This window comes from Chryseobacterium sp. PTM-20240506, assembly GCF_048296755.1.
GTDB lineage: Bacteria > Bacteroidota > Bacteroidia > Flavobacteriales > Weeksellaceae > Chryseobacterium > Chryseobacterium proteolyticum.
The window spans coordinates 4,841,571-4,898,871 of the sequence record NZ_CP182581.1; the positions used below are offsets into that span (position 1 = coordinate 4,841,571).

Below are 57,301 nucleotides of genomic sequence, written 5' to 3' on the forward strand. Positions count from 1 at the left end.
TTTTCATAAAAGGGGCGCAAATCGGAAATACAGAATCCAATAACCTGCAGGTCCCTCTCAGTAACATTTTCTGCTGAAAGCTTCAGCAATTGGCTGCCATAGCCATGTCCTTTTTGTGCAGAAACAAAGCCCACCATTTCTGTATAAGAATGTAGATTTCCCGATATCTTTAATGTAAAATCGAAATTCAGACGCAATACAGATTTGATATTTCCATCAGTGTCCAGTAATAAATGAAATTCAGAATTTTTAAATAGCTGTCTGAAATCATCAGCTTTCATACCTGTCCATTCCTTGTTTTCCCAAAGCTTTATTATTACTCCTATTTCCTGTACGGTAAGTTGTTCCGGATTTTTAATGTGGTACGTCATGGTTCAGGGTATTTAGATAGGACAGATTATGATCGAATTGCTGTCTTGTTATTTGTTTATTCTGGTACAGGTATTTTATTTTACTTGAAATGCTGATCAGGGTTTCGATATCTAGCTTTGAACGATACATTTTAAAGATCAGTTCCAGGTTATCCAGCAAATAATAAGAATCCAGTTTTTCATAAGATAAGAATATCTTAAAATAGATTTTTCCCAGGTCATAATTAACATTAGCTTTGACCGTATTTTCCATCAGTTTATCCGCAATTATTACCAAATGATATCCATCCCATAAATGAATGGTTTCAAAAAAATACTCAATATCATCTTCATTAAAATCCTTAATGATACTTATAAATATGGATAATAAACCACCCATTTCCCAGAAGTCTGTGGTGCTGTCATTTTCACATATGAAATCATGCAGTTTTTTTACCCTTTCATTCTCAAACCTCAGTGGGAATAAAGTTTTATAGAACTGTTTTTTCAATGATTGTATATTCATAAGGATGAGATTAATGGGTTTGACTTAAATACTTTAATTTTCTCTACATCTTTAATTCCTGGTCCGGTTTCAAATTTTGAATTGATATCCAAGGCAAAAGGTTTCTGATCCAATACTTTGATATCTTTTATATTCTGTTCTGAAATGCCCCCGCTCAGCAGGTATGGAACATTTATTTTGATATCATTTAACAGCGACCAGTCAAACTGTTTTCCAGTTCCTCCAAATGATTGACTATCCGTATCAAATAACAAATAATCAATAACGGATTGTATCCGGTCAATTTCAGAAGAAAGATGTCCCATTGTTTCACCAATCCTTAAGGCTTTGATTATTTTTACTTCCGGATCTGTTTTTTGCTTTAATACCTTAATATATTCATCACTTTCATCACCGTGCAGCTGAATAAAATTAAGCTCAGCCTTTTTAGTAATATCCGCTACATTTTCTATATCCTCGTTCACGAAAACTCCTACCTTTCCTTTGTGAATGATTTTCGAAATATTATCTAAACTTAAACGATTAAGTGCATACCGCGGCGATTTTTTGTAGAATATAAATCCTATAAAATCAATATTCATGGAAATTAATTCCAGAATTTGATCAGGCAGTGTAAGACCACATACTTTTATTTGTAGCTGCTGGTTCATCACGATAGGTTTATATGGTTGATGAATTCTTTAAAGGCTTTGGCAGGATCTTCATTCTTCATAAAATATTCACCCATTAAGAATCCGTCGAAACCCTTTTCTTTCAGGTAACTGAAATCCTCAATACTGTAAATTCCACTTTCAGCAACAGATAAAGTTTGTTCGGGCAGTTGATTTTTTAATCGGACAGAATGTTGAAGATCTACTTTAAAATCTTTTAGGTTTCTGTTATTAATTCCTACCAGATCAATATCAGGATGGAAGTGTTGCAATTCTTCTTCTGTATGCATTTCCAGTAAAACTTCTAATCCCAGTTCGTGTGATAAATGGGTGAACTCCAGAACCTGTGATGGTGAAAGACAGGCGGCAATCAGTAAAATAACATCCGCACCCATATTTTTAGCCTCATAGAACTGATATTCGTCGATCATGAAATCTTTTCTGAGAACGGGTGTTTTAATCTGACTTCTGAGATCCATAATATCTTTAAAACTACCGCCAAAAAAATCGGTGTCGGTAAGTATTGAAATTCCGCTTGCTCCAAAATTCTCATAAGCAGACACTACTTCAAAAGGAGAAACCTTATCATTAATTACTCCCTTTGAAGGAGATTGTCTTTTAAATTCAGCGATTATTCCGCTTTTCTCTTTAAGAGAAGATTTTAAAGAAGCGGTTTTTCTTTCAAAAAAAGCAGAATCCTTTAATTCTTCTACAGAAATATTTGCTTTTGAAAAATTAACTTCTTCTTTTTTTCTCGATATAATTTTATCTAATATGGTCATTTATTGTGTGTTTTTATATTTCCTGAAACTAATTAATTCTATTCAAAACCTCAAAATGCATTATTCTAATAACAGTTCCAGGCTTCTCAATGCTTTTCCGCCATGTAAACTTTCCTGTGCCAAAAGGAGGCAATCATCATAGGAACCGAATTTTTCCGTATGATAAAGTGCTACCGCAGCATTCGCTAAAACAACGGCATTTTGAGAATCTGTTCCCTTTCCTTCCAAAATATTCCTGAAAATTCTTGCTGCTTCCTGAATGGTTTTACCTGCCTGGATACTTTCAGGACTTACCGGATCGAATCCCAGATCTTCGGAAGAATAAATATTTTCACCTTTTTTGGTTATAATTTTACTGTCATGGGTAAGGCTGATCTCATCATATCCATCCAGGCCATGAACCAGGACGAACTCCTGAGGTTCTTTTTGTAAAAGATATTGATAAATCCTTGCGATTTCCAGGTTGTATACTCCGATCACAGAAAATTTTGGTTTTGCCGGATTTACCAATGGACCTAATAAGTTGAAAAAGGTTCTTAGCCCCAGTGATTTCCTCAATGCTCCGACAGACTGAAGGGCAGGATGGAAGTAGGGAGCATGTAAAAAGCAGATATTCGCTTTCTCCAGATCTCTGTTCAGCTTATCAGAATCATTATTCATCTGATAACCCAGCTCTTCCAAAACATTTGAAGAACCGGTAACAGCTGAGGCCCCATAATTTCCATGTTTTGTTACGCTTTGTCCTGCTCCGGCAATAACAAAACCGGCCAGCGTTGAAATATTGATCGTGTTTTTGCCATCACCTCCCGTTCCTACGATATCTAAAGCATCAGTGGCATCAAGGCTTACAGGAACTGCCATTTGCAATAATGCTTCCCTGAAGCCTTCCAGCTCTCTCAATGTAATATTGCGCATAAGGAAAACGCTCATAAAAGCAGTAACTTCCGTTGAATTGAATTTATTCTGGGCAATTTCAATCATGATCGCTTTGGCCTCAGATTTAGATAAGGTATGATGATTGAATAAATATTGCAGGATCTCTTTCATTTGAGGTGTTTTTATTGTTGAGGGAATATCTTGTGTTTTCAATGTAATAAGAAATTTTTAATGATAACTTCTCCGTCCGGAGTTAAAATACTTTCAGGATGAAACTGGACACCATGTACATCATAGGTTTTATGTTGCAGGGCCATGATCATTCCATCTTTATCTACGGCAGTGATCTCCAGTTCTTCGGGGAACTGATCGGGATCCACAGCCCAGCTGTGGTATCTTCCTACTTCCATTCCTGATGACAGGTTTTGGAAAAGTTTGGTTTTTTCTTTCACCAGCTCTGTGGTGGTTGCCACACCATGAAAAATTTCTGAAAGATTAATCAGTCTTCCTCCGAAAGCCTCAGCAATGGCTTGTTGCCCCAGACAAACTCCGAGAATGCTTTTAGTGGGAGCATATTTCCTGATCAGATCAAGTAATATACCGGACTCCTCAGGTATTCCGGGACCTGGAGACAAAATGATCTTATCATACTTTTCCACTTCTTCCAGGCTGATTTCATCATTCCGATAGATATCCACTTTCTGGTTTAGAATTCTTTCAATAATCTGAACCAGATTATAGGTAAAGCTATCGTAATTATCAAATACTAAAACTTTAGCTGTTGATTGGGTTTTTATATTTTCGTTCATCTTATTTAAATTAGTATTTGAGTTTATCTGCCTTTTCTACAGCTTTCTTGAGTGCGTTAAGCTTATTGTTGACTTCCTGAAGTTCACTTTCAGGATTGGATTTGGCTACCAGTCCTGCACCGGCCTGATAAAAAAGAGTATTGTTTTTACTTAAAAAGGTTCTGATCATAATAGCCTGGTTGCAGCTTCCGTTCAGACCTACCATTCCGATACAGCCTCCATAGTAACCCCGTGAATCCTTCTCATATTGATTGATTAATTGAAGGGCTTTATGCTTAGGAGCACCACTTAAAGTCCCCTGAGGAAAGGTGGAAGCAACCACTTCAAAAGGATTGGTATTTTCCGGTAATTCCGATGTTACTTCACTTACCATATGAATAACGTGAGAAAAAAGTTGGATTTCCTTTAACTTTGTTACCGTTACATTTCTTCCCATTTTTCCCAGATCATTTCTTGCCAGGTCTACCAGCATAGTATGTTCAGCATTTTCCTTGGGGTCATTTTTTAATTCTTCTATAGATTGAAGATCTACATCAAAGTTTCCGGTTCTTTTAAAAGTTCCCGCAATAGGATGGATGATGGCCTTATGATCTTTAATAATCAGTTGGCTCTCGGGGCTCGATCCGAATAATTTGTAATCTCCGTAATCGAAAAAGAACAGATAAGGAGAAGGATTGATATTTCTTAAAGCACGGTATACGTTGAATTCGTCACCCAGAAACTTTTGTTCGAATCTTCTGCTCAATACCAATTGAAAAACATCTCCCCGCATGCAGTGTTTTTGAGCCGTTTTAACCAGTTCCAGATATTCTTCATCGGTAATATTTGAGGTTTCTTCACCCGTTTTCTCAAAAGGGTAGACTACTGAGCTTTTATTTTTTATTAAATTTTCTAAAGTATAAAGTTCTGATTTGATCCCTTCGATTTGATTTTCGATAAAATGCATTTCATCATTGTAATGATTGATTGCAATAACGTACTGGTATAATCTGTATCTCACAAGGGGAATTTCAACCTCCGGGCTTTGTGCTTTAAAATTGATGTTCTCGAAAAACTGAACCGCCTCAAAGCTGGTATATCCGAAAAGGTTTTGTGCTGTTTCTTCAATGGGATCCGTTGTTTTTTCACAATCAAAAACAGAAGAAAAGTCATGCAGGATATCTGCGATCTTATGATCAATGATAAACTGCTTTACAGGTTCTGAATTGGGGAACTTAACCTCGAATTCATTAAGGTTCTTAACCTCAATTCCTGCTATGGCATTTATGGCGATAAATGAAAAATTATTATCTATGTTTTTAGAATCCGAGCTTTCCAAAAGAATGGTGTCCCTGAACTTGTCACGGATCTGCAGATAAATATTCATGGGAGTCTGAAGATCTCCCAGTGTTTTCTTTGATACGGTTTTTACCTTTATATTCTTATTAAACATTTGATGTTTTTATTTTTGTTTGAGATTAAATAATAAAAAAAAGACTTCAACGGAATCCGTCAAAGTCTTGATATTTTGTTTATCTTATTTTATTGCAAAGCAGCTTAACAATTAGCAATACGATAATCCTTTCAGACCCGACGAAGAGTTTGAAAGCCACCACCAAAAATTATTGCTCGTATTAAACATGGCACAAATGTAAAAATTTTTTTTAATATCAAAACCAAAAAAGAATAAAATTAAAAAAACTTAAGATAAAATTAACTATCGGCTCTCTTCCAATTCTTTCTTCAGCTTTTCAATTTGAATATTGTAGTTATCATCTTTATAAACTTCTACATAATTTTCTAATGCAGTTAGGTATTCTTTGATGAATTCTTTATTGGTGGGATCTGCCTCATATTTTATTTTTGCTGTATTGATAGGAGCCTGCATTTCATATTGGCGAAGACGTCTGCCTTCTTCGGACTGATCATATAAAATCACGATATTTTTCTCATATCCCGGAATATATTTTACGGGAAATGGACTGTTTACCTGTGGAATACGGATTGCATTTTCAATAGGGTATATAGAAGCCGAAGTGGTAGAGAAAAAAGTTGTAATATATTTACCGTCCTGCTTTTTTACAATTGCTTCATAATCATGGATATACATATCGTTTAATGTAGAACTTGTCTCCACATCGGAGGTAATGATTGCAGTACTTTCAGTTCCGTATTTGTTTAAAAACCAGGCATTCAAAAACTGTCCCGCAAAGGCATTGGCTATTCCTAAAGGGATAATCGGCAGTAATAACCACCATTTTTTAGTAAGGAATGATACTAAGCTGAAGAAAACAATCAGGAGGACCACGGTGTAAAAACCATGATGACTGGTGAAAAACAGAATTTTAGAAATGAATATCATACTTTAAAATTAAAATTTTTATTTAGATAAAAGAACATTAGTAATCTTATTCCAGATAAATTATTGTTGAAACGGATATTTATCATCACTTTAAAAATTTATTTTTTATACTTTTGCTTAAATTTTATAGAAAAAATAATGAAAAAAGTATTAGCACTTGCATTTATCGGAGGTTTATTAGTTGTAAACTGCAAAAAGAAACCAGATCATTCACTACAAGATAGCAACACAATGCTTGAAGAGCCTGAAGCAACTACAGTTGTAGACACTACCGCAACAGCCCGCAACAAACCAGAAGCAGATGTAAATGCAGCAGTATCCGTACCTGCAAAGGACGCAAAAGCAGATACATTGACTAAATAATGAAAAAACTGTTTTTGACAGGATGCATAGGATTTTTTATTCTTTCCTGTTCCAAAAAAGAAAATACACCTGTTGATACTCCTTCATCAGAAACAACTGCTGCTTCTGAACCGGCAAAAACCAATCTTTCCGGGAGCCAGATCATAGAAACGTTGAATTGTACAGGATGTCACACGGTTAATGAGAGAATGATAGGACCTTCTTATCAGGAAATAGCTGACAAATATTCTGAAAAAGATATTGAAATGCTGGCCTCCAAGATTATAGAAGGCGGAAGCGGAGTTTGGGGAAGTGTTCCTATGCAGCCCCATCCTCAGGTATCTAAAGACGATGCAAAAAAAATGGTAGAATATATTTTAAGTCAGAAGAAGTAAAATATGTCTGCTGAAAAATCCAGTCTGCACACAAGAAATCTTCATCGTGATCCCTATGATTTTGATCAGCTCATTTCTTGTGTGCCAGAACTGAAGCACTATGTTTTTGTTAATGCACACCAAACATTAACGATCAACTTCAGCCTTCCAAAGGCGGTAAAACTACTCAACAAAGCCCTTTTACAACATTTTTACCATATCCGGAACTGGGATATTCCTGAAAATAATTTATGCCCTCCGATTCCCGGAAGAGCAGATTATATTCATTACATTGCTGATTTACTGGCTCTTGAATCCGGATCCGGTGAAATCCCTGAAAGCTCTTCAATAGATGGTATCGATATAGGTGTAGGAGCTAATCTCGTGTATCCTTTAATTGCTCACAGGTCTTACGGATGGACAATGACGGGAACAGATATTAATAAAGACTCGTTGCAAAATGCACAACGTATTCTCGACAATAACCCGGATCTGTCATCTTTTATTCATTTGAAGCATCAGCCGGCTTCTGACTGTATATTCAGGAATATGCTTCTAGAAGGAGACAGATTTATGTTTTCAATGTGTAATCCTCCTTTTCATGACTCTGAAGAATCTGCCATAAAAGGAAATCTCAGAAAGACTAAAAATCTCCGTCAATCCAGAGTTAAGAAGCCTTTACTCAATTTTGGAGGACAACAATCGGAATTATGGTGCGAAGGTGGGGAGCTTGCTTTTATTACCAGGATGATACATGAAAGCAGTTTATTCGCTTCGCAGGTCCTGTGGTTTACCTGTCTGGTTTCCAAAAAAGATAATCTGTATCCACTTACCACACTCCTGAAAAAGAGTAAGACAGTAGAGTTCAAAACCATCGATATGGCTCAGGGCCAAAAAATAAGCAGAATTCTGGCCTGGACATTTATCCCTCAACAAGACAGAAAAGGCTGGTTCCCGTAAGCAAACCTCTCTTTAACCGCATTTTTACAGAAATAAATATATTTCTGGGAAAAGTCATTGACAGTCAACTCAAAAATACCTAAATTTGTAGGCTTTTAGAAAAATAAGAAATGCAATTATCAGAACAAGAAATCATTAGAAGAGAAAAGCTTAATAAGCTTGTTGAAATGGGGATCAACGCGTTCCCGGCAGATGAATACAAAATTACAGATACAACAGAATCTATAAAACAGGATTTTTCTGAGAGTAAACAGGTGAAGATTGCTGGTAGATTGATGTCCCGAAGAATTCAAGGGAAGGCTTCTTTTGCTGAATTGCAGGATTCTACAGGTAAAATTCAGGTATATTTCAACAGAGATGAGATCTGTACAGGAGAAGATAAAACTTTGTATAATGAAGTGTACAAACACCTTTTAGATATCGGGGATATTATCGGTATAGAAGGGGAGCTTTTTACCACACAAGTAGGGGAGAAAACTGTACTGGTAAAGAATTTTACTCTCCTTACGAAATCTTTACGTCCGCTACCACAATCCAAAACGGATGAGAATGGAGTAATACATGATGGATTTAATGATCCTGAACTAAGATACAGACAACGTTATGTTGATTTAACCGTCAACCCGCATATTAAAGAAATTTTTGTGAAGAGAACAAAATTGTTCAATGCCATGAGAACCTTCTTTAATGATGCAGGATATTTTGAAGTTGAAACTCCGATTCTTCAATCCATTCCGGGAGGAGCTGCGGCAAAACCGTTCATTACACACCATAACGCCTTGGATATTCCATTATATTTAAGAATTGCAAACGAGCTTTATCTTAAAAGATTGATCGTTGGAGGATTTGATGGGGTATATGAGTTTTCCAAAAACTTCAGAAATGAGGGAATGGACAGAACACATAATCCGGAATTTACAGCGATGGAAATTTATGTGGCTTACAAGGATTACAACTGGATGATGGATTTCACAGAAAAGCTATTGGAATTCTGTGCTACTCAGGTTAATGGAAATGCCGAATCTACTTTCGGAGAGCATAAGATAAATTGGAAAGCACCTTATCCTAGAGTTTCAATGACTGAAGCGATCCAGAAATATACAGGATTCGATATCACAGGAAAAACTGAAAAGGAATTGTTTGATTTTGCTAAATCTATTGGGATTGAGGTTAATGAAACAATGGGTAAAGGGAAATTAATTGATGAGATCTTCGGAGAAAAATGTGAAGGAAATTTCATTCAGCCAACTTTCATTACCGATTATCCGATCGAAATGTCTCCTTTAACTAAAAAACACAGAAGCAAAGAAGGCTTAACAGAGCGTTTTGAGTTGATGGTTTGCGGAAAGGAAATAGCTAATGCTTATTCTGAGTTAAATGACCCTATTGATCAGAGAGAACGTTTCGAAGCGCAGATGGCTCTTTCTGAAAGAGGTGATGATGAAGCGATGTTTATCGACCAGGATTTCCTTAGAGCTTTGGAATACGGAATGCCTCCAACTTCCGGATTAGGAATTGGTATGGACAGATTGATCATGTTCTTAACGGATAATGCATCCATCCAGGAAGTATTATTCTTCCCTCAGATGAGACCTGAAAAAACAGTTCCTCAGATTGAATTGGGAGAAGATGAGAAAGTAATTCTTGAAATTTTAAACTCTCAGGAAGAAGCATTCTCTTTAGCAGAAGTTAAAGAAAGAAGTCAGTTATCCGGTAAAAAATGGGATAAAGCATCTAAGACTCTAACTAAGAATAATTTAGTCAAAGTAGAAAAAGTTGATGAGCAGGTTTTAATGAAACTAGTATAAATAAGAAATTCATTCATTTTTAAGTTTAACTGGCTTAAGCTTAGAAGGCTTTGACTTACTTATAAAATTTGTGCTTGGCGTTTTATATGATTTTATAAAAGATTTCTTTCCTACAATTAAAAATGAGTATCAAACAACAAAAACAAAGCTTATGGAAATAATAAAAAACGGTGCGATAAAAACCTTAATTGCGTGAGTCATATTTTTTATTCTAAGTTAAAGTCAATGAATAGTTAAGGTTAGGGATCGGATCCCGCTTACGCACAAAAATCCTGAAGATACTTCAGGATTTTTTTTGCTACAAACTATAAATTGTTATTTTCCGTTCCATATAAAACTCAATTTCGATGAAAATTTTTGTTTTATTTTTTCTGTTACAATGTCTTGTCATTAAGTCGCAAATGATTGAATCTGTTTACTTTGTGCATGATGACTATAAACTTGATAAGCAATCCCAAAAGAAATTAGATAGTTTGGCTCAGTTAAAAGGCAATTTAAGATTCAGGATTTTTGGAAATTGTGATTCTACGGGAAGCATACATTACAATAAAATATTGTCTGAAAACCGTGCAAATGCAGTTAAAAAATACCTGCAGGAGAAAATTAAAACTCATATTACAATTGAAAATGTTGTAGGTCTCGGTGAGGGAAAACAGATCAATGATAATAGTTCAGAAGAATTACGGAAGAAAAACAGAAGAGTAGATATTTTTATAGACAGAGAATGGGCTAAGGGAGAAAAAATTCTACGAAAAGTTCCTCCAAGTTTTGTAGATCTGAGTGTTGCTGAGCTGAAAGTTCAAAATACATATTCTCTTCCTAATGTTAATTTTATTGGCGGCCGTCATGTCTGGCTCCCGGTTGGGAATGAAACAATTCTTAAGCTGCTTAAAATACTAAGAGATAATCCGGCTATGCAGGTAGAATTACAGGGGCATATTTGCTGTGATTATAATAATTTTGATGGTGAAGATCTTGATTTGGGTACTTTTAATCTTTCACATACAAGGGCTAATTCTATAAAGGAATTCCTCCAGATGCAAGGTATAGATTCCAGCCGTATAAAAGCAAGCGGACAAGGACATCTTAATCCGGTTGCTTATCCCGAACAAACGGAAGCGGACCGGATTATGAATAGGAGGGTTGAAATTGTTTTACTTAAAAAATAATCCTTACTTCCTTAGTTTACTGAATGAAGCCATCAGGTAAAATAAAAACGGCAGAATAAATAAAGATCCTAACATTAATGCCCACGCTAAAGCAGAAATCGTTTTCGGAGCTGCTACATGTTCTAATAATGAAAGATGCTGCCCATTCCCTAATAATATGATATCAGGGTTATGCTGATACGTTGCGGCCACCAGGATCATAATAACCTGGAATCCTGCTAAGGCACGAACGGGAAGGAGCTTCCGTTGTTTCATAGCCCGGAAAATCAATAACAGTGCTATCGTTGCAAAGGCAATTGCCATAATTCCCAAAGGTTTGGAGAAAACCCAGGTAACTAGAGGAATGCCCGAAAGATACGCTGAAAGAAAAACCAGAGCTCCGGTGATCACTACAAAGATCATCGTTTGTTTGGATTTTCTGATCATCAGATTAAGTTGCACACGATCCTTGGTTTCCCTAAGAGAAAATATTGAAGCAAGATAGGCACAGAGGGCCACTGTAAATAAACCAACGGTCACTCCGAACCAATTCAGCCAGCTGAAAATATAGAGATCCAGAAATGTGGTGGCGTCCGGATTAATGGATTGGGAAACTGTAGCTGCCGCAATCAGCCCTAAGAAAAAAGGAGTGAGAAGGCTTGCATAATAAAAAATGTGAGTATATAAAAACTGCCAGTCATCTTTCACCGCATCATAATGCCTGAATGTAAAAGCGGTACCTCTTGCAATAATTCCTACAAGCATAAGAACTAACGGAATATGCAGGTAAGTGGACATCGTTGTGTAAATTTCAGGAAATCCTACAAACAGGATCACAATAGCAATAATCACCCACATATGATTCGCTTCCCAAACCGGAGCGATTGATTCATACATAATCTCCTCTGTTTTATGACGGGATTTTTTATTGGTGAATAACTCCACGATCCCTGCGCCAAAATCAGCTCCTCCCAAGATTACATACAGGCAAATTGACAGCCAAAGAAAGCCTATAACAACGTAGATCATGATTTTGTATTTTTAGCGTTAAACTGAATATCTGTAGGGTCATATAATTTCGGAACCATTTGGATTTGTCTTTTGAGAAGAAATATTAAAATCAATGACAGGGAAACAAAAATTGCGGTGAAGAAATAGAAGGAATACTGGATGCCCGGCATAGGCGTTACAGCATCTACAGTCCGCATAATACCATAAATTATCCAGGGCTGGCGGCCTACTTCTGTTACAGTCCAGCCTGCTTCCAATGCTATATATCCAAAAGGAGTGGCGATCAGAAATGTTTTCAGCAGCCAGTTCTTGCTCAGCCATTCTTTTTTAAAGAATAGCGAATAGACATATAGAGAACCTATGCAGATCATTATGACACCAAAGAAGATCATGATCTGGAAAGAGTAGTGGACAACGGCAACAGGAGGCCATTCATCTCTGCTGAAATCATTCAATCCCTTTACTTCAGCATTAAAATCATTACTGACGAGAAAACTTAATAATTTAGGGATTTTTAATGCATATTTGATTTCGCCTTTCTTTTCATCCGGAATTCCTCCGATCACAAAAGAAGCTCCCTTTTCTGTTTTAAAATGAGCTTCCATTGCAGCCAATTTTATAGGCTGTCTTTCTGCAACTGATTTAGCAGCGATATCACCACTTAAGGGAGCTCCGAAAGCTCCTATGAGGGCAAAACCTGCAGCAATTCTAAATGCTTTGGTGTGAAATTCCACATTTCTTTTTCGCATAATTAAAAAAGCATGAACTCCTGCAACGGCAAAACCGGTTGCACAAAATGCAGCTACCGTCATATGCAATGCCTGTGGAAACCAGGCTTCATTAAACATCGCTTTGATAGGATCTATATTTACATATTGTCCGTTGATATAATCAAAGCCTGCGGGAGAGTTCATCCACGCATTGGCTGCAACGACAAGGATGCCGGAAGCCAATCCACTGAGTCCGACTAAAAATCCACAGAACCAGTGAAACCATTTGTTGAACTTATCCCATCCGTAAAGAAAAAAACCGATAGCAATTGCTTCGATAAAAAATGCTGTTCCTTCAAGAGAAAAAGGCATTCCGAAGATGGGGCCGGCGTGTTTCATGAACTGTGGCCAAAGAAGTCCCAATTCAAAAGAAAGCATAGTTCCGGAAACAGCTCCTGTTGCAAAAAGAATGGCGACTCCTTTGCTCCATGCTTTTGTAAGTCCCTTATATACTTCGTTTTTTGTTTTAAGGTATTTCCAGTGGGCAAAGGCCATTAAAAATGGCATAACCATACCTACACACGAAAATATAATGTGGAAGCCGAGGGACATGGCCATCTGGGCACGGGCTGCAATGAAATCGTCCATAATATCAATTTTGAGTAAATAAATTTAAGCATTAATTATAGAAGAATACATGATTTAAAACAGTTGATATTATTGAAATGCAATATAACTTTGTATTTTTTTAAGATAAAAATGCCTTTGATTCGTGTTGAAAACTCCATCTTTTTTGACATATTTTAACTTTCATATCTCGAAAAAAATCACGATATTTGTAGGTCTTTGCAATTGGCAAAGTTTAATAATTTGATATGAGTCAGAAACAATATACAGCTAGTAGTATTCAGGCATTGGAAGGAATGGAGCACGTTCGTATGCGTCCTTCAATGTACATTGGTGATGTAGGAGTAAGAGGTCTCCATCATTTGGTTTATGAAGTAGTAGATAACTCTATTGACGAAGCGTTAGCAGGATACTGCGATACCATTTTCGTTAGCATTAAAGAAGGAAACGGAATCGAAGTAATGGATAACGGTAGAGGTATTCCGGTTGACTTCCACGAAAAAGAACAAAAATCTGCTCTTGAAGTTGTAATGACGAAGATCGGAGCAGGAGGTAAGTTCGATAAAGATTCCTATAAGGTTTCCGGAGGTCTTCATGGTGTTGGGGTATCTTGTGTGAATGCACTTTCCAATGAAATGATTACAACCGTATACAGAGACGGAAACGTTTACCAGCAGGTATATTCCAAAGGAAAAGCACAAACGGGAGTTGAAGAAATAGGGAATAGTGACAAAAGAGGAACTAAGCAGTTCTTCCAGCCTGATGATACCATTTTCACTGAATTAGTATATAACTATGATACGTTAGCAAGCCGTTTACGAGAGCTTTCTTATCTTAATAAAGGTATTACCATTACCCTTACCGATGAAAGAGAGACTCTGGAAGATGGTTCTTTCAAATCAGAAGTCTTTCATTCCGAAGGCGGTTTAAAGGAATTTGTTGCCTACATTGACGGAAGCCGTGAGGCCATTATGGAGAATGTAATCTTCATGGAGGGCGAAAGAGATGATATTCCGGTTGAAGTGGCAATGCGTTACAATACTTCATTTAATGAGAATCTTCACTCTTACGTTAATAATATCAATACCCATGAAGGGGGAACACACCTTGCGGGTTTCAGACGTGCATTAACGAGGACCTTAAAGAAATATGCCGATGATCTGGGGATCCCTCAGAAAGAAAAGGTAGAAATTACGGGAGATGACTTCCGTGAAGGTCTTACAGCCGTGGTTTCCGTAAAAGTAATGGAACCGCAGTTTGAAGGGCAAACTAAAACAAAATTGGGTAATTCCGAAGTTTCCGGAGCAGTTGATAAAATTGTGGGGGAAATGCTTACGAACTTCTTAGAAGAAAATCCTAACGAAGCTAAAATTATCGTTCAGAAGGTTGTTTTAGCAGCAAAAGCAAGACAGGCTGCGAAAAAAGCCCGTGAAATGGTTCAGAGAAAATCTCCGATGGGAGGTTCCGGACTTCCTGGGAAATTGTCCGACTGTTCTTCTAAAAGTCCTGAAGAATCTGAAATATTCCTTGTTGAGGGAGATTCCGCAGGAGGTACTGCAAAACAAGGACGTGACAGACATTTCCAGGCTATCCTTCCATTAAGAGGTAAAATTTTGAACGTTGAAAAGTCTATGCTTCATAAAGTTTATGATAATGAGGAAATTAAAAATATTTACACAGCTCTTGGGGTTTCTGTAGGAACGGAAGAAGACAGTAAGGCGTTGAATATGGCGAAACTGAGATATCATAAGATTGTCATCATGACCGATGCCGATATTGACGGTTCCCACATTTCTACATTGATTCTGACATTCTTCTTCAGATATATGAAAGAATTGATTGAAAATGGTTATATCTATATCGCTCAACCGCCTTTATATTTATTGAAGAAAGGTAACAAAAAAGTATATGCCTATAATGAAAAAGAGCGTGAGGAATTTACTCTGGATATGTCTCCGGATGGAAAAGGAGTAGAGGTACAACGTTACAAAGGTCTTGGGGAAATGAATCCTGAGCAGCTTTGGGAAACGACCTTAAATCCTGAGCATAGAATATTGAAACAGGTAACTATTGACAATGCTGTAGAAGCAGATAGTGTTTTCTCTATGTTGATGGGAGATGAAGTTCCGCCAAGAAGAGAGTTTATTGAGAAAAATGCAAAATATGCTAAAATTGATGCATAATTTATTTTTCTAAAAAATATAATGAAAAAGGCTCCGTTTTGGAGCCTTTTTTTGTCTTCGAAAATTAAATTTTAACATTTATTAAGATTTCATTACTTTTGTTAAATTTTTTAAAACAATGATGAAAATCTTAACAGTTGGTGCCGTTTGTATTGCTTCTCTTTACTACGCCCAAAGCTATCCGGTGTCAGCAATCCCGGAGAATTTAAAGAAGGATGCCAATGCGGTGATCCGAAAAGATTTTACCACGATCCAGATCAACAAGATAGATGAGGTAAAATATCAGATAAATACCGTAACTACGGTTTTAAATAAAGACGGGGATTCCCAGGCTCATGCTTATATTCCATATGACAAAGGAGATCATATTTCTGACGTAAAAGTTACAGTGTATGACGAATCCGGTAAAAAAATAAAGTCTTATTCCAAATCGGATTTCGGAGACTTTGCTAACAATTCCCAGGGAGTCTTTTATTCGGATAGCAGATATTTATCATTGGCTTATACTCCGACCCAATATCCTTATACACTCGAGTTTTCGTACCAGATCACTAATGAAAACACTATTTTCATACCGGATTTTGTACCTTTTTCAGGCACCAATGTAGCATTGGAGGAAAGCCAGTTTAAGATTCTTAATAATTCAGGTATTGAGCTCCGTACAAAAACTTATCCTTCGAAGTACAATTATACTACGGTTGCAGAAAGCAGTAATGGGGCAGAAAAAGTATATTCATATAAAAATGTTCCTGCAATAGAAGATGTTTCTTTACTTCCTTCACCACTTAAGATCTTACCTAAAGTGAGTTTTTCACTGGCAAAATTCAATCTGGAAGGAAAGCAGGGAAGTATTACGAGCTGGAAAGATTTCGGATCCTGGTATTATAATAGCATTTTGCAACCTGTATCTGTTTCCACGCCCTCTATAAAAGCTGATGTTGCAGCACTTAATTTACAGGGGTCCACAGAAGAAAAGGTGAGAAAACTGTATCAGTATATGCAGGGTAAAACCCGATATATATTTGTTGCGCTGGGAATTGGGGGATGGCAGCCTATGATGCCGGATGAAGTACAGAAAAAAGGATATGGCGACTGTAAAGGGTTATCCAATTATATGAAGACCTTACTTGATGAAGCGGGAATTCCATCGTACTATTGCACCATCAACTCCGGCTCTTCACCGGTGTCTTTCGATAAAGATTTTCCAAAAATGGGAGGGAACCATGTTATCTTAATGGTGCCTACTGAAAAGGGAAACATATGGCTGGAAAATACATCCCAGCAGATTGCTTTTAACCATTTGAGCTACAGTACAACGGACCGAAATGTTCTTTTGGTTAAAAAGGATGGAATTGAAGTGATGGATACTCCTTCATATTCTGCAGAACAAAATAAAGAAAAGCAAATCCTTAAAATTAAGCTTAATGAAGATAATAGTATTGCAGGAAAAGGAGAGTTTGCTTTTACAGGCAGTCAATATGATTATAACTTAAGATTTGCCACATTATCTCCTAAGGAAAAAAATGAATCAGTAAAAAGCCTTTTAAATATTTTACATTTTGAAAATATTGAAATGAAAGATTTTATTAATGACAGGGATAATGCAGTTATAAAATATAATCTTGATTTTAAGGCTAATAACTATTCCAAGAATGCCGGAAGCAGTATGGTATTCCGAGCGGTACCTATCTTTTCTGATAATAATTATAAAGCAGATGATAAAAGGGAATTGCCGTTTGAGATCATGCAGTCTTTTGAAGATGAATATAAGATTACATTTGAAATTCCTAAAAATTATAAGATCGATGAAGTTCCTGAGGATGTAAAACTTCCGTCTGAATTTGGAACCTATCAGCTTAACTTTATCAAGAATGGACAAGAGCTTACCGTTACCAGGACTATTCATGTAAATAAAGGAACGTATCCTAAAGAAAAATACAATGATTATATCAAATTCCGAAAGAAAACTGTAAATATGGACAATTCTAAAATTCTAATAACTAAAATCTAAGCATGAAAAAAATTATATTCGTCGTTTTGAGTTCAATCAGTATTGTTTGCCTCAAAGCCCAAAAACAGGAATTTCTCAACCCACCTAAATTTAATGATACCGATTTATCAAAGCAAAAATCATTGCTGGACGAAAATGCTCCGGCGGAAATTTTGTATAAATCAGTGTCTTTTAATATAGATTCCAATAATGGTACTTTGCAGAAAAGAGCCTTCTACAGGGTGAAGATTTATGATAAAGAAAAAGCCGAAGACTGGCTTAATCTTGAAGTGCCCCTTTATCAGGATGGCAGCAGCCAGGAAAGCTTATCTAAAATGAAGGCTTACACCTATAACCTTGAAAACGGAAATGTGGTCACGACTAAAGTAGATAAAAGTTCAAAGTACAAGAGTAAAGAAAATAAGTATATATCGGTTACCAAATTTGCTTTTCCTAATGTAAAAAACGGTTCTGTTATTGAATACCAGTATGAGATCACTTCTCCGTTCTTGTATTCCATTCCGGAAATATTGATAGAATCTGATACACCATCATTATATACTGAATATATTTTGGATGCTCCTTCCAATATATCGTATAATATAAATTATACAGGCTCTTTAAGTCCTAAATACAAGCAGGTTGAGGAAAAGCTTCTGTATGGCTCCAATTACAGAACCTATCGTTTCGGGTATGAAAACCTTAAAGGTTTTAAAACGGAGAAATTCATAAAAAATGATAGGAATTACAGAACGAAGATCAGTGCGGAATTGCATTCCACCAATTTTAAAGAACTGAAGTTGTATTCATCATCCTGGGAGAAGATCAAAGAAAGATTATATGAGAATGAAGATTTTGGTGGAGAACTGAAAAGAACAAAATTGGCGAAAGAAAATATGCCTTCAGGAATTTCAGGGCTTACAGATATGGATAAGGCGGATGCTATTTTTAAATATGTCCAAAAGGCCTTTACCTGGAATAAATATTCGGGAGTAAGGACAGAAGATGGAATAAAAAAACTTCTCGAAACAAAAACCGGAAACGCTGCGGAGATCAATCTTTTTTTAATCATGATGCTTAGAGAAGCAGGGTTAAAGGCAGATCCGTTATTGATCTCTACTGTTAGTAACGGAATGATCAATATTGCATCTCCGAATGTCTCGAATTTAAACTTTGTCCTGGCAGCCGTTAAAATTAAAGACCAATATCATTTATATGATGCTACATCCAAGCAATCTTCAAGGGATATGCTGCCTCCAAGAGATTGGAATCAATTTGGGATCCTGGCTCCAAAGGAAAAAGTACAGGAATTATCTATGACCAATGCACAACCAAGTTTTACTTACCTTACGGCTGAGGCTAAGATCAATGAAGATGGAAGTATTTCCGGAACTTATTCCGACAAAGATACAGGTAGCTATGCGATGTTTGCCAAAGAAAGTTATGACGAGAATATGGATAAATACAAAAAGCAGTACAAGGAAAACTTTGCTATTGATTTTACGGATATTAACTCAAAAGTTCTAGAAAATGGTGATTTTGAAAGTACGATGAAATTTACATCAGAAAACCTGATCGATAGAATAGGGAAAAAAATGATCATTAATCCTATGCTGTTTCTTAATAAAAACTCCAATGAATTTGATCAGACAGATGAAAGAAAATATCCCATAGATTTTATATCAGCCTACACAAGAACAAAAAAAATCATTTTCGAAATTCCCGAAGGTTATGTTATTGAAGAAATGCCAAAAAATAAAAAGATAATAACGGATGATAAGGAGATCGAATACAGCTATGTTGCAGAGCAAAAAGGAAATAAACTGGAGGTCACCTCAAAGACCAAAGTAAGCAGTCCGGATTATCCTAAAGATTATTATCCCGCATTTAAACAGATTTGGGGAGTAGCTTCAAAAAGTGAAAATCAGGTGATAAGTTTAATTAAAAAATAAATTAAAAGCTTCTATTTATAGAAGCTTTTTCGTTATATTTGAGCAAACCAATAAAAATTAATAATATGTTAACTCTTTTACAAACAGATCCTTACGATGGGATGGATTCTGCGGCAGCGGCCGGAATTGGAATCGGAATGTTATTCTTTTATCTGATTATATATCTGTTCTATGGATATTGTATGTATAAAATATTTCAGAAAGCAGGGCGCCAAGATGCATGGGCGGCTTTCATTCCTATTTATAACATCATCGTTTTGCTTGATATTGTAAAGAAACCGGCTTGGTGGATTATTTTATTTTTTATTCCGTTTGTTAACCTGTTTGCATCATGGATGGTTAATGATAGTCTTGCCAAAGGATTTAGCAAAGAAACGCCTTTATACACGATTCTTTTATTCTTCTTAGGATTTATATTCATTCCTGTTTTAGCTTTTGGGAATGATCAATTTGAAAGCCAGAAAATACCGGCGAACTAAAAAAATTCATTATAATTTACAAAACCATTCATTTTGTGAATGGTTTTTGTATTGACATCACAAATATAGAATATGAAAAATACAATTGCAGCTATTTTGCTTTCCTCGTTCTTTGCTCTTGCAGCGTGTAAAAAGAATGAAAAAAAGGATTCATCGACAGAAAAAACAGAAGTGAATCAGTCCGAAAAATTTGTAGTCGATTCAGTAAAAGTTAGCGACTCTACGAAGGTCAATGATTCTTTAACTGTAAAATATACTTCGAAACTTTTAGTATTTCCTTCTTTGAAAGACCAAAAGCTCCTGGACAGCATCTATTTTATCAATAAAGGGGCAACAGATTTTTCTAAAAACGGGATTCAGTCCTACCTGGAAAGAGAAAAGGCAGAATATTTCAATTCTATCAAGAAGGAGGCGAAGGATCTTGGAGTATCATTTCCTCAGGAATGGTATACCAGTAACTATATGAATCTGAAATCCACAACCAATGATTATATGCACATTGAATATGTTTACAGTGCGTATGAAGGGGGAGCCCACGATAATTACGGGTTTTCCGAGCGGGTGTTTGACCTGAAAAACAATAAGAAAGTACAGTTGGCTGATATTACCACCATGCCTAAAAAACAAATTGAGGGAATTCTGATGAAGAATATCAATAAGATGAATAGTGGAACGACCGATGAGAAAGGAGAGGTGAAAAATTCTGATATGCTCCTGGTAGAAGTAATTCCTGCAAGTAGCAATTTCTACTTTGATGATAAGAACCTGTATTTCCATTATAGTCCATACGAAATTGCAGCTTTCGCAGCTGGAGACATCACAATCCCCGTATCATGGGAGGATCTTAAAGGGACGCTTAAGCCCGAGTTTAAAGAAAGAATGAAAATTAAATAAGAATAATGCTTCCAAATCAGGAAGCATTTTTTATTTTTGCTGTAATGGAAAAAGTAGCTTTTATCATCAACCCGTTTTCTGCCAAAAGGAATTATCAGCCATTTCTCAATGAGTTGAAAAAAAAGGTGGAAAATCCCCTTTACTATATTTCAGAATCCATTCAGGGAACAGATGATTTTATTGAAGAGCACTTCAATGAAATAGAAATTTTTGTTGCAATAGGAGGGGATGGCACTATTTCTACAGTAGCAAGGAAGTTGATTAATACACCTAAAATTTTAGCTATTTTTCCGGCAGGTTCAGGAAACGGATTCTCGAACGAAACCCAATTCAGCAAAAATCTAGATGAGCTACTGGATAAGCTAAAGGCGAAAAAATCCAGAAAAATTGACACTTTTACCGTAAATGAAAGACTTTCCATCAATGTTTCAGGAACAGGATTTGATGGCAAGGTGGTAAAAGAATTTGAAAAGACGGACAGGGGTTTCAAAAATTACATCAAGGTTTCCCTTAAAACCTTTTTTAATTATAAACCCATTAAGGTTAAATTTGTTGATGAAGCTTACCAGCAATATAACGGCAGATATCTGATGCTGAATATTGCTAATACCCGTCAGTTTGGAAATAATGCATATATTGCTCCGCACGCGAGTAAAAGTGACGGATTGGTAGATATGGTTTTGGTTAAGAAATTTCCATTAACCTATTCTGCATTATTTGCATACAGGATGTTTACCAAAAAACTGAAAGATGATGATTATGTGACCTATCTTCCGGTTTCAGAAATCGAGTTCAGTGTCAATACCAAAAACTGGCACCTGGACGGTGAATTTAATAAAATAAAATCCCCGATCCATATTAAGGTGCTTCCTGCCAGTCTGACGATTCTAATTTAAGCCTCTAACTTCTTTTCTACTTCTTGTGGATGGTTCAGGGAGTAATGGAGCTGTTCTTTATCCAGTTGTTTTTCCCAATTTGCAACCACTACAGTGGCTACGGAATTTCCTATAACGTTGGTCAATGCCCGGCACTCGCTCATGAATTTATCGATTCCCAGGATCAGTGTCATTCCTGCGATCGGAATCTCCGGAACTACAGCCAATGTAGCTGCTAAAGTTACAAATCCGGCTCCTGTTACGCCCGCTGCACCTTTAGAACTTAGCATAGCGACAAGGAGTAGCATTAATTGTTTTTCCAGTGGCAGATGAATATTCAGGGCTTGTGCTATGAACAATGAAGCCAGTGTCATGTAAATATTAGTGCCATCGAGGTTGAAAGAATAGCCGGTGGGAACCACCAATCCTACGATAGCTTTGGAGCATCCTGCTTTTTCAAGCTTTTCCATAATTCCCGGTAATGCGGATTCTGAAGAGCTGGTTCCCAGAACTAAAAGAAGCTCCTCTTTAAGATAAAACATCAGCTTAAAAATGCTGAAACCATTATACCAGGCAACAGCACCCAGTACCAAAACAACAAATAGTAATGAGGTGATATAAAATGTCCCTACCAGGAACAGAAGATTGAGAACTGAATGAAGACCATATTTTCCGATGGTAAAAGCCATTGCCCCGAAAGCTCCGATGGGAGCAAGTTTCATAAGCATATGCACGATTTTAAAAACAGGTGTTGAAAGATCCTGCAGAAAGTTGGTTATCCTTTGGCTTTTTTCTTTTGTCAATACAAGTGCAACTCCCATTAAAATAGCGACCAATAAGACCTGAAGAATATTTTCACCGACCAGGGGACTGAAAAGGGTTTCAGGAATAATATTCATCATAAAACCCGTAAGTGTGGATTCGTGGGCTTTTTGCTGATACTGGGAAATATCTCCAGAAAGCGAGGCCGGATCAATATTCAAGCCTGTGCCGGGTTGAAGGATGTTACCGACGATTAGTCCGATGATTAAAGCTAATGTTGAAAAAGTAAAGAAATAGATCATTGCCTTTACTGCAATTCTCCCTACCTTTTTCAGGTCGGTCATATGGGCAATTCCTAATGTAAGCGTAATAAAAATTACCGGAGCAATAATCATTTTTACAAGTTTGATAAAGCCATCGCCTAAAGGCTTCATTTTCTCTCCCAGTTCGGGATAGAACCTTCCCAGAAGTATACCTGCAATGATGGCGATGATTACCTGAAAATAGAGCTGCTGATAGATTTTTTTTGCTTTCAATGGGGGTGTTTTTTAATTTAAAGGACGAAAAGTAAGAAAAAATATCAGGAATCATGATAGATGTCATGAAAAAATGATCTTTTCCTTTTTTCGTCCTTTAAATATTTAGTTGAAAATTACAAATAGGTAACCAGAAGTTATTCTGTTGCGACAGAGTCGTCACCACGTCCGTCCGCTACTGCATGTATGTTTCCATTCTCATCAATAACGATCATTTCTGTTTTTCCGATCTGTTTTACTTTTTCGATAACATAATTTTTAGCCTTTAATTCAGAAATTGTTGATTCCGGAAAATTGTTTTCCACAGATACGGTTTCTGGAAGCCATTGGTGATGGAATTTAGGTGCGTTTACGGAAATATTGGCGTTCAATTTAAAATCAACAACATCTACGATGGATTGATATACTGATGTCGGAATTGTTGTTCCGCCCGGTGTTCCTACTACCATAAAAGGTTTTCCGTTTTTTAAGAGTATGGTAGGAGTCATGGATGAGAGCATCCTCTTATTCGGTTGAATAGAATTGGCTTCCCCGCCTACAGCCCCAAACATATTCGGAACTCCCGGTTTGATAGAAAAGTCATCCATCTCATTATTTAAAAAGAATCCTGCTCCGGACACAACCACTTTACTTCCGTAATACCCGTTAAGGGTAGTGGTTACAGATGCAGCATTTCCATCCTTATCAATTACTGAAATGTGGGTCGTTTGTGTTGATTCTTTAGGTTGCTTTATGATCTTTCCAACCTCAGAGCTAGGCGTGGCCTTAGAAAAACTAAAGCTTTTCCATCTCTTTTTCAAATAATCATCAGAGATAAGATAAGAGGTCTTATCTCCTATAAAATCCGGATCCCCCATATATTCTGCACGGTCAGCATAGGCTCTTCTTTCGGCTTCTACCATGATCTGTACGGCAGGAGTAGAATTCAGCTGATATTTTTCTAAATTTTCAAAACTTGCCATTCTCAGCATCTGGGCTAAAAGAACTCCACCACTGGACGGTAAGGGCATGGAAACAACATTATTTCCTTTGTAATCAAATTCAAGAGCTTTTCTCTGGGCAACCTTATAGTTTTTTAAATCTTCAGAAGTGATAATTCCGTTTCCTCTTTTCATTTCAGAAACAATAAGGGCTGCGGTTTTACCTTCATAAAATCCTTTTGCTCCTTGTTTCTGAATAAGTTTTAAAGTCTCAGCCAATTCTTTCTGAACCAAAATATCACCCGCTTTCCACGGGGTGTCTTTTACAAAAGGAATTGGTGATTGATTGTGTTTTTGGAAATTTACCTTGTGGGTGTTAAGCATATCAGCTTCTTTTTCTGTAATAGCAAACCCTTTCTCAGCGAGATCTATGGCTGGCTGAATAATTTTTTCCATGGGAAGGTTGCAATATTTTAGGGTAGCAAAAAAGCCTGCAATACTACCAGGGATTCCTACAGCTAATCTGCCGTTCTGCGAAAGGTCTGTACTGGCTTTTCCTGTTTTGTCGACGTACATATCTCTCGATGCATTCCTTGGAGCTGTTTCTCTATAATCGATCGTAAATTTTTCACCATTATTTTTTACACCCACTAAAAATCCGCCACCGCCTATATTTCCTGCCTGAGGATAAACCACGGCTAATGCATATTGAGTGGCTATGACAGCATCATAAGCATTTCCTCCTTGCTTCATGATTTTTGCTCCTGCTTCACTTGCTAGCGGATGGGCAGAAACAACAACTCCTTTGTTTTTTACCTTAACTTCTTTTACGATATTAAAATCTGTATACTGACTCCAGTACAGGTTTGTGCTTAAAAACACGGCGGCGAATAATAGGTTCTTCATACCATTTTGCTTTTTATTGATAGCAAAATTATATATTTTTAAATGAAATATTTCTTTTTCAGGTCTATATGTATAATTGATCAGCTGAAGGATTAATTATACATTGTGTTATTTTTATTAAAACGACATATGATGTTTGTTTTGTTTAATTTTTATTCGTTTTAAATAATTATAATTTAATAAAACTGGTTTTTGTTTGCGTTTAAATTGTTTTTAAAAGATAATTCATTACTTTTGGAAAAAAAACAACCGTATGATCAAAAATTACCAGAAGGCAGCTTCTCTCGCTGCATTATTTTTTGTTTCCGTTTATGCCCATGCACAAACCGATTCTACAAAAACGAAGAATATAGAAGAAATCAAAATTACCTTAGGGTCCAGAAACAAAGCAAGAGTAGCAACGGATACGCCTGTACCTGTAGATGTTATCAATATCAGCTCACAGTCTGTTATCACTCCGCAGATGGATCTCAACCAGATTCTGAATTATGCAGCTCCTTCGTTTACCTCAAATTCAACCACAGTTGCAGACGGTACGGATCATATTGATCCGGCTCAGTTGAGAGGGTTGGGTCCCGACCAGGTATTGGTTTTGCTTAATGGTAAAAGAAGACATACCTCTTCGCTGGTTAATGTAAATGGTTCTCCCGGAAGAGGTTCTGTGGGAACCGATCTGAATGCATTGCCTGCATTTGCTATAGAACGTCTGGAAGTCTTGAGAGATGGAGCTTCTGCACAATATGGTTCCGATGCTATTGCGGGGGTGATTAATGTTATCATGAAGAAGAATACCAATGCATTTACTTCGGCAATTACAGCAGGGGGATTTAATTCCAAAGGATCCAATGACCACAGCGGAGGCTGGGATGGAGGTAAATATCAATTAGACCTTAATTATGGTACAGCTATAGGAAAGAATGGATTCATCAATTTTACGGCAAGTTTAATGAAGCGGGAAGAGACACGAAGAGCCAATGCTGCTACCGGGCAGATTTTTAATGCCTATAATGCTATCGAACAAAGGGCGCTGGAGAACGGTGTCAATATTTCCTCCCTTTTCGGAAATATCGGGAACACTCCCAATTCCCAACAGATTATTGATTATATTCATCAATATGCTCAAAATGTAAATTATTTTAGTCCCGCTTTTCAAACTGAGATTCAGAATGCCAATAGTATTTCTCAGCTTCAAACACTTTTAAAAACTGATGTTTCAGAAAATGAAATGGCATACAGAGGGCTTGCGAGAAACGATTTTAATATGAGAGTAGGACAGTCCAGGTTGACATCGGGGCAATTTTTCATGAATTCTGAATTTGATCTTGCTTCTTCCGTAAAAGGATATGCTTTTGGGGGGATTTCCTATAGAAGTGGCAATGCGGGAGGTTTTTTCCGCAGGCCTTATGAGAGTAGGGCTTCTACTTCTATTTATCCCAATGGTTTCCTGCCTGAAATCGCTTCTGATGTTATAGATCTTTCCCTGGCAACAGGTCTTAAAGGTAAAATAGGAAATATTAATTATGATATAAGCAACACATACGGTCGGAATACTTTCGATTATACCATTAAAAATACGGCGAATGCTTCTATGCTTTATCCGAGTAAAACAGAATTTAAAGCTGGAGGACTCAATTTTTCACAGAATACCGTTAATGCGGATTTTGATACAAAAGTTGACTGGCTTCAGGGGTTTAATATTGCATTTGGGGGAGAGGCCAGATTTGAGAGGTATAAAATTCAAAGTGGAGAACAGGATTCCTGGGCACTCTATGATATTAATGGCAATGTTCAGGATGTTTCAACACCTGCTAATCTTAAACCGACTGATTTTTTTGGTGCGGTGAGACCAGGTGGAGCTCAGGTATTTCCGGGATTCAGACCAGCGAATAGCTTAAATAAGGGAAGAAGTTCCGTCGCGGGCTATATAGATACTGAGCTTGATGTTACGGATAAATGGCTGATAAGCGGTGCTGTGAGATATGAGAATTATTCTGACTTTGGATCTACATTTAACTACAAAATTGCTACGAGATATAAGCTAACGAATCAGATTAACCTTAGGGCTGCGCATTCTACAGGATTTCGTGCACCTTCTTTGCAGCAGATTTACTATAACGCAACATCTACACAATTTGTGGGTGGTATAGCATATGAAGTTGGTACATTCTCTAATGATTCTGAAATAGCAAAAAATTTAGGAATTCCACAATTGAAACAGGAGGAATCTGTAAGCTATTCCGCCGGCTTTACTGCTAAAATACCTAATGCGAACCTTACATTTACGGTGGATGGATATTATATTAAAATTAAAAACAGAGTTGTTTTAACGGACCAGTTTTTGAGGCCAAGCGGGACGTATCCAGGCGGAAGTCCTTTGTTTAACCTTCAAAGGGAGTTTGATAAGGCTAATGCCAATGCGGCAACTTTTTTCGCCAATGCTATTGATACTCAGACAAAAGGATTGGAGGGTGTTATTTCCCACCGTGCTAAATTCTCATCAAACATTTCACTAAATTCCGATCTGGCTGTCACTATTTCCAAAACAAATAGGGTAGGGAATATCCACGGCTCTGATGTTTTAATTAATGCAGGGCAGATCAATCGTTATTATTCCGAGACCAGTCGCATCTATGTAGAAGAAGCCGTTCCGAGGTTTAAAGCATCTCTTAATAACGGCCTGGAGATTGGTAGATTTAATGTTTTACTAAGAAATGTATATTTTGGAAAGGTGACCGATCCTAATACAATGGATGTTAATGGAGATGGTAAAATTGGCTATGAAATAATCAATGGCAGTGTTGTTGAAAATGAACATCCGGTTTGGGGTGCTAAGGTAATAACCGATCTTTCCGTTGGTTTTAAATTCAATAAGAGCTTTATCCTGACGATTGGTGCCAATAACCTGTTCGATATCTATCCTGATAAAAATTATGGGCCAACGCCGGTGCAGAGGCCTACTGTGGATGCTGCAGGAAATATTGTTTATACACCCGCTACAATTGATCTCTCTAATCAAAATCAGTTTGTATATTCCAGAAATGTCTCGCAGTTTGGGATGAATGGAAGATTTCTTTTTACAAGGCTGAATTTTAGTTTTTAGAGAACTTCTGACAATGTTCTGAAGGTGTGTTTTTACGCACCTTTTTTTATTATGATAAGCATGATTTTTTTACTTTTGTAAAATTCAAAACCTAAAAGAAATAAAAATGGAATCCTATACGGAAAAAATACTGATTACCGGTGCTTTAGGGCAAATCGGAACTGAACTTACCAACAGACTTGTTGAGATCCACGGAGCGGAAAATGTTGTAGCCTCAGGCCTCGACAGATGGCAGAAGGGAATTACATCAGCCGGCTATTATGAGAGAATGGATGTTACCAACACCCAGCTTGTGAGACAAATCATTAAAGATTATGATATCACGACTGTCTATCACTTAGCTTCTTTATTGTCCGGAACCTCAGAAAAGCAGCCTATTTTTGCATGGAAGCTAAACCTGGAGCCTCTCCTTCATTTTTGTGAAATGGCAAGAGAAGGATTGCTTAAAAAGATCTTTTGGCCAAGTTCAATTGCAGTATTCGGAAAAGGAATTCCAAAAGAAAATGTTGAGCAGGATGTAGTCCTGAATCCTACTACCGTTTATGGTATTTCTAAAATGGCAGGTGAAAAATGGTGTGAGTATTACTTTGACAAACACGGAGTGGATGTGAGAAGTATCCGTTATCCGGGGTTGATTTCATGGAAGACTCCGGCAGGAGGAGGAACTACGGATTATGCGGTAGAGATTTTTTACGAAGCGATAGAGGAGGGGAAGTATACGAGTTTTATTTCTGAAAATACAGGGATGCCTATGTTGTATATGGATGATGCTATCAATGCGACATTGAAATTAATGGAGGCTCCAAAAGAAAGTTTAACGGTTCGTTCTTCTTATAATTTAGGTGGAATGTCATTTACTCCAAAAGAATTGGCAGAAGAAATCAAGAAAGAAATTCCGGATTTTGAGATCGATTATAAACCTGATTTCAGACAGGAAATTGCAGATTCATGGCCGGCTTCAATTGATGATTCAATCGCCAAAAAAGATTGGGGACTGACGTATGATTTTGGAATTTCTGAAATGACAAAAGACATGATCAAGAATCTTAAAGTAAAATTAGGTAAAAATTAGCTAATTAAAGTATAGCTTTAATTAAAAATGTTTTTAACGTCTCATTTTTAATGTATTATAAAATTTATATAAAATTAAGTTTAAATGATATTATTAACTTTTAACATCCTTGATATTGAAGCAAAGACTAAAACTAATGCTCAGATTACAGGCGATGACCGTTTAAAAATAACAGTTGATAATACAAAAGCTATTCTCAGAATTTTGGATATTCACGATACGAAAGCCACATTTTTTATTGAGGTCTCCATCGTTGAAAAACTTCATCATCTTATAAAAGCAATTTCAACCCGTGGGCATGAAATTGCTTTTTATAATAAAAATTCTTCCCTTCAGGAAATCGAAGCAGTTAAGAAAAATATAGAAGAATGTTTTGGAAAACAGATACGGGGAATTCGCCAGAAAGATGTAAAACTTCCGCAGGAGAATTTGAAATTACTTGAGTTTAATTATGTTTCCAATATCGATAATGCCAATATTCTTTTTCCGTTCAAAAGGCTGAAAAGGGATACTGAGATTACAGAAGAAGATGGGTTAAGTATTGTTCCGGAAAGTATTTCGCCGTACAGTCAATTACCCTACAATGATTTTGTATTTCAGATATTGCCTATGAAATATTACCAGAATATGGTTTTTGAAACATTAAAGAATGATGAATTTGTTTTGATCTATCTTAATTCCTGGCAGTTTACGGATTTTAAGACGTATCCCTTTGATATTCCTTTTTACAGAAGCTTTTCATCAGGAAAAAAAATGGAGGACAAATTAAATGCCCTCCTTACCTGGATCAACGAGAAAGAAATGGCTACTTCCCGTATGAAAGATTATATTTTTTAATAAGAAAGTTTACAGTAACACACGAATTGAAAAATGTCTTAAGTAGTTTATTGAAATGATACCTAAGATCTAATTTTGTCTTCTAACTTCTAACTTCTAACTTCTAACTTCTAACTCAACTCAAAAAGTGTGATTTCAGGTAAAACTCCAACCCTCCCTGGATATCCAAGCACTCCGAACCCTCTGTTTACATACAGGAATTTACCTTCGCTCTCATAGATATCCGCCCATTTTGGATAACGGTATTGGACTGGTGACCATTTGATGTTTTTAAGATCAAGACCGAACTGCATTCCGTGGGTATGGCCTGATAACGTCAACTGGACATTTCCGGGGTGTTGTTTTACAATGGAATCAAAGTGAGTAGGGTCGTGGCTCATTAATATTTTTGCGGCTGATTCCGGCACTCCTGCAATCGCCTTATCAAGATCTCCGAATTGAGGGAACGGTTTAAGTCCCCAGTTTTCTACACCCAGAATATAAAGCTTTTCACCATCTTTTTCGATAATTCTGTGTTCATTTCTCAGCATGTCAAATCCGGCCTGTTTTTCATAGTCAATAAGCGTTTCCAGGTTCTTTTTCTTGGCATCCAGAGAGGTCCAGGTAACATAATCACCGTAATCATGGTTTCCCAGTACTGCAAATTTGCCATCCTTGGCTGTTATTTTTGAAAATAAGGGTATAAATGGTTTGAACTCTTCAGAAACATTATTGACCATGTCTCCAGTAAATAAGACCAGATCAGGTTTTTGCTCATTAATCAGCTCAATGGCGTGCTCTAATTTACTTGGATCGGCGAAACTTCCGCTGTGGACATCGGAGATCTGTATGACCTTATAACCTTTGAAGTTTTTAGGAAGATTAGCAATTTTTACTTTAACCTTTCTCACTTTATGCCTGTACTTACCAAATGTAATTCCATCAATAAAAAGTGCCGAAAGTACACCTCCCAGACCGAGTCCCATTAAGCTTAAAAACTTTCTTCTCTCCGGGAAAAAGTTTTCTGCAGGGTTTCGGAATCCAAGGATATAGGTACCGGTCCTGAAAATATCATCGATCAATAAAAACAGAACAATGAAAATTTTGGGAAGGATGAAAATGAGAAAGAGGGATATCATCCATTGAATTCTTACAGAACTTCGGTCTGCTTTCTGAAAATGGGCAAGCTCATAGGCGAAAAGCCCGTAAATAGCTAATGATAAAACACAGTAACCGATTTTCACCCAGGAATTATCCGCCAATGTCCTTATCGCCTGATAAATGTATATTTCCAAAAACAGAAATATGGCGGCAATAATTAAAAAATTTTTTTGCATAATCAGATTAAAAAAGCACAAAAGAAAATTTCCCTTTGTGCTTTTAATATTTTTAAATTATTTATTCTTAAGGAAATTTATAAACGATAGCATTGATGTTCATTCCGGCACCTACCGAAGTCATAACAACGTTACCTTTTTCTTTAAACGAATGACCAGCCATTTTTCCTTTAATTATTAAATCATACATGGTAGGAATGGTTGCTACAGACGAATTTCCAAACTCCTGAATGGTCATTGGAGAGATAGTATGATCATAATCTTTTACATCATAAAGCTTGTGAAGTCTTTCGATCATAGCGTAATCCATTTTTGCATTAGCCTGGTGGATTAATATTTTGTCGATATCCTCAATAGAAAGCCCAGCGTCATCAATAGTTTCTTTGATGGCTGCCGGAACATTTTTTAATGCGTATTCATAGATCTTTCTACCCTGCATTCTTACAAATAAGCGGGTTTGATCAGAGTCTTTATTGATCGAAGGTCCGTTGGCAAGGTAGTTCAATTCAATTCCATTATCGCAAATTGTATTGTGTGCAATAATTCCTACATTTTCCTCATCTGTAGCTCTTACTACTACAGCTCCGGCTCCGTCTGCAAAAATCATTCTGTTTCGGTCGTGTGGATCTGTAACACGGCTTAAAGTTTCCGCACCGATTACTAAAATGGTTTTTGCTGCTTTGGCTTTGATCAGATTATCTGCTAAGATCATTGCTTCCACCCATCCCGGACATCCGAAAAGCATGTCATAGGTTACACATTTTCTGTTCGTAATACCCAGTTTATTCTTTACTCTGGCAGCCATTGTAGGCATGAAATCAGCGTATCCGTTTACAGTAACTTCTCCAAAATTACTGGCATAAATAATATAATCCAGTTCTTCACCGTCAATTTTAGCATCTGCAATGGCTAGCTTTGCAGCTTCGTAACCTATTTGTGAGTTTGAAAGATCTTCGTCAATGAATCTTCTGTTTTCTATTTCTGTAATTTCTACAAACTTGGCAATCGTTTCTTCAGTAGGCTTGTCAATCTTTACCCCGTCTTCTGTATAGAATTCTGAACCTAGAAAAAAGTCTCTCCCGATAATCCTTTTAGGAAGGTAAGATCCAGAACCAATAATGATCGTATTCGGCATTCGTTTAAATGATTTTTTAAAAACGCAAAGTTAATAATTAATCTTAATAAGAAAGAATTAAAAATATTATTAAATTTGCAAAAATTGTACTTTACAGTCTATGAAAAATAATCCATCCTTAAAAGGCTTACTTATTGCTGTTGTGGCGTTTATCATTGCCTTTGGGATTTATTTCCTTTTTTTAGCTAAGAAAAATTATTACTTAGTAGACAACCCCACTCCCAATACCTATTACTATAGAATTAATAACGGTTCTGAAGGAATTATTTCAGCAGGACAGTCGGTGAAGGTTGATTTGAATAAAGGAAAAAATTCTATTAAAGTTTTCGATCAGAATAAAAAAATACTTTACGATTCTGCCTTTGAGGTAAATAAAATTCGCGGGTTATTGAACATCGCTCACCAGGATTATTATATTAACCGCCAATATTATGGATACAATCTTAAAAAAGATTCATTACTTTTGGAGCTTAATAAAACCGTAATAGACGGAAAAGAATATCTGGGCGGAGCGAAGCATTTCAATAAACTGTTTACTGATGATTTTTATTATAATGTAGATGAGGATTATGATAAGATCATTAAAAATATTGACAAAGTAGAATCCCGTTCAAAGATTTTCAGAAAGCAAGATTACCTTAATTACTATAAAGAATATTACAAGTTTTGACAAAAGATATCAACCAAGTAACTCCCTACAATTCTGATGCTACAAAAAAAAGCCAGGTAGAGGATATGTTCGACAATATTGCACCCAAGTATGATCTTTTAAACCGTGTTTTATCAATGAAGATTGATATCATATGGAGAAATAAATTGGTCAAATGGATGAAAAATGACAACCCTCAGGAAGTGCTGGATGTGGCTACAGGAACGGGGGATCTGGCCATTACAATTGAAAAAGGAACCAATGCAAAAGTAGTTGGTTTGGATTTATCGCAACAAATGTTAAATGTTGGCGTTATTAAAATAAAAAAACTTAAATTAGACGGCAAAATTTCCATGCAGAAGGGGGATGCAGAAAATTTACCCTTCGAGGACAATAGATTCGACTCTGTTTCCGTTGCATTTGGAGTGAGGAATTTTGAAAACCTTACAAAAGGTTTAGCAGAGTTAAGAAGAGTAGTAAAAGATAACAAAAGTGTTTTTATACTTGAGTTTTCAAAGGTTGAGGGGTTCTTGGGGCCATTTTATATGTTTTATTTTAAAAACATATTACCTGCGATAGGGAAATTGGTTTCTAAAGATAATAGGGCATACACATACCTTCCGGATTCTGTAAATGCTTTTCCTTACGGGGAGAAGATGAGACAAATTCTTTTAGATACAGGATTTAAGAAAGTAGAATATAAAAAACTAAGTTTAGGTATAGCCACAATTTATAAAGCAACAAAGTAACCTATGAATAAATTTTTATTAAAAGCACTGGTGTTAGCCTCAGTAAATATTGCAATCTTTGCAGATGCGCAATTTAGAACCCGAAACAGAATGGATAAGTTGGAGGAATTTGATCAACAAGTCTTCAGTTGGGGTTTTTATCTGAATGGCAATATACTGGACTACCGTATCGTATTAAACCCAAGATATGGTATGAATGGGAATCAAAATCTTGTTACATCTAAGAGCAGTACAAGCTTCGGAGCCGGATTAATCGGTAAATGGAGATTGAATGACTATTTAGATTTAAGAGCAGAACCAGGCTTGCAATTTGCTCAAAGGGAACTTACTTTCAACACGCAGTCTAATGACCAGTATGCGGCTGGTACTTTAACAAATGCTCCTTTTACTCCATTTCCTTTAACGGAAAAAGATAAAGTAAGACAGGTAAAATCAACATTGGTAGATATTCCGGTCATGCTTGAGCTTCACGGACAGAGATGGTACAATTCCAGACCATATGTCGCTGCAGGGGTAAATTATATCGTGAATCTTCAATCCAACTCTACTTCCACTGATGATAACCTTCAGCAGGTTTTCAGATCCACTACACATAACTTTGCGTGGTCTGCGGAGATGGGAATCCAGTTTTACTTCAATAAGTTTAAACTGACTCCGGCCATCAGAGGTACGTTCATTATGAACAACGAAGTTGTTGCGGATAACGCAAACACTCCTCCTTACTGGGCAGCTGCAATGTCTACTTTACAGACAAGAGCCATCATGTTTGTATTGAAATTTGAATAAGAAAAGACTTAAAATATAAAAAGGAGATGCGAAAGCATCTCCTTTTTTGTTCATCATATCAAAATATAGAGACTTTTATTTTTGTTAATGTCAATATTTTTATATTTTTGCTAACAGTTAGAATATATAAAACCTGGAATGCTTCAAGATTTAGAGAATAATTTTTCAGAGCTGGAAAAAAAGATTTTGAATTTACATAAAAACTATCAGAATCTTACTGAGAAATTTACGGAATTGAATACAGAGCATGAAGAATTGAAGAAGAAATATGATGAGGAAAGAAAAAAAAGTCAGGTATTAGCAGAAGAACAAAAAAAGATAAAACTTTATTCAGCAATATCAGGAAATCCCGAACATAATAGATTAATGAAAAACCATATCAATCGATTAGTAAAGGAAATTGATTTCTGTATTGCTCAGCTTCAAAACAGTGGATTATAATGGAGGTAAGGAGAATAACCATCAACATTGCAGGAAGAGTGTATCCGCTGAACGTACCGGCCGCAGAGGAAGAGACTTTGCGTAAAGTAGGGAAGCAGATTGAAAGTATGATTAAAGATTTTGAACAAAACTTCGATGTAAGAGATAAACAGGATGCTTTGGCCATGTGTGCCCTTAAATTAGGAACCAATGCTGAAGTAGTATCACTTAACTACGAAAAAAACATAAATTCAACCAACGAAAGATTAGTAAAGATTAATCAGACGTTGAATGAAATTGGGAAATAGATTTTTTTTCCTGAAACAACTGCCTACAATAGTTCTAACACATTAAAGGTAAACTCAACGCTAAACAATTACCGAACAAATGTCCATCGAATGGCGTGCCGGTTCTCCGGATTACAGACAGTGGAAATCAGTTCAAATCGTGTTGATTAGGAGTTTACTCTATATCACTGGATTATTGTAGGCTTTTTTTATTTAAATGATTAAAGACAATTAAAACTCAATATATATGACAACAGCCATTATAGTCGGCGTTATTTGCTTGGTAGTTGGTGCGGTTATAGGGATTCTTTTCTCTAAGAGCTCACTCAATGCCAAGGCAAAATTTATTATAGATGATGCAAAGAAAAATGCTGAAAACCTTATAGAAAAAGCTAACGTACAAGCCGAATCCATAAAAAAAGAAAAGAACCTTCAAGCTAAAGAGAAATTCCTTGAATTAAAATCTCAGCACGATGCCGATATCCAGGCCCGTGAAAAGAAAATACAGGAGATTGAGAAAAGAACAAAAGATAAGGAACATAAGCTGAATGATGAGCTTAGTAAGACCGGAAAGCTTGAAAAGGATCTGGATAAGCAGATTGCAGATTATGCAAAGAAGAACGAAATTTTAGAAAGAAAACAACAGGAATTGGATTCTGTGACTTCTAAAAAAGTTGAAATTCTTGAAAAGATATCTAACTATACGGCAGAAGAAGCAAAAGCTGAATTGGTAGAATCCATGAAAGCAGAAGCTAAAACCAGAGCTCAGGCGCATGTTCAGAGCATCATGGAAGAAGCCCAGCTTAATGCCAAGAGTGAAGCCAGAAAAATCGTAATTCAAACGATTCAAAGAATCGGGACAGAGCAGGCTATCGAAAACTCAGTATCGGTTTTCAATATCGAATCTGATGAAGTAAAAGGTAGAATTATTGGTAGAGAGGGTAGAAATATCCGTGCACTGGAAGCGGTAACAGGAGTAGAGATTATCGTAGATGATACCCCGGAAGCTATTCTTCTTTCATGTTTTGACCCTGTAAGAAGAGAGATTGCAAGATTATCACTTCACAGATTGGTTACAGATGGAAGAATCCACCCTGCAAGAATTGAAGAAGTTGTTGAAAAAACGAGAAAACAAATCGAAGAAGAAATCATTGAGGTTGGTAAAAGAACCATCATAGATTTAGGAATTCACGGATTACACCCTGAATTGATTAAGATCGTAGGTAGAATGAAATACCGTTCTTCTTACGGACAAAACTTATTACAGCACTCCAGAGAAGTAGCCAATATTGCTGCAACCATGGCTGCTGAACTTGGATTAAATGTGAAACTGGCAAAAAGAGCAGGTCTTTTACATGATATCGGTAAGGTTCCTGAACAGGAATCTGAACTTCCTCACGCATTGTTAGGTATGCAATGGGCTGAGAAATATGGAGAAAATCCTGAGGTAATCAATGCTATTGGAGCTCACCACGACGAAGTTGAAATGACTTCCCTGTTGTCTCCAATTATCCAGGTTGCCGATGCTATTTCCGGAGCAAGACCGGGGGCAAGACGTCAGGTATTGGAGTCTTATATTCAGAGACTGAAAGATCTTGAATCGGCAGCATTAAGCTTTGATGGAGTATCAAGTGCTTACGCGATTCAGGCAGGTAGAGAGTTGAGAGTAATGGTAGAAAGCGGAAAAGTGAATGACGAAATTGCTTCTCAGTTGTCTTACGATATCTCTGAAAAGATCCAGAACGAATTAACATATCCCGGACAGGTAAAAGTAACAGTAATCAGAGAGACGAGAGCTGTGAATATTGCGAGATAATAATTTAACAAAGATATTCTGTAAAAACCTTTCAAGAAATTGAAAGGTTTTTTATTTTTATCAAAATTTAAAAATGCAAGAACTATCCATGTCTTCAAAGCTGAAGTACATTTTCTCCATTCCGGTAATTATTTCTGCTCTCGGTTATTTCGTAGATATTTATGACCTTCTTTTATTCGGTATTGTAAGGATTCCGAGTTTAAAAGCTTTAGGCCTCAATCCTGATGTGGATGGTACCTTCATTTTGAATTGCCAGATGACCGGCTTATTGATTGGTGGGGTTTTCTGGGGTATTTTTGGAGATAAAAAAGGCCGGCTATCCGTATTATTCGGTTCTATTCTTGTATATTCCCTCGCAAACATAGCCTGTGGATTCCTTCCTTACTTTCCTAAAGAGCATTTGGTGTACCAATATGCGGGTTTAAGGTTTATAGCAGGTATTGGGTTAGCCGGAGAGCTTGGAGCCGGAATAACCCTTGTTTCTGAAAGCCTCCCAAAAAGTTTACGGGCAATAGGGACATCTGTAGTGGCAGGTTTTGGATTAATGGGTGCGGTAGTGGCTCAGCTAACTGTTGAACTCGCCGGAAGCTGGAATATTTCTTACATTATCGGAGGTGTTCTGGGGATTATGCTGCTATTTTTAAGGATAAGCGTTTCAGAATCGGGAATTTATAAGAATATTGAGCATCAGACGAATGTTTCAAAAGGCAATTTTCTTTCCCTTTTTACCAATAAAGATCGTTTCATCAGGTATATGAAATGTATAGCTGTCGGACTTCCAACCTGGTATTGTATAGGTATTCTTGCTGTGTTAGCCAATCAGTTTGCTCCGGAAATGGGCATTAAGGAGATCAATCCCGGAAAAGCTATTATGTGGGGATACGTTGGAATATCTATCGGGGATTTGATGAGTGGATTTATTTCGCATCTTTTAAAATCCAGGAAAATGGCTATTTTTTATATGCTGGCATTTACGCTGGTAGGTGTTGCAGTTATGCTTTTCGGTAATACCAATACCGAAACCAAATATTACATTTTCTGTGTATGGCTAGGGCTGGGAACAGGATATTGGGCCATGTTCGTTACCCTGGCTGCCGAACAGTTCGGGACCAATATCAGGAATACGGCAACGACTACTGTTCCTAATATGGTAAGGGGATTGGTGCCTGTAATGATTCTGGCTTTTGACTTACTTAAGCATAATTTTACTGTTATCATAAGTGCCGCTATTGTTGGAGTAATCGTTTTCGGACTGGCATTTTATTCATCAATTACGATCTCCGAAACTCATAACAAAGACCTTGAATTTACAGAATAACAGCAGGTGTTTAATAAATTGTAAAAGTATTTTTTGCTTTAAAAAATTAATAACTGTTTTTATATTAATAAATTATGAATTTTTTTCGTAAACTATGCTTTGAATATTAATTATTTGTTTAAATTTGAAATCATTAAACTATATTGTTCAATCTCAAAATCAAATCACATGGTAAACAACATTTTTAAAAACGCTAAGAAATTAAACAAAGGAGAACTTAAAAACATCGTAGGGGGTGTAAACGTGAATCCTGATTTATCTCTATGCGGATGCAGCTGTTCAGGTTCTGTAACTGGTCCTAAATACTGCATTCAGTACATTGCTTGCCCACAGGTATATACTTGTGATCAGTCGGCAATTTAATTATGAATTATTTCAGTTAGAAATAAACATTTCCACATTTAATACGCAAAAGCCTTTTGGGGATCCAAAGGGCTTTTGTCTTTTTAATGGATAATATACAACAATGTTCCCGTACTTATAGAAATCCATAGGATGACAGCTACAGTCAGTGGCTTAAAACCAATTGTTTTTAAGGTTTGCAGAGAAAGGGTGGATCCAATAAGAAATAAAGTTAAGTTTAATCCTGATTTTGAAACTGTGGTAATGATCTCGCTGAAATGAGCAAACAAGGGTATATAGGTATTTAATAAGATTGCAAAAACAAAATATCCGATAAACCACGGAATTTTAATCTTCGATTCTTTATTTTTAAAGATCAACATGGTAATAAGAGAAACCGGAATAATCCATAAAGCACGGGCAAGCTTCACAGTAGTGGCTGTTTTTAATGCTTCATCCCCAAACTTGCCTGCAGCTCCAACAACGGAACTGGTATCATGAATACCGATCGCACACCATAACCCGAATTGTTCCTGGGAAAGGTGTAATGCATGACCAATAACAGGGTAAACAAATAATGCAATGGAGTTTAAAGTAAAAATGATTGCAAGAGCAAGAGAAATCTGTTTGGTGCTGGGTTTAATGATGGGAGAGGTAGCCGCTATGGCACTGCCTCCACAGATAGCGGTACCAACAGAAACCAGATATGACAATTTTTTTTCCAGCTTACATATTTTACCTAAAAAATACCCCAGGATCATTACTGTTGCAATGCTCACAACGGTTAATATAAAACCCGTTTTACCAGCCTGTAAAGCTTCGTTAAGTTTTAATCCGAAACCCAACCCTACAATGGATATCTGAAGCAGTAAGTGAATATACCGATGGAGATATTTCTCAAAAGGATTTCCTAAAAGGACAGCGAGTAGAAATCCTAAAGCAAGAGCGATGGGAGATGAAATCCACGGTGTAAGCGTAATGACTGCTAATGTAAGGAAAATGATTTTCTTTGTTTTTTCGTTGTGGATAAAACGATTCATATTATAGATTCTTGAATTCATTCTTCAAAATTCTACAATTAATTATTACAATGTAAATTGTATTTTGTTATACTTTATAACTTTTAGTTATAATTTATAAATTTTAAGAAAAGTTGAATAAGGGCAGATTGCTCTCCTTTCGGAAGGATATAATGGAAGTTTCGTTCAATACTGAAATTTTTAATATCAATAATCGTCAGAGTATTATTTTTCAGCTCATTTAAGACAGTGCTTACGGAAAGAAATGCTAGACATTCGGAATGAAGGAGGTAGTTTTTTATACTTTCGCTGCTTCCCAATTGCATAACAATATTGAGATTTTCTAGATCAATGCCTTTTTCTTTTAACCGACTCTGGATAAATTCCTGTGTTCCCGAACCTTGCTCCCGGAAGATCAGGTCTGTATTGTATAAGTCTTTCAATTGCAGTGTCTTGTTCATAAGAGGGTGGTCCGATTTTGCAACAAGTACAATTTCATCGGGTTTAAAAATTTTATAATCAAAATAAGAAGATTGGGATTCGCCTTCAATGATTCCCAAGTCAATTTTACCCTCTTTTAATAATGTTGATATAGCTTCTGTATTGTAAGTAAGCAGTTCAATCTTAATATCCCGGTAATACGAATGAAATTTTGCGAGGATCTCAGGAAGAATATATTGTGCAACGGTAGTACTTGCTCCAATAATCAGTTTTCCCCTGTGTTCAGAATTCAGCTGATAAATTTCAAACTCCAGATCCCTGTACATATTGCGGATTTTTTCTGCATATTTGTAAAGTATGACTCCACTACCAGTAAGCTGGATAGATGTACCTTTCCTGTTAAACAGCCTGGTGTTAAGCTGGCTTTCTATTTCCTTGATATGTTTGGTGACCGCCGGTTGCGAGATATTCAACTCCTCAGAAGCTTTTGTAAAGCTCAGTCTTGAAGCAACCGTATGAAAAACTTTAAGTCTGTAGTCAAACATGCTGTAAAAACAATTAAGACACAAACTTAGTTAAATTGTATGTAAGAATACCTTTAAAATTCAGAGATCTGAAAAACTTTTATCCTGGTCGCTCTCGTATCTGCGATGTTTAGCTTGTCCGATTCTTTGCCGTGTGTAAATGCTGTTTCTGCCCGATAACAAATAAGAAACAACACAAGCTATGGCAACATAAATTCCGGATTCAGCTCCAAAAAGCTCAATCCCCATAAGCATACACGCAAGGGGAGTATTGGTTGCTCCCGCAAAAACTGCCACAAAACCCATTCCTGCCAAAAGCCCGAAAGGAAGAGGGATAAACAGGGATAAAGCACTTCCCAATGTTGCTCCGATAAAAAATAACGGAGTTACTTCACCGCCTTTGAATCCTGCGGATAATGTTATGATCGTAAAAATCATTTTTAAGGCAAAATCATAAAAAGGCAGCTGATTTTCGAATGATTCCACAATTGTGGGGATCCCCAGACCGATATACCGTGTCGTTCCCATTGTAAATACAGCAATAGCAACAATACCACCACCCACAATAGGCCGGAATGGGGGAAACGTGATTTTAGATTTGAATATTCTTCCTGCCCAATGTATCATTTTACTGAATGCTGCTGCACACAGACCAAAAGCAATACCGGCCAGAATACTGTAAAGAATAGGTAAAAACTCAGGTTTTGGGACGAAATCAATATGATAATGGGTATGTTTTACATTCCACAGATCGGTTGCCCAGTTTGCAATAATAGCAGACGCAAATGCAGGAAAAATGGCATTATAACGGATCCTTCCAATGAGAAAAACTTCAAGACCGAATACCGCTCCGGCTAGCGGTGTTCCAAAAACAGAACCGAAACCAGCAGCTATGGCAGCAATAATTAAAATTTTCCTTTCGGTTTTATCCAGTCTGAATGGTTTACTGATCTGGTCTGAAATTGCTCCTGCCATTTGTATTGCTGTTCCTTCCCGGCCTGCAGAACCTCCAAAAAAATGAGTAACTATAGTACCCAGATATACAAAAGGAGCCATTTTAAAAGGAATGGTTTCCTGAGGATCATGAATGGTATCGATCAGTAAATTATTACCGGCTTCGACGTCCTTTCCATAGTAATGATATAGCAGGCCTATTAAAAAACCGGCCACCGGAAGAAGCGAAATCAACCAGATATGGTTCTCTCTGAAACGGGTAGCCCATTCAAGGGACTGCAAAAACCCGGCTGAGGCACTTCCGACCAGAATCCCGATGATCGAGCTGATGCAAAGCCATTTTACAATATATGGGAGAGCAGGGAATTTTCTAAAGAAAAATCTTGAATGAAATACTATTTTTTTACTTACTGTTCGGGGATTTTTAGACATAATAATCCTGATTAATTTTGGTTGATAATCTATTAATCAGGCGTCATCAGCTTACGTAAAGCGGTTGGGTAAGGAAGAACACCATTTCCTTTTGAACTACAAAGATAAATATTATTTATTAATCTTATAATGCATTGCTTTATCAATCTCAATAGGATTATTATACTTTCTTATTACCTCCTGCATGCTTTTGGTTTGTGTATTCAGCTCATCTACATTGCGGATTTCTTTTCCGTTGATATTGATATTAAGATCAGTTGCCGTTTTGCTGATGGTATTTCTTTCAAAAGCAAAAGGGTCATTATAAAATTCCAGCAATAATTTTTGCTTTTGCTTTTCATTGATAGGGACCGCTTTGTTGCCAAAATTAGACTCCAGAAAATCTTCAGTGGATGGTGTTCCGGTTAATGTTTCGCTTTTTAGAAGATGATAGATGAAATTTTTATTTGAATCGGATAATTCAAAAATTAAACCCGGCAGACCACGAAATTTAAAAGGTCCTTCATTAAATGGAATATCCTTACAAAACCATGCAGTCCAGCTTCTTCCTCCAAAATCGGCAGTTGCTTTTTGCAAAGTGTAATGTTCTACTTTTTTCACTTCATCAGAGATCATCCAGTTGATTTTGTCCGTAGTCCTGAATGAATAATATCCTGCTTTTATGTTAATGAAATTTTCGTGATCAAAGGAGTTGACTTTTCTTTTTACAACCTGTCCGGACATATCCGTATAGCTGGAGTTCATTCCGAACTTTTTATTTAAAGAATCCGTAGCCATTAGGTTTTGTCCGTAGAACTTAACTTCTTTTGGGGTGATATCCAGGATCATATTCAGCTTTTCATAACCGGATTCCGTGGAGTCCATTTTATATTTGAGCTCATAAATGAACCTATGGGTCTGGGACTGAACAAAAGTAATAATTAACAGGGCAGATAATGTAAAAATAATTTTCATGATATCTATAAATTTCTATTCCTTAACTATAAATTGTTGCTCATCTCTTTATGATTAATGAATTGCTGCCTTTCTTATAAAAAAGGCTTCATTTCATCCTCAATCTGGGTCCTTAATTCCATAAGTCTTTTTGCATACTGCTCCTGCTGCTTTTCTTCTTCAGTCTCAGGAACCCATTTAGGAACAGGCAGCTTTTTGCCATTTTCATCCACGGCCACAAAAACAATGATGCAATGTGTCTTCTTGTCAAAATTAGGTTGCTTGAGGTTTCTCGAAAATACATTGATCGAAATGTGCATGCTGGAGGTTCCGGTATAAATAACCTGAGCTTCAACCTTCACAATTTCCCCGATTTTAATGGGTTCATAAAAACGAATTCCCCCTACGTAAACCGTTACAGAATAATTTCCGCTCCAGGTAGTCGCACAGGCATAGCCGGCCTGGTCTATCCATTTCATCACGCTTCCCCCGTGAACATTTCCTCCATAATTAACATCCGATGGTTCCGAGATAAACTGAAACGTAATTGGCTTGTTCTGCATTGTATAAAATTTGAATAAAGATATTTAATAATTTTCAAAATCCTGAATTAAATCATAATTTTGAAGGGTTAAAGCTTATCATAAGCTTTTTTAGGATCATAAAAATCATAATAGAGATGAAAAAAGTATTCCACCTGAATACCTGCGATACCTGCAGAAAGATATTGGCACAGTTTGATCTTACAGACTGGGAACTCCGAGAAATTAAGAAAGAGCCGGTTACAGAAGAAGAGCTTGCTGAGATGTACAAAAGGACTCAATCGTATGAAGCATTGTTTAGCAAAAAGTCTACACAGATCAAATTACGGGGACTGGATGTAAAATCATTAAAAGAAAAGGATTTTAAAAATTTATTACTGGATCATTATACCTTTTTGAAGCGACCTGTTTTCGTAACGGATAAGGAAATTTTTGTGGGAAATGACAAAAACAATATTGAGAATTTAAAAAAGTTCTTTGGTGCCGATTAATTTCTGAAAATAAGATCATACAAATTTAAAACTTCGATTTGTAAAGGATTATTTTTCTGATTCGAAATATTTCACTCAATTAAATACATGTACGATTTTGAATATCCGGTATTGTTTACCGGATATTTGCTTTTCAGTAGAATTTGATAAAAAAATGATTTTTAGATTTTTTTGTATGTTAGCTGGTGATGAAAAAACTCCCTGATTCTCTTAATTCCCAAATTCCCTAAACAGGATCTGTGAAATTTTTCATCTATAATTTATAAACACAAAAAATAAAACAAATTATGATGGAAAAAGATTTTAATCCTGTAATAAAAGCTGTCCAGAACCTAAGAAAATTAAGCACTGATATTACCCTTACCCACAAGGAGATTGTGGAGGGCAATGATGGCATCATAAAAAAGATTGATGAAGCTGGAGAACTTATTGTTTTGTTTAATGATTGCATCATTATCAATTTATGGCTGAACGAAAAAGCTAAGCTACTTGAAAATATCATTGTATTGCTTGGAATACTTAGGAGTATCGAAGACAAATTCATAAATAAGGACCGCTCCAACCTGCTTGAAATAAGACAAGCTTACAACCATTATAAAGATGTTGTAATTAACATTCTGATAGAAATGCAAAATGTAGGAAACAGTATTTTTACAGCAGAAAACCTTCAAAAATGGGACAGCATCTGGGAGATTATTTCAAAGAATCTGAACCGGATTCTTTCCACATCTGAATCTTATAAATTAAAACTAACCCTCATGGAAAACCTTGAACCGGATGAAATTGATGCTTTAACATTAGATATCCTGAAATATATTCCATGGAGTTACCCGGATTCGGAAGATCAAAATTATGAAAGACAATATGCGGAGGCTTACGATGAATTAAATCAATCCCTGTCTGAGAAAAAGAATGTATGGAATAAAGTTCTTAGTGTTTTGGCTGGTGGTATGGACGAGACATCAGCACATCGCTTGTCAATTAAAAGATAAATGTTGAGTGATTGGTTTAATATAGCCAAAATTAAGGCGTGGTTTTGTTCTATGTGATTTTACTTCAGGTATTTATGTGATTTATTTTTCTTCAGATATCGTTTCTATATGTCGGAAAAATTCTATATTTGATGATACCAAAAATATTATTATGTTAAAAAATGTTCACAAAATCAAAAGCCTAAACAGGGGAGACCTTAGAGAAATCAATGGAGGAATCGGACCTGTTGTAAATTGCAATTTTTTATGCGGTGGTGCCGGTGGAGTAGTTTCCAATAATCCGGGAATGGGTGATGTATGTACCCCGGATCGGAAATTATGCTGTATCTGCTATTAAACTAAAAGAGACTGTATCCTACACAGTCTTTTTTATTGTGGAAAAGCAAATTATTTTAACAATATTTGCATTCTGTTTTACCTTTGTATCATGAAATATATTTTCGTTCTGTTAAGTTGCGTCTTTTGTCATCTTCATGCTCAGCATAAGATTGATTTAGATAAAAAGAATACCAAAGAACTGGATACTTTACATTATCTTAAAACAAATTTTGAACTTAAGAAATTCGAATATAGAGGAAAACCCTTTTCTTATTTATTGAGCAAAATGACCAGAATATATCCACGAACTGTTTGGAACACCCCAGATATAAGAGATAGTACCATTGTTGAGCGGTCTTTGTTTCGGTTTTATGATATCAATTATCCGATTTTAAATGAAACCAAAATGCTCATTATCTGGCAAACAGGATTTTCTTACAGAACTGCTGACGCTTATAGCAGAAGAAATAAATATTACTTTACCAATGCGGAAAAGAAATTGTATGGAAGTATGATCATCAAGGATATTTTGGTTTACCGATAACAAAAACCCCAATAAAAAAAATAAAACCGTAGGAACTCCTACGGTTTTTATTTTAATAAAATATTCCTTTCTATACAAAAGGTGCCTTCACAACTTTTGCAGGGATATTTTTATTTCTTACCTGGATGAAGATATCCGATCCTAATTTAAAATGAGGTTTAGCAACATAAGCCAATCCTAAACCAATCTTTTTCATAGGAGACTGCGTTCCTGAAGTTACTTTTCCGATTACATTTCCTTCCGCATCCACTACAGGATAATCATGTCTAGGAACCCCTTTGTCCTGAAGTTCAAAAGCAACCAGTTTTCTTATTACTCCTTCTTCTTTTTGTTTTGCAAAGGTTTCTTTAGAAAGGAAATCTTTATCGAATTTTGTGATCCATCCTAAACCGGCTTCAATAGGAGAAGTTGTATCATCGATATCATTTCCGTAAAGACAGAATCCTTTTTCAAGTCGCAAAGTATCTCTGGCAGCAAGTCCACAAGGAATAATACCCTCTGTTTCTCCTGCTTTGATGATCTCATCCCAAAGTTTTACGGCATCTTCATTTTTAAAATAAATTTCAAATCCTCCGCTGCCAGTATATCCCGTATTTGAAATAATGACATCGTTTACTCCTGCTACAGCCCCTACTGTGAAGTGATAGTAAGGAATTTCAGACAAGTTAACGTCAGTAAGCTTTTGAAGGATTGCTGTTGCATTCGGTCCCTGAATTGCCAAAAGTGACATTTCATCGGAAGCGTTGGTCATTTTAGCTCCGAAAGTGTTGTATTTTGAAATATGATTCCAGTCCTTTTCAATATTTGAAGCATTAACTACTACAAAATATTTTTCATCATCCATCTGATACACGATAAGGTCATCTACGATACCGCCATTCTCATTAGGAAGACAAGAATATTGGGCTTTTCCTTTTTCCAGTGCATTTACATTATTTGTCGTAACGAATTGCAAAAGCTCTTTAGAACCAGGACCCTCAATGAAAAATTGTCCCATGTGAGAAACATCGAATATTCCCGCGTTTTCTCTCACTGCAAAATGTTCTTCCGTAACTCCGGAATATTGTACAGGCATTTCGAAGCCTGCGAAAGGTACTATTTTCGCTCCTAAAGAAACGTGTTTGTCGTACAAGGCTGTTTTCTTCATATTTATTTTTATTACTTTATTTTAAAGCTGTTAAAAGTATCATTGAAAAGATTCATATAATTGCCATTCCAATATTTCTGGCCACAATTGATGGAAATAATGAACAGGTTTTTCTCTTTTTGAAAAACTTTGGTAATCCAGAAAAGCTTATCGTGATCATCAAAATATTCATACGTATATTCTGTGTATCCTTTCTTTCCTTTCTTTCCTTTACCGGATTTTACCTTGCTTTCTTCATCATTGGATTTGTAAAGGGCAAGGATGAATTTTTTTGTTTCCTCTTTAGGAATATTCAGGTCATGGTATTCTGAAATTGTAATGGCACCAATTTCATTCGAAGGAAATATATTTACAATATCATCGTCATTTGTCGATTTCCACCCTTCAGGAACGTTAATCGTGTAATTGGTACTTTCATAAACTGCCGTTTTCTGTGCAAAGGTAAAACAGCCTAACATCAATATTAATCCTGCGATCAAATTTTTTCTCATCTAAAAATGGTGTTTGTATTCTTCCAGAATGATTTTAAACCATTCTGTAAAATTTTCTGGGTTCTCAGAGATCTCTTTATCCAGATCAGCAATGGAGATGTATCTTACCTCTTCAACCTCTTTTTTATTTAAACTGAAATCAGCATCATAATTTCCGACGAACACATGGTCAAGCTCATGCTCCCAAAGTCCACCGCCAACATCAGCTTTATAAATAAAACTGAATTTTTCCGCAAGTTCTACTTCTATTCCCAGTTCTTCTTTCACCCTACGCTTTGCACCTGCCAGATAGCTTTCACCATTTCTGGGATGCGAGCATACTGCATTGGTCCATTGGTTAGGAGAATGATATTTTTCCGAAGCTCTTTTTTGCAAGAGCATTTCTCCCTTTTCATTAAATAGAAATACGGAAAAAGCCCGGTGTAGCAAGCCATTAATGTGTGCCTGCTGTTTTTCCATCAAACCTATAACATTGTCCTGCGGATTTACTAAGACTACCAATTCTTCCATTCCTACAAATGTAAGTCTAATAAATGTATTTTGGAAATTTTTGGGGAAACATCATATCAATGCCTGATCGCGAATGGAATCCCTGAAATTTTCGGAACTTTTTAATGATCTGCAGTTCGTTTTTCTTTTCTCAATATGGATGAAGATATACCGAAATGCTTTTTTAAGGCCTTATTAAGGTGGCTTCCGTCGGTAAAACCCAGGCTCCATGCAATTTCCTGTAATGGAGCTGTTGTATATGTAATCCTGTTGATCGCTATCTGCAGTTTGGTTTTTTGAGTATATTCCTTTAATGTTTCGCCGGCATTTCTTTTGAAATATTCGCTGAAATACTTTCCGGAAAGATTAAATTTTTTGGATAAATAATCGATAGACAATTGATCCTCATTAATGATGTTTTGATTGATATGCCGGATGATTTCAGAAAATTTAGTATCACCTTTCTCTTTCGTATCGGCCAGTCTTGAACTGATAATTGTAAGTATTGAAGACAGGGAATTGGCGATTAACGTTTCAGAATACGCCGCGTTCTGATCCTTTTCATAAACTATAATATCCAATAATCTTCTAACCTGTTCCTTGTCTTTATTATCATGAAAAACAAGTCCTGTGCTGAAATCATAGAATCCTATGATATAATTGAGTTTGCTGTACCATTGTGAGTAATTGATATCCGTATTTTTAAGGTTTTTAAAATAATGCTCTGTAAACCGGATGAATAAAAATTGAGTAGGCTGGATGATGTCATAGGCATGACACTTTGAATAGGGAAGCAAAAAGAAATCCTGAGGTTGATAATTCCGGGTTTTGTATTCTATACTTTGTACTCCTTTCCCCGAAAGAATGAAGACGAGTTCAAAAAAACTGTTTTTACGGAAACGGTCCTTCCATTCAGATAACTCAGTTATTTCGATTTCAATAAGCTCATGTATATGGTCCATCGCAGCATCAATGATTAGTACAAAATTAATCTTTTATTTATACTTAATCTTCTGTTTTTTTTACTCTTTTAAGAATGTATGCCTGCTGTAGCTTTGTAAAAAAAAGATGGATTATAAAAGTATAGCCAGGCAAACTGTTGGATATTTATATCAGGCTCATTCAAGTATCAGAAATTCAGGAATTGATAATAAACTTATTGCTCTGGCCGAGCTGAGGATATCCCAGTTAAACGGCTGTGCCTATTGTTGCAGTTTCCATGCCGGAGAACTCAGAGATATGGGTATCGATCAGTCAATAATAAATAAGATCCCGGGATATAAGCACTCGGCATCATTCAGTAAAAAACAGCTCTTAGTTTTACAGTGGGCAGACGCTGTAACCTTCATCAATGGAGATATCAGTAATTTACTTGTAGAACTTCAAACTGAATTCTCTGAAAGGGAGATTGTAGAACTTACATCAAGTATTTCCCTTATGAATGCCTTGAACCGGTTGCGCATTAGCCTTGGAGAAAAATTTTAAAATTTTCTGTTCAGTGATGATATCTCAGATTATCAATAATGTAAATCTTGTGGTTATTTGTTGAAATCTGATATTATTTTTAATGAACTTCTGGTGATTAAACTCAAGTGAAACTGAAAATTTTAAATCATAAATGTAAAATTGGTTGATTTAATATTGAATTTATTAATCTAATTTACGTTATAGTAGTAAATTTTTAACATAAACAAAGTTTAACACCTCTTTTCATTGTAAAAATCGTAACTTTGTAATTCAAATTTTTATGATGGAGCTAGATTATATCGAACACGTGAGTCCAGTACTAAAGGACGGAGTAAAAAATTACTTAATAGATATTGACGGAACAATTACGGATGATGTTCCGAACGAAGAACCGGAGAGAATGGTTACCTGTGAGCCTTATCCCGATGCTTTAGAAACCATAAATAAATGGTATGATGAAGGACATCAGATATGCTTTTTTACTTCCCGCACTGAAAATTTAAAACAAATTACAATTGACTGGCTGGATAAACACGGATTCAAATACCATAGTGTTTTGTGTGGAAAACCAAGAGGAGGGAACTATCACTGGATTGATAACCACCTGGTGAGAGCGACAAGATACAAAGGGAAATTTACTGATCTGGTCGAAAAACAAGTGACAATCGAAGTTTTCAAAGAAGATTAAAAATAATTCAAAGATTTAAAGATTAATGATAAAGCAGCACGCCGAATTTTAATTTTTAAATCTTTTTAAATTTAAATAGACATTGTATTTATGAAAGTTTTAGCAAATGACGGTCTGGATCAATCTGGAATTGATGCATTAACTGAAAAAGGGTTTGAAGTAATCACAACAAAAGTACCACAGGAATTTTTAGTAGATTACATTAATGAGCACAAGATCCGTACTTTACTGGTACGTAGTGCGACACAGGTAAGAAAGGATATTATTGATAATTGTCCATCCATTGAGATTATCGGAAGAGGAGGAGTTGGTATGGATAATATTGATGTAGATTATGCAAGGGAAAAAGGAATTCATGTAATCAATACACCATCTGCCTCTTCGGAGTCGGTTGCGGAATTGGTATTTGCCCACTTATTTTCAGGAGCACGATTTTTACAGGATTCGAACAGAAAGATGCCTGTAGTAGGAGATACTGAATTTGCAGGACTTAAAAAAGCATATGCTAAAGGAATAGAATTGCGAGGGAAAACCATCGGTATCGTTGGAATGGGAAGAATAGGACAGGAGGTTGCTAGGATTGCTTTAGGTCTTGGAATGAGAGTAGTTGCGGCTGATAATAATGTAGGCAGGGCAAGTATAAAAGTCAAGTTCTATAACAACCAGTTTATTAATGTGGATATTGAAACGGAACCGTTACAGGATGTTCTGAAGCATTCGGATTTTATTACCCTTCATGTACCGGCACAGAAAGACGGATATATGATCGGAAAAAATGAGTTTGAAATTATGAAGGACGGAGTTGCAATAGTGAACTGCTCACGCGGAGGTGTTATTGATGAGGTGGCTTTAATTGAAGCCCTGGATTCCGGAAAAGTGAAGTTTGCAGGACTGGATGTTTTCATTAATGAGCCTACTCCTTCAAAAGACATTCTCACTCATTCTAAAATTTCCCTCACACCTCATACAGGAGCTTCAACATTGGAAGCACAGGATAGAATTGGTCTTTCTTTAGCGGAGCAGATTTCAAGTATACTACAGATTCACTAATCGAATGAAGTTCGTATTGAAATAAAAAACACCTCAAATGAGGTGTTTTTATGTTATATGTTGTTCTTGTTTTTTAGTAAATCTCTGATTTCCATCAATAATTTCTGATCATCTGTAGGACCAGCCGGAGCAACCTCTTTTGCCTTTGATACTTTGTTAATTCCTTTAATCATTATAAAAAGAACCATTGCTATACAAAGGAAGTTAATAACTGCCGCCAGGAAATTACCATAGGTAACGCCGTTCCATACCAGGGTTTTGATATTTTCTGCCCCTGCAGCTTTTAGAGCCGGATTAAGTAAAAGAGGAGTAATAACATCTTCTACAAATGATGAAACAATTTTACCAAAAGCTGCACCAATGATAACCCCTACTGCAAGATCAATGACATTGCCTTTGACTGCAAATTCTTTAAATTCCTTTAAAAATCCCATAATTTAATTTTTTTTATGTTGTGTATGAGACAAATATAGCTAAAATTGTTATTTTTTTCGCGTTTATGGGATATTTATTTGTATTCTTTTTAAATAATGTGAATGTGGAGTAATCGCCTTTGCGTTAATAAAAAATATTATAAATTAGTCGGATACTAATATGAAATGAAAATATTTACGAAGGAGCAAATAAGGGCGTGTGATCAGTTTACGATATCGAACGATCAAATTTCTTCAATTAAACTAATGGAGCGCGCAGCACAATCATGTGTAAACTGGATATCTGAACATTGTAAAAATCATAAGAAGTTTTTTGTTTTCTGTGGCGTTGGAAATAACGGAGGAGATGGATTTGCTATTGCACGGCTGCTCCATACCGAAGGTTTTGATGTAGAGGTATTTGTAGAGGATCCCAAATCGAAACTTTCCGATGATGCAGAGGTCAATTTTGAAAGAGTACAAGGGGTTTCGGAAATTCCGGTTAAAAGATTCAGTGAGCTGGATAAGGACCCGCTGGATGATGATACTGTTATTATTGATGCCCTTTTCGGAACCGGATTATCAAGAGAACTTGAAGGAGCATACAAAGAAATAGTTGATTATTTAAACACTCTGAAGGTTGTTAAAATTTCTATTGATATTCCTTCCGGACTTTTTGCAGATACCACTTCTGTTGCAGGCTCTACTATTTTCAAGGCTGATTATACTCTGAGTTTTCAATTCTGGAAGAAGAGCTTTTTACATCCTGAAAGTGGTATATTTACAGGTAAGGTAGAGATTTTGGATATAAATCTTAGCAGAGAGTATATTTCAAATACTGAAACAGCTGATTTTTCAGTTGATGAAGAATGGATCAAAAGAATTTTTAGACCGAGACCGGACTTTTCTCATAAAGGATTGTATGGTAAAGTATATATTGTTGCAGGAAGCTTCGGTAAAATGGGAGCTGCTGTGCTATCCACAAAAGCTGCCTTAAAAACCGGAGCCGGTTTGACGTTCACGGTTGCTCCCGAATGCGGATATAATATTTTACAAATATCTTGTCCGGAAGCCATGTTTATAAAAAGTGGTGATCAAGTTACAAGTAAGATAGAGATTGAAGATAATTCTGTATTTGGTATAGGGCCGGGTATAGGAGCAGATAAGGAAACGCAAAAAGTGCTTCTGCAATTTTTAAAAGAATATGAGAAACCACTGATCCTGGATGCGGATGCTTTGAATATAATTTCGGAAAATGAAAAAAATCTGAAACTGATCCCGAAGAATTCAATCATTACTCCTCATCCCAAGGAGTTTGAAAGGCTATTTGGTAAATCTGCAGACTCTTTTGAAAGGCTGGAACTGGCTCGTCAGAAAGCGGATGAGCATCAGATATATATTGTCCTGAAGGATCATCATACACAAATTATTACTCCTGATGGAAAAGTGTATTATAATACAACAGGAAATTCGGGACTGGCCAAGGGAGGAAGTGGAGATGTTCTTACAGGAATTCTTACCTCATTACTGGCACAAGGATATTCCGAAGAAGATGCCGCTGTTTTCGGGGTGTGGCTTCATGGAAAAGCAGCAGATTATGCAGCAGAAAGATATTCTAAAGAATCTATGCTTTCTACTGATCTCATTAATGAACTGGGAACAGTATTTGAGAAAATCAATAAAAAAACGGCAGTTAAGCTATAAAGTACTTCTAAAGGAGGTCGTAAAAATATAAAAGCCACAATTCAATTGTGGCTTTTATATTTATTTTAAGGAATATAATTATTCAGGTTTTGCGTTTTGTTCCTGAGTAATTTTGAATTTTTTAGACATAATCATGATCACTACTCCTGCAAGCATGAAAGGAATAGAAAGTACCTGTCCGGTATTCAAGCCTCCGATCTGGATAAATTCATCTCCCTGAGGCTCTTTTAAAAATTCTACAAAGAATCTGATAGCCCAAAGAATAATGAAAAATAATCCAAATAACCAGCCTTGCTGATATTTCTTATCTGTCTTTTTGTATAAGATCCAAAGTAGGATAAACAGGCAAATATATCCGAAGGCTTCAAAAAGCTGGGTAGGATAACGTGGTACAGTTAGACCATATTCACTGCTTTGCTGAGGGAAAAGTAAAGCAAACGGGGAATTCGGGTCTACAGGTTTTCCCACAATTTCAGAATTGAAAAAGTTTCCCATTCTTACAAATGCACCTCCCAAAGAAACCACTATTCCTAATCTATCGTATACCCAGAAAGGATTTTTTCTGATGATCTTAAACGAGTAATAAAGAGTTGTAAGAATTAAAGCAATAGTAGCTCCATGGCTTGCTAATCCTGAAAAGCCTGTGAATTTCAGGCCGTTTTTTGTGCTTATTGGTAAAAAGACACTCCAGAAATCTTCCTTGAATAATTCAGGCTGATAAAAGATAACGTGGCCTAGCCTTGCACCCAAAATAGTTCCGATCAGCGTCCATGTAAATAATGGTTCCAGATATTTTAAATTGACATTATCAGTTTTGAAGATTCTTGCCATCAGGAGATAACCAAATCCAAAGGCAAAAATGAACATCAGGCTATAAAAATGAAGTGTAACAGGCCCCAGTTTGATCCCATTGGAAGGATCCCATATTTTAAAAGGAGTTTCCAGTTCAACATGGTCTGCAGCTGTAATGGGTTTGTCTGCTTTTACAGCATATTTGAAAGTTTCAATATTTTCCTGAGTAGCCGGAGTTTCTATCAGCTTAAAGTGTTTATCAAAAAACTGGTATTTTGCTTCTTTGTATTTACTTAATGTTGCAGCGCTGAAATTGAAGTAAGCAGGCTCAAAATTAGACTTATTCAGAATTACCAGAACATTACTATTGATAGGTCTTTCCACAAAAGAGTCCAGATCTCTGATTTCAGTTGTTGAATAGATTTTAACGGGGATTTCCGTAGCATTTACTTGTAAGCTTCCGTCCGATAGACCGCCAGGGTATGCCTGTGCAAAAATACACTGGGTAACGAAGGCAAATACTACGAGGTACATTCTGAAAAAAATATTACTCATTTCTATTTTTTTGATAGTTTATTACTGAATTTTTATTTCTTTGGAGGAACGGGGTCATATCCGCTACCTCCCCATGGATGACATTTTGAAATTCTCCTTATACCCAGCCACAATCCTTTAAAAATACCATGCACCTGCAGTGATTCTACCATATAATGGGAGCATGTAGGTTCATAACGACAGTTTTTAGGGAGTAAGGGCGAGATAAACCATTGGTAAAATTTAACTAAAATTACCAAAGGAAAAGTAATGATCTTGTTGACTGTTAATTTCAAAACAATGCAAAAATAGGGTAAAAAAATGAAAATTAGTTTAAATTTGTTATAAGTTTCAGACACATAAATCTGAAATATTCACTCAAAAATCCTAAAATATCTTGAATCAAAATATTCCATTAGCTGAAAAATTAAGACCCAAAACCCTGGATGATGTTCTGGGGCAGGAGCATCTTACGGGTGAGAAGGGAACAATACGGAAGATGATTGAGAACGATACGCTCAATTCTCTTATTTTATGGGGGCCTCCGGGAACGGGGAAGACAACATTGGCAGAAATTATTTCTGAAAAATCCGGAAGAAAGTTCTATAAACTTTCTGCGGTTTCTTCGGGTGTAAAAGATGTTCGCGATGTCATTGATGAAGCAAAAAAACAGAATCTATTTTCAGGAAAATCGCCAATCCTATTTATTGATGAAATTCACCGCTTTAATAAGTCGCAGCAAGATTCATTGCTTCACGCAGTAGAAAAAGGATGGATCGTTCTGATAGGTGCAACCACGGAAAATCCAAGTTTCGAGGTAGTTTCAGCCTTGCTTTCAAGGAGTCAGGTGTATATCCTGAAAGCTTTAAGCTATGAAAAACTGGAAGAATTGGTGGACATTGCTCTCGATAGGTACAATAAAGACGAGAATACCCATTTAAAAATTGGAGAAAAAGGTGCATTTATACAATATTCGGGTGGTGATGCCAGAAAACTTATCAATTCTGTTGAGCTGGTTCTCAATCAATATAAAAATACAGAGACAACTGAGGTTTCCAATGAAGATGTTCTTGCCGTTCTTCAGGAAACAATGGCTTTATATGATAAAAATGGAGAACAGCACTACGATATTATCTCTGCATTTATTAAATCCATGCGGGGAGGTGACCCCAATGGTGCGGTATATTGGCTGGCAAGAATGATCGCCGGGGGAGAAGATATTAAATTTATTGCGAGAAGGATGCTTATTCTTGCGGCTGAGGATATTGGATTAGCAAATCCGAATGCTTTGGTTATTGCTAATAATTGTTTTCAGGCTGTCAACGTAATAGGTAATCCCGAAGCCCGGATTATTTTAAGTGAAACTGCAGTGTATCTGGCAGTATCTCCTAAAAGTAATTCTACTTATATGGCTATTAATAATGCATTGGCATTAGTAAAACAAACAGGTAATCTTCCTGTACCCCTTCATCTCAGAAACGCTCCGACAAAACTAATGAAGGATCTTAATTATGGCAAAGACTACAAATATGCACATTCTTATGAAGGAAACTTTGTAGACCAGGATTTCCTTCCTGAAGAAATTAAAGACACCAGGCTTTATGAGCCGGGAAATAATGCCACGGAGAAAAAGATCTATGAAGAACTCAGAAAAAAATGGAATAATAAGTATTAGAAAAGGATGCTCACTGAGCATCCTTTTTTATGATCAAAAATTAATGATTATTTCTGGGTTGTTGTAATAAAAAGGGACTTTTTGCCATTGTAATCCTTTACTTCAGTTTTAGCTAAAATATCAGCATAAATACTGGTTTCAGGATTAGAAAATTCATAACCTTCGATGATTACAGGTGTTTCTTTGGGTAGGTTGTTTTGTACATTAAGCTGAGCTAATGTTAATCTGTCAAGGTTTTCATATCCTTTTTTGATTTTGAACTCTGTAATCCCATTGTCTGCCAGATAACTGAATTTTTTTAGATTCTGTGGCAAAGTAGCAGGCGTTTTATAAACATGCATGCTTTGTATGAAATCTGATTTGTCCTTGAACATATCAACTGTTCCAACAATATCATTAGCAACAGCAAATTTCGCTGAAGGATTCTTCTGTCCAAACAAACATACAGAAGATACTAATAAAAAAGAATAAAGTATTTTTTTCATAATCTAAAGAATAAGTAACGATTAAAAACAGGTTAAATATAAGTTTTTTTTGTAGAATTTGAATGTGATTTCAAGATAAATTAAAAATTATGTATAAATAATGGTTTTTATTAAAATTCTGAATTTTCATTTTTATCAGTTTCCTCCTTTTTATCCACAAGATTTTTAATGATATTTTTCAATCTCTGGAACATAAATGAGCTTAGCAATAAAATCACTCCAAGTAATATAAAAGCTATAATTCTGGAGATATTATCCATTTGCCATACATCATATGCATACAGTTTCACAATAACGATCCCTATAAGGGTGAATCCGATTCTGCTTAATTCATTATTCTCTCTTTTAAGCCCGGTATAAATAAAGATAATTGAAAGGATAGCCCAAATGATTGGAAGATACAGAATGCTAAAATGTTTTTGAAGTGCAGGCAGTTTTGCAAGGTTTACTGAATTTCCCAATAAATATAAATGATACAATTCACAGCTTACAACAGTAACCAATGTAAAGGCACCGAGCCAATACGAAATTTTTATTT

At 36.2% G+C, this 57,301-nt stretch carries 59 protein-coding genes and 1 riboswitch (2 of these 60 only partly in view); of the genes, 31 read left to right on the forward strand and 28 right to left on the reverse strand.

The genetic code is table 11. The features are described 5' to 3' along the window. The 8 genes from ACNFU2_RS21705 to ACNFU2_RS21740 form a co-directional block, all read right to left on the reverse strand. Positions 1-371: the 5' portion of a hypothetical protein gene (locus ACNFU2_RS21705; protein WP_273647460.1), read on the reverse strand. It extends 169 nt beyond the left edge of the window; the window shows 371 of its 540 coding nt (coding positions 1-371); its start codon is at positions 369-371; the stop codon falls past the left edge of the window. Continuing rightward, a complete protein-coding gene (locus ACNFU2_RS21710) occupies positions 355-876 on the reverse strand; it encodes a hypothetical protein (RefSeq protein WP_418123128.1) in 522 nt (173 codons plus the stop codon). The genes ACNFU2_RS21705 and ACNFU2_RS21710 overlap by 17 nt, the downstream gene beginning before the upstream one ends. Next, complete coding sequence (locus tag ACNFU2_RS21715; RefSeq protein ID WP_273647462.1) at positions 873-1,526, reverse strand: phosphoribosylanthranilate isomerase; 654 nt, start codon at positions 1,524-1,526, stop codon at positions 873-875. The genes ACNFU2_RS21710 and ACNFU2_RS21715 overlap by 4 nt, the downstream gene beginning before the upstream one ends. Next, positions 1,526-2,308, reverse strand: a complete 783-nt coding sequence (gene trpC / locus ACNFU2_RS21720; RefSeq protein ID WP_273647463.1) for an indole-3-glycerol phosphate synthase TrpC — start codon at positions 2,306-2,308, stop codon at positions 1,526-1,528. The genes ACNFU2_RS21715 and trpC overlap by 1 nt, the downstream gene beginning before the upstream one ends. A 60-nt stretch (positions 2,309-2,368) precedes the next feature. Then, entirely contained in the window at positions 2,369-3,355 is a 987-nt protein-coding gene (gene trpD / locus ACNFU2_RS21725; RefSeq protein ID WP_418124926.1) for an anthranilate phosphoribosyltransferase, read from the reverse strand. Between the two features lie 38 nt (positions 3,356-3,393). After that, on the reverse strand, positions 3,394-3,993 hold the full coding sequence (locus ACNFU2_RS21730) for an anthranilate synthase component II (protein WP_273647464.1): 600 nt from the start codon (positions 3,991-3,993) through the stop codon (positions 3,394-3,396). 10 nt (positions 3,994-4,003) lie between these two features. Further along, on the reverse strand, positions 4,004-5,425 hold the full coding sequence (locus tag ACNFU2_RS21735; protein WP_273647465.1) for an anthranilate synthase component I family protein: 1,422 nt from the start codon (positions 5,423-5,425) through the stop codon (positions 4,004-4,006). A 264-nt stretch (positions 5,426-5,689) separates the two neighbouring features. Further along, complete coding sequence (locus tag ACNFU2_RS21740; protein ID WP_273647466.1) at positions 5,690-6,334, reverse strand: hypothetical protein; 645 nt, start codon at positions 6,332-6,334, stop codon at positions 5,690-5,692. Positions 6,335-6,472: 138 nt separating this feature from the next. On the opposite strand from ACNFU2_RS21740, the gene ACNFU2_RS21745 reads away from it, so the two are divergent. The 5 genes from ACNFU2_RS21745 to ACNFU2_RS21765 all read left to right on the forward strand — a co-directional run bounded on the left by ACNFU2_RS21745 (position 6,473) and on the right by ACNFU2_RS21765 (position 10,987). Beyond that, entirely contained in the window at positions 6,473-6,697 is a 225-nt protein-coding gene (locus ACNFU2_RS21745) for a hypothetical protein (RefSeq protein WP_172276484.1), read from the forward strand. Continuing rightward, on the forward strand, positions 6,697-7,071 hold the full coding sequence (locus ACNFU2_RS21750; protein ID WP_418123132.1) for a c-type cytochrome: 375 nt from the start codon (positions 6,697-6,699) through the stop codon (positions 7,069-7,071). The genes ACNFU2_RS21745 and ACNFU2_RS21750 overlap by 1 nt, the downstream gene beginning before the upstream one ends. 3 nt (positions 7,072-7,074) lie before the next feature. Further along, entirely contained in the window at positions 7,075-8,010 is a 936-nt protein-coding gene (gene rlmF / locus ACNFU2_RS21755) for a 23S rRNA (adenine(1618)-N(6))-methyltransferase RlmF (protein ID WP_273647467.1), read from the forward strand. Positions 8,011-8,120: 110 nt separating this feature from the next. After that, a complete protein-coding gene (gene lysS, locus ACNFU2_RS21760) occupies positions 8,121-9,818 on the forward strand; it encodes a lysine--tRNA ligase (protein ID WP_273647468.1) in 1,698 nt (565 codons plus the stop codon). Between the two features lie 347 nt (positions 9,819-10,165). Continuing rightward, positions 10,166-10,987, forward strand: a complete 822-nt coding sequence (locus ACNFU2_RS21765; RefSeq protein ID WP_273647469.1) for an OmpA family protein — start codon at positions 10,166-10,168, stop codon at positions 10,985-10,987. Positions 10,988-10,990: 3 nt separating this feature from the next. On the opposite strand, the gene ACNFU2_RS21770 is transcribed toward ACNFU2_RS21765, so the two are convergent. Both ACNFU2_RS21770 and ACNFU2_RS21775 read right to left on the reverse strand, forming a co-directional pair. Next, complete coding sequence (locus ACNFU2_RS21770; RefSeq protein WP_172277638.1) at positions 10,991-11,995, reverse strand: cytochrome d ubiquinol oxidase subunit II; 1,005 nt, start codon at positions 11,993-11,995, stop codon at positions 10,991-10,993. Beyond that, the gene (locus ACNFU2_RS21775) at positions 11,992-13,335 is read right to left on the reverse strand and encodes a cytochrome ubiquinol oxidase subunit I (RefSeq protein ID WP_172277640.1); all 1,344 of its coding nucleotides are present in this window, start codon (positions 13,333-13,335) and stop codon (positions 11,992-11,994) included. The genes ACNFU2_RS21770 and ACNFU2_RS21775 overlap by 4 nt, the downstream gene beginning before the upstream one ends. A 227-nt stretch (positions 13,336-13,562) precedes the next feature. Between ACNFU2_RS21775 and gyrB the strand changes: the two genes are divergently transcribed. The 6 genes from gyrB (at position 13,563) to ACNFU2_RS21805 (ending at position 21,708) form a co-directional block, all read left to right on the forward strand. Further along, a complete protein-coding gene (gene gyrB, locus ACNFU2_RS21780; protein WP_172277642.1) occupies positions 13,563-15,497 on the forward strand; it encodes a DNA topoisomerase (ATP-hydrolyzing) subunit B in 1,935 nt (644 codons plus the stop codon). A gap of 118 nt (positions 15,498-15,615) precedes the next feature. Beyond that, complete coding sequence (locus tag ACNFU2_RS21785; protein ID WP_273647470.1) at positions 15,616-17,508, forward strand: DUF3857 domain-containing protein; 1,893 nt, start codon at positions 15,616-15,618, stop codon at positions 17,506-17,508. Between the two features lie 2 nt (positions 17,509-17,510). Further along, positions 17,511-19,439: a DUF3857 domain-containing protein gene (locus tag ACNFU2_RS21790; RefSeq protein ID WP_273647471.1), complete on the forward strand. Its 1,929-nt coding sequence runs from the start codon at positions 17,511-17,513 to the stop codon at positions 19,437-19,439. Between the two features lie 65 nt (positions 19,440-19,504). After that, the gene (locus ACNFU2_RS21795) at positions 19,505-19,918 is read left to right on the forward strand and encodes a DUF5684 domain-containing protein (RefSeq protein WP_273647472.1); all 414 of its coding nucleotides are present in this window, start codon (positions 19,505-19,507) and stop codon (positions 19,916-19,918) included. A 72-nt stretch (positions 19,919-19,990) separates the two neighbouring features. Continuing rightward, positions 19,991-20,812, forward strand: a complete 822-nt coding sequence (locus ACNFU2_RS21800) for an RsiV family protein (protein ID WP_172277650.1) — start codon at positions 19,991-19,993, stop codon at positions 20,810-20,812. A gap of 5 nt (positions 20,813-20,817) precedes the next feature. Beyond that, positions 20,818-21,708: a diacylglycerol/lipid kinase family protein gene (locus ACNFU2_RS21805; RefSeq protein WP_373428004.1), complete on the forward strand. Its 891-nt coding sequence runs from the start codon at positions 20,818-20,820 to the stop codon at positions 21,706-21,708. On the opposite strand, the gene ACNFU2_RS21810 is transcribed toward ACNFU2_RS21805, so the two are convergent. Together ACNFU2_RS21810 and ggt are read right to left on the reverse strand one after the other, a co-directional pair. Beyond that, on the reverse strand, positions 21,705-22,985 hold the full coding sequence (locus tag ACNFU2_RS21810; protein WP_273647473.1) for a dicarboxylate/amino acid:cation symporter: 1,281 nt from the start codon (positions 22,983-22,985) through the stop codon (positions 21,705-21,707). The two genes, ACNFU2_RS21805 and ACNFU2_RS21810, sit on opposite strands and share 4 nt — an antisense overlap. A gap of 137 nt (positions 22,986-23,122) precedes the next feature. After that, entirely contained in the window at positions 23,123-24,811 is a 1,689-nt protein-coding gene (gene ggt, locus ACNFU2_RS21815; protein ID WP_306611503.1) for a gamma-glutamyltransferase, read from the reverse strand. A 253-nt stretch (positions 24,812-25,064) separates the two neighbouring features. On the opposite strand from ggt, the gene ACNFU2_RS21820 reads away from it, so the two are divergent. From ACNFU2_RS21820 to ACNFU2_RS21830, 3 genes are all read left to right on the forward strand, one after another. Beyond that, a complete protein-coding gene (locus tag ACNFU2_RS21820) occupies positions 25,065-27,911 on the forward strand; it encodes a TonB-dependent receptor plug domain-containing protein (protein WP_273647475.1) in 2,847 nt (948 codons plus the stop codon). A 106-nt stretch (positions 27,912-28,017) separates the two neighbouring features. Continuing rightward, positions 28,018-28,983, forward strand: coding sequence for an NAD-dependent epimerase/dehydratase family protein (locus ACNFU2_RS21825; protein ID WP_172277658.1), 966 nt, complete (start codon positions 28,018-28,020; stop codon positions 28,981-28,983). Between the two features lie 84 nt (positions 28,984-29,067). Continuing rightward, positions 29,068-29,820 (forward strand): polysaccharide deacetylase family protein, encoded by a 753-nt coding sequence (locus ACNFU2_RS21830; protein WP_273647476.1) that lies wholly within the window; start codon positions 29,068-29,070, stop codon positions 29,818-29,820. Between the two features lie 110 nt (positions 29,821-29,930). Here ACNFU2_RS21830 and ACNFU2_RS21835 read toward each other — a convergent pair whose 3' ends face one another. Continuing rightward, positions 29,931-31,136: a metallophosphoesterase gene (locus ACNFU2_RS21835; protein ID WP_418123139.1), complete on the reverse strand. Its 1,206-nt coding sequence runs from the start codon at positions 31,134-31,136 to the stop codon at positions 29,931-29,933. Between the two features lie 67 nt (positions 31,137-31,203). After that, complete coding sequence (locus ACNFU2_RS21840) at positions 31,204-32,271, reverse strand: 3-oxoacyl-ACP synthase III family protein (RefSeq protein ID WP_172277664.1); 1,068 nt, start codon at positions 32,269-32,271, stop codon at positions 31,204-31,206. A 100-nt stretch (positions 32,272-32,371) separates the two neighbouring features. Between ACNFU2_RS21840 and ACNFU2_RS21845 the strand changes: the two genes are divergently transcribed. From ACNFU2_RS21845 to ACNFU2_RS21880, 8 genes are all read left to right on the forward strand, one after another. Beyond that, on the forward strand, positions 32,372-32,941 hold the full coding sequence (locus ACNFU2_RS21845) for a hypothetical protein (RefSeq protein ID WP_172277666.1): 570 nt from the start codon (positions 32,372-32,374) through the stop codon (positions 32,939-32,941). Beyond that, a complete protein-coding gene (gene ubiE / locus ACNFU2_RS21850; RefSeq protein ID WP_172277668.1) occupies positions 32,938-33,669 on the forward strand; it encodes a bifunctional demethylmenaquinone methyltransferase/2-methoxy-6-polyprenyl-1,4-benzoquinol methylase UbiE in 732 nt (243 codons plus the stop codon). The genes ACNFU2_RS21845 and ubiE overlap by 4 nt, the downstream gene beginning before the upstream one ends. Positions 33,670-33,672: 3 nt before the next feature. Further along, positions 33,673-34,455 carry a porin family protein gene (locus ACNFU2_RS21855; RefSeq protein ID WP_172277670.1) on the forward strand — a complete coding sequence of 261 codons (783 nt, stop codon included), beginning with the start codon at positions 33,673-33,675 and terminating at the stop codon, positions 34,453-34,455. A gap of 138 nt (positions 34,456-34,593) precedes the next feature. Further along, positions 34,594-34,896: a hypothetical protein gene (locus ACNFU2_RS21860; RefSeq protein ID WP_172277672.1), complete on the forward strand. Its 303-nt coding sequence runs from the start codon at positions 34,594-34,596 to the stop codon at positions 34,894-34,896. Continuing rightward, entirely contained in the window at positions 34,896-35,183 is a 288-nt protein-coding gene (locus tag ACNFU2_RS21865) for a cell division protein ZapA (protein ID WP_172277674.1), read from the forward strand. Before ACNFU2_RS21860 ends, ACNFU2_RS21865 begins: the two co-directional genes overlap by 1 nt. Before the next feature lie 226 nt (positions 35,184-35,409). Then, entirely contained in the window at positions 35,410-36,978 is a 1,569-nt protein-coding gene (gene rny / locus ACNFU2_RS21870) for a ribonuclease Y (RefSeq protein WP_172277676.1), read from the forward strand. 73 nt (positions 36,979-37,051) lie between these two features. Beyond that, a complete protein-coding gene (locus tag ACNFU2_RS21875) occupies positions 37,052-38,296 on the forward strand; it encodes an MFS transporter (protein ID WP_273647478.1) in 1,245 nt (414 codons plus the stop codon). Between the two features lie 168 nt (positions 38,297-38,464). Then, the gene (locus ACNFU2_RS21880) at positions 38,465-38,659 is read left to right on the forward strand and encodes a hypothetical protein (protein ID WP_172277680.1); all 195 of its coding nucleotides are present in this window, start codon (positions 38,465-38,467) and stop codon (positions 38,657-38,659) included. Positions 38,660-38,742: 83 nt separating this feature from the next. Here the strand turns inward: ACNFU2_RS21880 and ACNFU2_RS21885 are convergent, their stop codons facing one another. The 5 genes from ACNFU2_RS21885 to ACNFU2_RS21905 form a co-directional block, all read right to left on the reverse strand. Continuing rightward, the gene (locus tag ACNFU2_RS21885) at positions 38,743-39,699 is read right to left on the reverse strand and encodes a YeiH family protein (protein WP_306611512.1); all 957 of its coding nucleotides are present in this window, start codon (positions 39,697-39,699) and stop codon (positions 38,743-38,745) included. A 62-nt stretch (positions 39,700-39,761) separates the two neighbouring features. Next, positions 39,762-40,643 carry a LysR family transcriptional regulator gene (locus ACNFU2_RS21890; RefSeq protein WP_273647480.1) on the reverse strand — a complete coding sequence of 294 codons (882 nt, stop codon included), beginning with the start codon at positions 40,641-40,643 and terminating at the stop codon, positions 39,762-39,764. A 60-nt stretch (positions 40,644-40,703) separates the two neighbouring features. Then, positions 40,704-42,008 carry a voltage-gated chloride channel family protein gene (locus ACNFU2_RS21895; RefSeq protein ID WP_273647481.1) on the reverse strand — a complete coding sequence of 435 codons (1,305 nt, stop codon included), beginning with the start codon at positions 42,006-42,008 and terminating at the stop codon, positions 40,704-40,706. Positions 42,009-42,038: 30 nt separating this feature from the next. Beyond that, a riboswitch (Fluoride riboswitch) is annotated at positions 42,039-42,106 on the reverse strand. A gap of 13 nt (positions 42,107-42,119) precedes the next feature. After that, positions 42,120-42,962, reverse strand: coding sequence for a GLPGLI family protein (locus tag ACNFU2_RS21900; protein ID WP_273647482.1), 843 nt, complete (start codon positions 42,960-42,962; stop codon positions 42,120-42,122). Between the two features lie 74 nt (positions 42,963-43,036). Further along, complete coding sequence (locus tag ACNFU2_RS21905; RefSeq protein WP_172277690.1) at positions 43,037-43,504, reverse strand: acyl-CoA thioesterase; 468 nt, start codon at positions 43,502-43,504, stop codon at positions 43,037-43,039. Positions 43,505-43,620: 116 nt separating this feature from the next. Here ACNFU2_RS21905 and ACNFU2_RS21910 point away from each other — a divergent pair, with 116 nt between their 5' ends. The 4 genes from ACNFU2_RS21910 to ACNFU2_RS21925 all read left to right on the forward strand — a co-directional run bounded on the left by ACNFU2_RS21910 (position 43,621) and on the right by ACNFU2_RS21925 (position 45,828). Beyond that, positions 43,621-43,974 carry an arsenate reductase family protein gene (locus tag ACNFU2_RS21910; RefSeq protein WP_273647483.1) on the forward strand — a complete coding sequence of 118 codons (354 nt, stop codon included), beginning with the start codon at positions 43,621-43,623 and terminating at the stop codon, positions 43,972-43,974. A 290-nt stretch (positions 43,975-44,264) separates the two neighbouring features. Then, a complete protein-coding gene (locus ACNFU2_RS21915) occupies positions 44,265-44,966 on the forward strand; it encodes a hypothetical protein (RefSeq protein WP_418123146.1) in 702 nt (233 codons plus the stop codon). Positions 44,967-45,117: 151 nt separating this feature from the next. After that, positions 45,118-45,303 carry a hypothetical protein gene (locus tag ACNFU2_RS21920; RefSeq protein WP_273647485.1) on the forward strand — a complete coding sequence of 62 codons (186 nt, stop codon included), beginning with the start codon at positions 45,118-45,120 and terminating at the stop codon, positions 45,301-45,303. Positions 45,304-45,393: 90 nt separating this feature from the next. Further along, positions 45,394-45,828 (forward strand): hypothetical protein, encoded by a 435-nt coding sequence (locus tag ACNFU2_RS21925; RefSeq protein WP_273647486.1) that lies wholly within the window; start codon positions 45,394-45,396, stop codon positions 45,826-45,828. 70 nt (positions 45,829-45,898) lie between these two features. Here ACNFU2_RS21925 and gcvT read toward each other — a convergent pair whose 3' ends face one another. From gcvT to ACNFU2_RS21945, 4 genes are all read right to left on the reverse strand, one after another. Then, entirely contained in the window at positions 45,899-46,975 is a 1,077-nt protein-coding gene (gene gcvT, locus ACNFU2_RS21930; protein ID WP_273647487.1) for a glycine cleavage system aminomethyltransferase GcvT, read from the reverse strand. 11 nt (positions 46,976-46,986) lie between these two features. Next, the gene (locus ACNFU2_RS21935) at positions 46,987-47,466 is read right to left on the reverse strand and encodes a hypothetical protein (RefSeq protein ID WP_273647488.1); all 480 of its coding nucleotides are present in this window, start codon (positions 47,464-47,466) and stop codon (positions 46,987-46,989) included. Then, positions 47,467-47,976, reverse strand: coding sequence for an isopentenyl-diphosphate Delta-isomerase (gene idi, locus ACNFU2_RS21940; protein WP_273647489.1), 510 nt, complete (start codon positions 47,974-47,976; stop codon positions 47,467-47,469). It lies immediately after the preceding gene. A 101-nt stretch (positions 47,977-48,077) separates the two neighbouring features. Next, the gene (locus tag ACNFU2_RS21945; protein WP_418123149.1) at positions 48,078-48,917 is read right to left on the reverse strand and encodes an AraC family transcriptional regulator; all 840 of its coding nucleotides are present in this window, start codon (positions 48,915-48,917) and stop codon (positions 48,078-48,080) included. A gap of 106 nt (positions 48,918-49,023) precedes the next feature. Between ACNFU2_RS21945 and ACNFU2_RS21950 the strand changes: the two genes are divergently transcribed. From ACNFU2_RS21950 to ACNFU2_RS21960, 3 genes are all read left to right on the forward strand, one after another. Next, on the forward strand, positions 49,024-49,440 hold the full coding sequence (locus tag ACNFU2_RS21950; protein WP_306611520.1) for a carboxymuconolactone decarboxylase family protein: 417 nt from the start codon (positions 49,024-49,026) through the stop codon (positions 49,438-49,440). Positions 49,441-49,705: 265 nt separating this feature from the next. Next, a complete protein-coding gene (locus ACNFU2_RS21955) occupies positions 49,706-50,110 on the forward strand; it encodes a phosphoheptose isomerase (protein ID WP_172278324.1) in 405 nt (134 codons plus the stop codon). A gap of 90 nt (positions 50,111-50,200) precedes the next feature. Next, positions 50,201-51,160: a D-2-hydroxyacid dehydrogenase gene (locus ACNFU2_RS21960; protein ID WP_172277710.1), complete on the forward strand. Its 960-nt coding sequence runs from the start codon at positions 50,201-50,203 to the stop codon at positions 51,158-51,160. 53 nt (positions 51,161-51,213) lie between these two features. Here ACNFU2_RS21960 and mscL read toward each other — a convergent pair whose 3' ends face one another. After that, complete coding sequence (mscL, locus tag ACNFU2_RS21965) at positions 51,214-51,594, reverse strand: large conductance mechanosensitive channel protein MscL (protein WP_172277712.1); 381 nt, start codon at positions 51,592-51,594, stop codon at positions 51,214-51,216. 165 nt (positions 51,595-51,759) lie between these two features. Between mscL and ACNFU2_RS21970 the strand changes: the two genes are divergently transcribed. Continuing rightward, entirely contained in the window at positions 51,760-53,277 is a 1,518-nt protein-coding gene (locus ACNFU2_RS21970; RefSeq protein ID WP_418123153.1) for an NAD(P)H-hydrate dehydratase, read from the forward strand. Between the two features lie 78 nt (positions 53,278-53,355). On the opposite strand, the gene lgt is transcribed toward ACNFU2_RS21970, so the two are convergent. Then, entirely contained in the window at positions 53,356-54,222 is an 867-nt protein-coding gene (lgt, locus tag ACNFU2_RS21975) for a prolipoprotein diacylglyceryl transferase (RefSeq protein WP_228456944.1), read from the reverse strand. Positions 54,223-54,656: 434 nt separating this feature from the next. Beyond that, on the reverse strand, positions 54,657-54,899 hold the full coding sequence (gene yidD / locus ACNFU2_RS21980; RefSeq protein WP_172277717.1) for a membrane protein insertion efficiency factor YidD: 243 nt from the start codon (positions 54,897-54,899) through the stop codon (positions 54,657-54,659). 101 nt (positions 54,900-55,000) lie between these two features. On the opposite strand from yidD, the gene ACNFU2_RS21985 reads away from it, so the two are divergent. Beyond that, complete coding sequence (locus tag ACNFU2_RS21985) at positions 55,001-56,278, forward strand: replication-associated recombination protein A (RefSeq protein ID WP_273647493.1); 1,278 nt, start codon at positions 55,001-55,003, stop codon at positions 56,276-56,278. Positions 56,279-56,325: 47 nt separating this feature from the next. On the opposite strand, the gene ACNFU2_RS21990 is transcribed toward ACNFU2_RS21985, so the two are convergent. After that, positions 56,326-56,763, reverse strand: coding sequence for a hypothetical protein (locus ACNFU2_RS21990; protein ID WP_172277719.1), 438 nt, complete (start codon positions 56,761-56,763; stop codon positions 56,326-56,328). Between the two features lie 110 nt (positions 56,764-56,873). Next, positions 56,874-57,301, reverse strand: the end of a protein-coding gene (locus ACNFU2_RS21995) for a DUF2339 domain-containing protein (protein ID WP_273647494.1). It continues 1,822 nt past the right edge of the window; 428 of the gene's 2,250 nt are visible here — the last part of the coding sequence; the start codon falls outside the window, past its right edge; the stop codon is at positions 56,874-56,876.

What these genes read in the sequence shown, in the direction of transcription:
- ACNFU2_RS21710 (WP_418123128.1), bottom strand. Translation starts at nt 876, where the DNA reads ATGAATATACAATCATTGAAAAAACAGTTCTATAAAACTTTATTCCCA.
- ACNFU2_RS21715 (WP_273647462.1), bottom strand. Translation starts at nt 1,526, where the DNA reads ATGAACCAGCAGCTACAAATAAAAGTATGTGGTCTTACACTGCCTGAT.
- trpC (WP_273647463.1), bottom strand. Translation starts at nt 2,308, where the DNA reads ATGACCATATTAGATAAAATTATATCGAGAAAAAAAGAAGAAGTTAAT.
- trpD (WP_418124926.1), bottom strand. Translation starts at nt 3,355, where the DNA reads ATGAAAGAGATCCTGCAATATTTATTCAATCATCATACCTTATCTAAA.
- ACNFU2_RS21730 (WP_273647464.1), bottom strand. Translation starts at nt 3,993, where the DNA reads ATGAACGAAAATATAAAAACCCAATCAACAGCTAAAGTTTTAGTATTT.
- ACNFU2_RS21735 (WP_273647465.1), bottom strand. Translation starts at nt 5,425, where the DNA reads ATGTTTAATAAGAATATAAAGGTAAAAACCGTATCAAAGAAAACACTG.
- ACNFU2_RS21740 (WP_273647466.1), bottom strand. Translation starts at nt 6,334, where the DNA reads ATGATATTCATTTCTAAAATTCTGTTTTTCACCAGTCATCATGGTTTT.
- ACNFU2_RS21745 (WP_172276484.1), top strand. Translation starts at nt 6,473, where the DNA reads ATGAAAAAAGTATTAGCACTTGCATTTATCGGAGGTTTATTAGTTGTA.
- ACNFU2_RS21750 (WP_418123132.1), top strand. Translation starts at nt 6,697, where the DNA reads ATGAAAAAACTGTTTTTGACAGGATGCATAGGATTTTTTATTCTTTCC.
- rlmF (WP_273647467.1), top strand. Translation starts at nt 7,075, where the DNA reads ATGTCTGCTGAAAAATCCAGTCTGCACACAAGAAATCTTCATCGTGAT.
- lysS (WP_273647468.1), top strand. Translation starts at nt 8,121, where the DNA reads ATGCAATTATCAGAACAAGAAATCATTAGAAGAGAAAAGCTTAATAAG.
- ACNFU2_RS21765 (WP_273647469.1), top strand. Translation starts at nt 10,166, where the DNA reads ATGAAAATTTTTGTTTTATTTTTTCTGTTACAATGTCTTGTCATTAAG.
- ACNFU2_RS21770 (WP_172277638.1), bottom strand. Translation starts at nt 11,995, where the DNA reads ATGATCTACGTTGTTATAGGCTTTCTTTGGCTGTCAATTTGCCTGTAT.
- ACNFU2_RS21775 (WP_172277640.1), bottom strand. Translation starts at nt 13,335, where the DNA reads ATGGACGATTTCATTGCAGCCCGTGCCCAGATGGCCATGTCCCTCGGC.
- gyrB (WP_172277642.1), top strand. Translation starts at nt 13,563, where the DNA reads ATGAGTCAGAAACAATATACAGCTAGTAGTATTCAGGCATTGGAAGGA.
- ACNFU2_RS21785 (WP_273647470.1), top strand. Translation starts at nt 15,616, where the DNA reads ATGATGAAAATCTTAACAGTTGGTGCCGTTTGTATTGCTTCTCTTTAC.
- ACNFU2_RS21790 (WP_273647471.1), top strand. Translation starts at nt 17,511, where the DNA reads ATGAAAAAAATTATATTCGTCGTTTTGAGTTCAATCAGTATTGTTTGC.
- ACNFU2_RS21795 (WP_273647472.1), top strand. Translation starts at nt 19,505, where the DNA reads ATGTTAACTCTTTTACAAACAGATCCTTACGATGGGATGGATTCTGCG.
- ACNFU2_RS21800 (WP_172277650.1), top strand. Translation starts at nt 19,991, where the DNA reads ATGAAAAATACAATTGCAGCTATTTTGCTTTCCTCGTTCTTTGCTCTT.
- ACNFU2_RS21805 (WP_373428004.1), top strand. Translation starts at nt 20,818, where the DNA reads ATGCTTCCAAATCAGGAAGCATTTTTTATTTTTGCTGTAATGGAAAAA.
- ggt (WP_306611503.1), bottom strand. Translation starts at nt 24,811, where the DNA reads ATGAAGAACCTATTATTCGCCGCCGTGTTTTTAAGCACAAACCTGTAC.
- ACNFU2_RS21820 (WP_273647475.1), top strand. Translation starts at nt 25,065, where the DNA reads ATGATCAAAAATTACCAGAAGGCAGCTTCTCTCGCTGCATTATTTTTT.
- ACNFU2_RS21825 (WP_172277658.1), top strand. Translation starts at nt 28,018, where the DNA reads ATGGAATCCTATACGGAAAAAATACTGATTACCGGTGCTTTAGGGCAA.
- ACNFU2_RS21830 (WP_273647476.1), top strand. Translation starts at nt 29,068, where the DNA reads ATGATATTATTAACTTTTAACATCCTTGATATTGAAGCAAAGACTAAA.
- ACNFU2_RS21835 (WP_418123139.1), bottom strand. Translation starts at nt 31,136, where the DNA reads ATGCAAAAAAATTTTTTAATTATTGCCGCCATATTTCTGTTTTTGGAA.
- ACNFU2_RS21840 (WP_172277664.1), bottom strand. Translation starts at nt 32,271, where the DNA reads ATGCCGAATACGATCATTATTGGTTCTGGATCTTACCTTCCTAAAAGG.
- ACNFU2_RS21845 (WP_172277666.1), top strand. Translation starts at nt 32,372, where the DNA reads ATGAAAAATAATCCATCCTTAAAAGGCTTACTTATTGCTGTTGTGGCG.
- ACNFU2_RS21855 (WP_172277670.1), top strand. Translation starts at nt 33,673, where the DNA reads ATGAATAAATTTTTATTAAAAGCACTGGTGTTAGCCTCAGTAAATATT.
- ACNFU2_RS21860 (WP_172277672.1), top strand. Translation starts at nt 34,594, where the DNA reads ATGCTTCAAGATTTAGAGAATAATTTTTCAGAGCTGGAAAAAAAGATT.
- ACNFU2_RS21865 (WP_172277674.1), top strand. Translation starts at nt 34,896, where the DNA reads ATGGAGGTAAGGAGAATAACCATCAACATTGCAGGAAGAGTGTATCCG.
- rny (WP_172277676.1), top strand. Translation starts at nt 35,410, where the DNA reads ATGACAACAGCCATTATAGTCGGCGTTATTTGCTTGGTAGTTGGTGCG.
- ACNFU2_RS21875 (WP_273647478.1), top strand. Translation starts at nt 37,052, where the DNA reads ATGCAAGAACTATCCATGTCTTCAAAGCTGAAGTACATTTTCTCCATT.
- ACNFU2_RS21880 (WP_172277680.1), top strand. Translation starts at nt 38,465, where the DNA reads ATGGTAAACAACATTTTTAAAAACGCTAAGAAATTAAACAAAGGAGAA.
- ACNFU2_RS21885 (WP_306611512.1), bottom strand. Translation starts at nt 39,699, where the DNA reads ATGAATTCAAGAATCTATAATATGAATCGTTTTATCCACAACGAAAAA.
- ACNFU2_RS21890 (WP_273647480.1), bottom strand. Translation starts at nt 40,643, where the DNA reads ATGTTTGACTACAGACTTAAAGTTTTTCATACGGTTGCTTCAAGACTG.
- ACNFU2_RS21895 (WP_273647481.1), bottom strand. Translation starts at nt 42,008, where the DNA reads ATGTCTAAAAATCCCCGAACAGTAAGTAAAAAAATAGTATTTCATTCA.
- ACNFU2_RS21900 (WP_273647482.1), bottom strand. Translation starts at nt 42,962, where the DNA reads ATGAAAATTATTTTTACATTATCTGCCCTGTTAATTATTACTTTTGTT.
- ACNFU2_RS21905 (WP_172277690.1), bottom strand. Translation starts at nt 43,504, where the DNA reads ATGCAGAACAAGCCAATTACGTTTCAGTTTATCTCGGAACCATCGGAT.
- ACNFU2_RS21910 (WP_273647483.1), top strand. Translation starts at nt 43,621, where the DNA reads ATGAAAAAAGTATTCCACCTGAATACCTGCGATACCTGCAGAAAGATA.
- ACNFU2_RS21915 (WP_418123146.1), top strand. Translation starts at nt 44,265, where the DNA reads ATGGAAAAAGATTTTAATCCTGTAATAAAAGCTGTCCAGAACCTAAGA.
- ACNFU2_RS21920 (WP_273647485.1), top strand. Translation starts at nt 45,118, where the DNA reads ATGTTAAAAAATGTTCACAAAATCAAAAGCCTAAACAGGGGAGACCTT.
- ACNFU2_RS21925 (WP_273647486.1), top strand. Translation starts at nt 45,394, where the DNA reads ATGAAATATATTTTCGTTCTGTTAAGTTGCGTCTTTTGTCATCTTCAT.
- gcvT (WP_273647487.1), bottom strand. Translation starts at nt 46,975, where the DNA reads ATGAAGAAAACAGCCTTGTACGACAAACACGTTTCTTTAGGAGCGAAA.
- ACNFU2_RS21935 (WP_273647488.1), bottom strand. Translation starts at nt 47,466, where the DNA reads ATGAGAAAAAATTTGATCGCAGGATTAATATTGATGTTAGGCTGTTTT.
- idi (WP_273647489.1), bottom strand. Translation starts at nt 47,976, where the DNA reads ATGGAAGAATTGGTAGTCTTAGTAAATCCGCAGGACAATGTTATAGGT.
- ACNFU2_RS21945 (WP_418123149.1), bottom strand. Translation starts at nt 48,917, where the DNA reads ATGGACCATATACATGAGCTTATTGAAATCGAAATAACTGAGTTATCT.
- ACNFU2_RS21950 (WP_306611520.1), top strand. Translation starts at nt 49,024, where the DNA reads ATGGATTATAAAAGTATAGCCAGGCAAACTGTTGGATATTTATATCAG.
- ACNFU2_RS21955 (WP_172278324.1), top strand. Translation starts at nt 49,706, where the DNA reads ATGGAGCTAGATTATATCGAACACGTGAGTCCAGTACTAAAGGACGGA.
- ACNFU2_RS21960 (WP_172277710.1), top strand. Translation starts at nt 50,201, where the DNA reads ATGAAAGTTTTAGCAAATGACGGTCTGGATCAATCTGGAATTGATGCA.
- mscL (WP_172277712.1), bottom strand. Translation starts at nt 51,594, where the DNA reads ATGGGATTTTTAAAGGAATTTAAAGAATTTGCAGTCAAAGGCAATGTC.
- ACNFU2_RS21970 (WP_418123153.1), top strand. Translation starts at nt 51,760, where the DNA reads ATGAAAATATTTACGAAGGAGCAAATAAGGGCGTGTGATCAGTTTACG.
- ACNFU2_RS21990 (WP_172277719.1), bottom strand. Translation starts at nt 56,763, where the DNA reads ATGAAAAAAATACTTTATTCTTTTTTATTAGTATCTTCTGTATGTTTG.